This is a genomic window from Blautia sp. AM28-27 (genome assembly GCF_003480905.1).
In the GTDB taxonomy this organism is placed as follows: Bacteria; Bacillota; Clostridia; order Lachnospirales; family Lachnospiraceae; genus Fusicatenibacter; species Fusicatenibacter saccharivorans.
On sequence record NZ_QUJK01000023.1, the window covers coordinates 1 to 44,067 of the forward strand.

The window sequence follows — 44,067 nt, forward strand, 5'->3', positions numbered from 1 at the left end:
CTGGGAGAGCATCTGCCTTACAAGCAGAGGGTCACAGGTTCGAGCCCTGTAGGTCCCATTCTTTTATGGGTGGTTTCCCGAGTGGCCAAAGGGGACAGACTGTAAATCTGCTGCAAATTGCTTCGGTGGTTCGAATCCACCACCACCCACTTGCCAATCAGGCAATCGGCCGATGTGGCTCAATTGGCAGAGCAGCTGATTTGTAATCAGCAGGTTATCGGTTCGAGTCCGATCATCGGCTTTACTTGAGAAATCAAGTACAAAAATAGGATATCGCGGGATGGAGCAGTCTGGAAGCTCGTCGGGCTCATAACCCGAAGGTCGTAGGTTCAAATCCTACTCCCGCAATTTTATGCCTAGTTAGCTCAGTTGGTAGAGCAGAGGACTGAAAATCCTCGTGTCTCTGGTTCGATTCCGGAACTAGGCATATTTTACGGAGCATTAGCTCAGTCGGTAGAGCACTTGACTTTTAATCAAGTTGTCCGGGGTTCGAATCCCCGATGCTTCACTATGTGGAACCCTTTCGAGGGTTCTTTTTTTTGTTCTGCATATCCCAAATTGGTCCGGTGGACCAATTTTGATTATGTTTATCTTAAGGTTACGGCGAAAATCTTGCAAAAGAGCAGGAAATGTACTATGCTTTGAAAGAATAAAAAAGAACGGAGGAATCTGTTTATGGCACAAAAAAAGAAAAACAAAAGACGAAGACGCCAGTTTCAGCAGAAAGTGATTTTAAGTGTTCTGCTTGTTATCATTATCGGATTGATTGGCGTGCTTGGATATCAGATGCAGAAGAACGAGAAAAAACAGACGGATGGAAACGCAAGTGCATCCTCTTCGGTTTCGTCATCCTCTCTTGCTGGGGACAGTTCAGAGCCGATATCGGATTCCAGCCCGGAGGAGGAGATTACACCGATGCCTGAGCCGGTACAGCAGATTTCGTCAGATGGTCTGAACAGTCAGCATGCCCTGCTGGTGCGGGAAAGCGATCTGGCTGAGATGATGAATCTGGGCGGAGATGAGAGAATTTATCCGGCGTCGATGACAAAGATTATGACAGCGCTGCTTACCATTGAAAATCTTCCGGATCTGAACGAGACGATTACGGTTCCGGAGGACATCTTCGAGGAACTGACGGCACAGGATGCGTCGGTAGCGGGATTTAATCCGTACGAACAGCCAACGGTTCGTGATCTTCTCTATGGTGTGCTGCTGCCATCCGGCGCAGATGCATGTGAGACATTGGCGAGAGCAGTCGGCGGATCGGAAGAAGGTTTTGTGGCCATGATGAACCAGAAAGCAGAAGAACTGGGACTTACCAATACGCATTTTGAGAACTGCACGGGACTACATAACGACAACCATTATTCTACCTGCCGTGATATTGCGGTGCTGATGAGCGAGTGTCTGAAGAGTGATACGTTTCGCGAGATCGTGACGAGGGAGGTTTACACAACGGAGGCTACCGCATCACACCCGGAGGGAATTACGCTGTATGATACGATGCTCCACCGGTTTACCAGCTATGAGATGAGTACGACACTGGAGAACGGGGCAGTCATTGAAGGCGGAAAGACCGGATTTACCGATGAGGCGGGTCAGTGCCTGGTCAGCTTTGCAGAATATGGAGGCGAAGAGTACATACTTGTTACGGCAGAGGCCATGACGGATTCGGGATCTGCGGTGGACAGCATCGCGGATGCGAGTACGGTGTATGGAAGATTACAGTAAATACAGGTGAAAGCGAGAGCTGGAAACGGGAGAAAATTCCCGGTTCCGGCTCTTTTTTTTACGTGAAGCAAGTCGAGAAAATAAGGTGTGGATAACATTGGGGATGTTTTGCACGGAATGCGCAGAAAAGAATTATGTTTTCCACAAAAGAAAGAAGCGCAGGGGAAAAATTGTGGATAACGGAAAGGAAAAATCCGGTTTTTGTGTATAGATCGCGCCGGATGGGAAATACTGCTTACTGTAGAAAAGCAGGAGGAGAGCGAGAAATCGAAAAACGCCTCTGAAATGCTTAAAAAGATATCAGCAGAGGTGGTAAGAATATGAAAAGAGACAAGTTGAGAATCGGCGTGATCACAGCGGCACTGGCAATGATGATTGCAGGCGGAGTGCTGACCTGGCAGCAGGATGCGAGAAACGGTAAGGCAGATCAGGCGAAACAGGGAGAGACGGCACAGCTTACAGAGGACGAAAGCACCGGAACTACAGAACAGCAGACGGAGGAGACGGCGGGAGATGCAGACGGAACGCGTGCCGTACAGGATCAGGCAGATGATGTGGAAAACAGTCTGGAACAGGTGCCGGAAATGGAAGCGGCGTGTGAAGAAGAGGCGGCGGGAAATCCAGAAGCAGATGCAGAGACGGCTCAGAATACACCGGAAGAATCAGATGGGAATACAGAAAGACAGGACGCGCAGGCGGTAAACGGAACAGCGGCGGATCAGAACGGAGAAACAGGATCAGGAGAAACAGCGGCGAATGAAGAAACGAGTGCAGCATCCGGAACTGTGGATTCTGCAGAAAATCAGGAAACGGCAGTTGAGACAGCAGGGGCTGCACAGGATCTGATGTTCAGCGAAGCGACAATCATGGAACTGCCGGTTACTGGAACAGTTCTGATTCCGTATAACATGGAAAATACCGTTTATTTCCCGACACTGGATCTTTACCAGTGCAATCCAGGCGTTGTTTTCTCGGCGGCAGAAGGAACTCCGGTTCTGGCGGCAGCGGACGGAGAAGTTGTGAGTGTGGAAAATGATGCAAGAACCGGCCTCACCGTCACCATGAATCTTGGAAATGGATACGAAGCCATCTACGGACAGCTCACAGACGTTTCCCTCGAGGCAGGCCAGAAAGTTCAGAAAGCAGCACGGATCGGAGCAGTTGCAGCACCGACGAAATATTATGTAAAAGAGGGAAGCAATCTTTTCTTTGAGATGAAAAAAGACGGAAAAGCCATTGATCCTATGGTATATCTCCCGGCAATTTCGGAATAAAAAAGAGGACCTGCACGAAATGGGATGCGGGAAAGTATTATAAAGTGTAGGATTCGCAATCGAATCTTTTTTACAGGTTTTGAATACAAAAAAGGCGGCGCAGACCGCGGATGGTAAAATACCGTTTTTCGATTGCTTTTTATAAAAAAGGCTGGCTGAAAACAGTCAGCTTTACATATAACAAACAGGATTGTTTTGATATAGAAAAAGGGTGGAATAAAAGGAAAGTAACCGGTTACAGAAAATGTGAAAGTTTGTCATTTTAGGGGTTTCGTTTTTGAATGTTATCGGTTAAAATAGATGTAGTGGACAGATCCTGAAAACAAGGAGGATTAGAAAAATATGGAGCTTTTATTTATGGACCCGGTGTTCAAAGAAGCAATCTGGGGTGGAACAAAGTTAAGAGACGTATTTGATTACGAAATTCCGAGCGATACAACCGGCGAGTGCTGGGCGATCAGCGGACATGCCAACGGAATGAGCCGTGTGGCAGGCGGAAGATTTGATGGAAAAACATTAGGTGAGCTCTGGAAAGAGGAGCCGGAAATTTTCGGAAATTACCCGGGAAGCCAGGTTCCGCTGCTGATCAAGATCATTGATGCAAAAAATGATCTGAGCATCCAGGTTCATCCAGATGATGCTTATGCAGGAGAGCATGAGAATGGATCTCTTGGAAAGACCGAGTGCTGGTACGTGCTGGACTGCGAACCGGGTACAGAAATTGTTATCGGACACAATGCAAAAGACAAGGCAGAAGTGGAGAAAATGATCCGCAATCATGAGTGGAGCGATTTCATCCGCAAAGTGCCGGTACATAAGGGAGATTTCTTCCAGATCAATCCGGGATGCGTACATGCCATCAAAGGCGGCACACTGATTCTGGAGACACAGCAGAGCAGCGATATCACCTATCGTGTATACGATTATGACAGACTGCAGAACGGCAAACCGAGACAGCTTCATGTAGAGCAGAGTATCGATGTTATCGAGGCTCCGTTTAAACCGGCAGATATCGATACCTTTACAGAGGAAATCCCGGGCGCGGTACATACCCATTTTGTAACATGCAAGTTCTACTCTGTAGATAAATACGACATCGACGGTGTATTCACCTTGGATGCGAAAAAATATTATACTAATGTAAGTGTAATCGCCGGAGAGGGTACTGTAAACGGTATTCCGGTTAAGAAAGGTACTCACTTTATTATACCGGCTAATTTTAATGGATGCAGATTTGAAGGAAAACTTTCTGTAATCTGCTCAAATCCAGAAGCATAAGAGAGGAGAAAAACACAATGAGACTTGGAGCATTAGAAGCAGGCGGAACAAAGATGGTCTGCGCAATTGGAAACGCAAATGGAGAAATTTATGAGAGAATTTCTATCCCGACCGAGACACCGGAAATTACCGTTCCGAAAATGATTGAGTATTTCAAAGAGAAGGACATTCAGGCACTGGGAATCGGTTGCTTTGGACCGATCGACCTGAACAGAAAATCCGAAACATATGGTTACATTACCACAACTCCCAAATTAGCATGGAAGAACTACAACATCGTAGGCGCTTTCGCAGATGCACTGGACATCCCGGTTGGATTTGATACCGATGTAAACGGTTCTGCACTGGGTGAGGCTACCTGGGGAATCACAAAAGGTCTGGACAACAGCATTTACATCACCATCGGAACGGGCGTTGGAATGGGAATTATTTCCAATGGCAAGCTGTTGCACGGCATGCTTCATCCGGAAGGCGGACACGTTCTGCTGACCAGACATCCGAAAGATACTTACGGCGGAAAATGCCCGTATCACAGCAACTGCCTGGAAGGCCTTGCTGCAGGTCCTGCCATTGAAGCACGCTGGGGCAAAAAAGGTATTGAGCTGGCAGACAAAAAAGAGGTATGGGAGCTTGAGGCTTACTATATCGGACAGGCACTTGTAGACTGCATCATGCTGCTCTCCCCGCAGAGAATCGTTTTGGGCGGAGGCGTTATGCATCAGGAGCATATGATGCCGCTCGTAAGAGAAGAAGTAAAGAAACAGCTGAACGGATATCTTGTAACAAAAGAACTTGAGGATCTCGACAGCTACATTGTACTTCCAAGCCTGAACGACAACCAGGGTATCATGGGCGCATTGAAACTGGCGGTAGATGAGCTGGCAATGCAGTAAAAATAAAAATGAGAAAACCGTTCGGAGAAATCCGGACGGTTTTTTGCTTACAGGAAACTTCGTTGAATTTTCCTGCGAAGCAGGACTCTTTCTTATTTTTTTGATTGCGCCTAAAAGAACCGAGTGTTAAAGTTACATAGAATACAGATGAACAGAAGGAACGGAATTTGAAATGGAACAGGGGAATTTTACATATATTCTGGAATGCAGCGATGGATCTTTTTATACAGGCTGGACCAATAATTTGGAACGCAGAGTAAAGGCACACAATGCTGGAAAAGGAGCGAAATATACAAAGAGCCGCAAACCGGTAAAACTGGTGTATTTTGAAACCTTTTTAACAAAACAGGAGGCTATGCGGAGAGAATGGGAAATTAAGCAGCTTTCGCGGGTAGAAAAATGGAAGCTGATTCAAGCGAAGAAGCAATAAAAATACAAAAACAGACGGCTCAAACAGGCACAATGGTATGCGTAAGCGAGCAGTCTGTTTTTTTGTGTCAAAGCAGGTCGAACATTTTCAAAAGAAAATAGATATTTTGACTTGAAAAATAATTTTATCCTGCTATAATAAAAGAAACAATGATAAGTAGTAATGAAAACTACATAAAGTAGTAATTAAAATACACAGCGTTTCTGACAGGAAAGGAGTGAGTAGAATGAAGTATATCAGAAAAAATGGAATCAAGGATCCTGGCAGTGCGATTACACATGGGATTGCGCTGATCCTGGCGGTGGTGGGAACGCTGCCATTGCTTTTGAAGGCGGCGCGGGAGCCGGATCATCTGCATGTGGTTGCGATGGCGGTGTTTATGCTGAGTATGATTTTGCTGTATCTGGCGAGCACCGTGTATCACACGTTTGATGTAAATGGGAAGGTAAACCGTCGACTGAAGAAGTTTGATCATATGATGATTTCCGTGCTGATTGCGGGAAGTTATACGCCGATCTGTCTGATTGCGCTGCATGGACGGACGGGAATTGTACTTTGTGCATTGGTGTGGGCAGCTGCAATTGGCGGAATTCTTGTCAAGGCATTCTGGATCAATTGTCCGAAGTGGTTTTCCTCAGTGTTGTATATCGCAATGGGATGGCTGTGTGTACTGGCATTTCATCCGCTGTTTCTGGCTCTTTCACGGCCGGCATTTGGATGGTTGCTGGCGGGTGGCATCATTTACACGGTCGGCGGGGTGATTTACTCCTTAAAAATGCCGATGTTTAACGCGAAGCATAAAAAGTTCGGAACACATGAAATTTTCCATCTGTTTGTGATGGGTGGCAGCTTCTGTCATTTTGTTGTGATGTATTATTTTGTGGCGGCGATGCCGGTATAAAAACTTGTTTGAAGATAAAACAGTAATGCAAAAATAAAATACTGCGGAACGTATTTTCGTTATACCCGGGTATTAACATTTATTTGGGAAAACTTTACGCTCCGCAGTACTATTTTTGCATTATTTTTTCTTTTGACGGTATTCACTCGGAGAAATTCCGTAGACTTTTTTGAATACCTGTGTAAAATAAGAAAAATTCGTGTAGCCGATATTCGTTGCAATTACACTGACCGGGAGATTGGTTCCCTCAAGCAGGGAAATCGCAATTTTCAGTTTTTCCTGCACGATATAGTCAGAAAGTGAAATTCCTTTTACCTTTTTGAAAAGCCGGGAGAGGTATTCCGGGTTCATGTATACCTGATGTGCGATTTCGGTGCGGGTAACATTCTGGTGAATATTTTTCTGAATAAAATTTACCACCTGGTCGATCTGTGAAACACCTGGTTCTGCGCTAATTTGAAGGCTTTTTAGATAATCAACGGAAAAATCAAGCAGTTTATGCATCTCTTCTATAGAATGACAGGAGTTGTTCAGAGCGTGAATATCGTATTCTTTTTCAAAAACACCGTGTGCACCGATGTGGTGATGGTTCAGAATCTGATAGAAGAGCTGAAGAAAATCCTGTAAAAAGAGACTGAGCATTTTCTGGTTTACATGACCGGATTCTTTTTGGCGGAGCAGATAATCATGCATGTCTGCACGGACGGCATCGTAATAACCAGAGGAGAGCATGACATTCCAGTGGACAAAATCCGGAGGGGTGTAGGGAACCTGGGAAATACTGGATTTCTGATAAAAAATACCGCTATAGTTTGCCACATTTTCACTGCGCTGTTCCAAAAGCTGCTGTATTTTATCTGGTAGCAGAAGAAAATTTGCAGAATGAGCACAGTAGCATGCTATTTTAAAGTGGAGATACTGTGAAGCGGCTTCCACAAAAGTATGCAAATAAATTTGCACCTGATCTTTTGTAAAATTATCGGTTTCGTATAAAATAAGGGCAAAAACCTGTTCGTGGACATGGCAGAAAAGCAGTTTTTTAGTGAACGGCTTAAACAGCTCGGAAATGACATTCTGCAGGATAGAGCGGAGGAGAGAAAGGTCACGAACTGGATGTGGCGTGTCCTGTTCGAGAATATCAATCAAAGTCAGAACACAGGAACGGCCGGGATCGAGTTTTATGGAGATCGTGTCCAGAAAACTCAGGATATTCTGCGGTTCTGCAGGCTGTTTCTGCAAAAATTCATTTAAAAGCACATCAAGAAGATCCATTTCGCGTTTGCTGAAATAGTTTCCATATTCACTGTAAAATTTTTCCTTTTTTTCCTTTTGAATTTGCAGGACTGCTTTCTGAATGGAAACCTCAATTGCACTGTAGGGAGCGGGCTGAATCAGATAATCGAATCCGCCGAGTTGCAGTGCTTTTTGTGCATAGGAAAAATCTTCATGTGAGGTGAGAAAAATACATTTGATTTCTGGAAAATGCTCCGCAACCCATTCATAAAGTTCAAGACCGCTGCCGAGCGGCATTTCGATATCGCAGAGCATGATATCCACGGAATTGTTTGAAAGAATTTCACGCGCACGGATAATGTCGTTAGCATAGAAAACCTGTCGGATGGAAAGCGCATCCCAGTTGATGCCGGAATGAATACCGGCGACAACATCGGGTTGGTCATCAATAATCAATACATTCATTCGGGATTCCTCCTCTTTCTAGGATAATGAAAACAAATTTTCGTTTGAGAGTAAGCTACTTTTAGTTTCTGAACTGGTATTTGGTTCTTCCTGGATGGGCAGGATAATTTCTGTCAGGGCGCCGGAGGAATTGTTCATACAGATCAGTCCGGCCTGATCACCGTAAAGTAAGGTAAGTCGTTGACGGAGATTGTGTATACCGATGTGCTGTCCGGTTACTGCATCTTCTGTATGTTGCAGAAAGGACTGCAGAAATTCGTCCGGAAATCCGGTTCCGTTATCCTGAATACTGATATTTAAATAATTTCCTTCTTCAGTCTCTGTCAGCTGTACGGAAATGTGTACATTGAGCGGCTGGCTGGAGATTCGCCCATGCTTAAAAGAATTTTCGACGAATGTTTGAATGCAGAGCATGGGAACCGGAAACTTTGAAACAGCGGGATCGGCAGAAATGGTCAGCTCAGAAGAATCTCTTGTGTTTAGCTTCTGAAGTTTATAATAATTCTGTACCTGATTCAGTTCCGTCTGCAGTGGCACAAGACTGCTGTTGTCGCGGAAGGTATAGCGGATATACTGGGAAACATATAAAATCATTTGCTGTGCATCGTTTCCTTTATTCTGTTGAATCATACCGTAAAGAGTTTTCAGGCAGTTCAGATAAAAATGAGGCTTCAACTGAATTTGAAAATATTGCAGCTGAGATTTTTGAATGATCAGCTTATTTTCATAAGTGCGGATTTTCAGATTGTGAATTTCATCCATCATTCGGTTAAAAGTGGAATTAAAGACGGAAAATTCACGGATAAACTGTGTTTCCTGCAGTTTTGAGTTCAATTTACCGTTTCGAATATTCTCCATGGTAGCGATTGCATCTCTTAATGGAGAAAAGTAAATTTTGATGGCCAAAAAACACATGAACGGAATCAAAAGCAGTGCCAGCACAGAGGCAATGATGGCAAACATCTGTGTCGCATTTAAATAAAACTGGCTTCCCTGGTAAGGGGAAAGGTAAAGCATGGTAATATCAGCATATTTTAAGCGATCCTGTACAACAAAAAAGTTTTCTTTTTGTCCTTTTTTGATGTGGTTATTGTCTTCAGGCGAAAAGGTCAGTTTATTTTCTGTAATGGTTTTAGAAGGATTTAATACGGTTCCGTCGTTGGAAAGATAGACGAGTGAACTAGTTTTATGCGTCTGTGTGGCGAGGCGAGATGGAGCCATGACCAGATCAAAATCTACGAGAGAAACACTGTAGGCATTGGAAAAACCGATAAGGCGAACCAAAAAGTATTTATCACCGACTTTATCGTAAAACCAGGATTTGGGAGTTGATTCAAAATCAAGGGATTTTACGTAATTCTGCATTGTTATTAATTCTTTATAGGAATAGCAGTCCTGATAGGCACAGCGGCAGACATCATTGGGAGCAGAATAAATATAGACAGCACCGAGACATTCTGTCAGAGCAAGCTGTTCCCGTGCTTTATTCACAATGGAGAGTGTATTTAAATGAACATCGAGCGGATCAAGTTTATATTTTAGTTTCTGATAATTCCAGTTCGTAGCCCAGTTCTGTGCCATTGAGGTTTCTATCTGGGAAAGATCTGCTTCTAACTGTTCCTGATAGAGAAACAGAGCATTTCGATTTGCAGAAGCGATTTCGCGGTTCAGCAGGCGAAGTGAGTAGAAATCAAAAAATATCGTCAGAAATGTAAGCGGAATAAGCATGATAAGGCTTATAAAGGTGAAAAAAATTTTTGATGAGATGTAAAAATTTTTACGAGATAACATAAGAACCTCCCAAAATATAACAATATAAGAAAAATCGTGTGAGCGTTTCAACTGTTGGAACATGCCATTTATTCTAATATAGATGTCGTGTGTTTTCAAGAAATAAGTATACAGATTCGTTAAAATAACGAAAGTTACAGTGGTATGTCACAATATATAAAGAGAAAGTCACAGATTTTATAGAGAAAGAGATATTTCTTTGATAGGATATAGCTATTCGTAAAACAAAGAAAAGAACAAAGGAGAGAAATGTAATGAATAAGAAAAAAGCAATGGCATTTTTACTTGTTTCTGTTATGGCGGGAAGTATGCTGGCAGGTTGCGGAAGCGATAACGCGTCCAGCTCAAATGACGGATCTTCCAAGAGCGCAGACAGCAGCAATCAGGACAGCTATACGGTAAAAATTCTGGCACCTGGCGATGCCAGCACAGATGACTGCGCAAAAATTTCTGAGGCAGCAAGCAAAATCACCGAGGAAAAATTCAATACTAAAGTTGAGCTGACTCGTGTTGGATTTGGAAGTTATGATCAGCAGGTCAACCTGACACTGGCATCTTCTGAAAAATTGGATCTGATGTATGAGTACTGTGGAAATGTAACATCTGCAATCAGCAGCGGACAGATCCTTCCGATTACGGATTATCTGGACAGCTATGGCAGCGATATGAAATCTGAAATCAGTGAATCCGACTGGAAATGTGTAACCTTTAACGGCAATATTTATGGTGTTCCGTCCAATAAAGAGAAAGCAACGGGATGGGGATTTGCTATGAATAAAGAGATGGCAGATGCAACCGGAATTGACTATAGTTCTATTAAAACAGAAGAGGAGTTGGAGCCGCTCCTTGAAAAAGTAAAAGAAATGTATCCAGATGTATATCCCATTGTTTCTCATGTGGGTTCCATGAGCCTTATGACAAATCCAGATGACCTTGGTGGAGATATCGGATCTTTAGAGAGTGTATCTTCTGACAGCACAGAAGTTATTAATTACTACGCAACAGATAAATATATGAACGAAATGAAACTTCGCTATGACTGGGCGCAGAAAGGTCTGATCATGCCGGATGCTTCCACTTCTACTGAAATGGCAAATAGTCTGATTGGTTCTGGTAAAGGTTTTGGACGTTTTACAAATACAAAACCAGGTATCGAGCAGGAGATCGAAAAAGAGTCCGGAAAAGAAATCGTTGTTTTGAATCTGGTAGAACCATATACTACCACAACACGTGTTGACATTGTATGGTATGTTCCGCATAACAGTGATAAACCGGAAAGAGCTGTACAGGTATTAAACGAGATCTACACAAACCCGGATCTGGCAAATATTCTTATCAATGGTCTGGAAGGAACTCATTATGAGTTTACAGACAAAGACAACGGTGTCATCAACTACCCAGACGGTGTAACAGCAAGTAACACAGGTTACACCAGTCTTCCATGGGCTTGGCCGAATGAGGCAATTTCCTATGTATGGGAAGGAAATGATCCGGATATCTGGGATCAGACCCAGGAGTTCAACAACAATGCGGTTGTTTCTCCGGCCAAAGGTTTTGCATGGGACAACACAAATGTACAGAACGAAGTAACTGCATGCGCAAACGTAACTGCCAAATATGGTCCTGCACTGCAGTGCGGTTCCTTGGATCCAGAAACTACCATTCCGAAATTCCTGGATGAGTTGAAAGCAGCAGGAGCAGATACCATCATCGCTGAGAAACAGAGACAGTTAGATGATTGGCTGGAAGCCAACAAATAATGGAGGCTGGGAAGATGAAAAGAAATTGGGGTAAAATCCGCAGATTTATTCCCATGTATCTGATGCTGCTTCCGGGGCTTGTATACTTATTTATCAATAACTATATGCCTATGGCTGGAATTATCATTGCATTCAAGAAATATAATTACAGTCTGGGAATCTTCAAAAGCCCGTTTACAGGTCTTAAAAACTTTGAGTTTTTGTTTAAGACAAAAGATGCTTGGACAATTACAAGAAACACACTGGGATACAACGTAATCTTTATCGTAGTCGGAACCGTACTTGCAATTGCAGTGGCAATTCTGCTGAATGAAATCCGTTCCACGATGGGAAAGAAAATATACCAGACGTTAATTCTGGTACCGTTCCTGATTTCTATCGTCGTTGTCAGCTACCTGGTATATGGATTCCTCAGCACAGATGCCGGATTCATTAATAACAGTATTCTGAAACCAATGGGAAAACAGGGCATCGGATGGTATTCTGATCCGAAGTACTGGCCATTCATTTTGATCTTTGTCAATGTATGGAAAAACCTGGGATATAACTGCATTATCTATTATGCAACGGTAGTAGGATTGGATGCCAGTCTTTACGAGTCTGCATCTATCGACGGTGCGAACCGCTGGCAGAGAATTCTGCATATCACACTGCCGGGACTGAAAACAACCATTATCACACTGACCCTGATGAGCGTAGGACGTATTTTCTATTCCGATTTCGGACTGTTCTATCAGGTACCAATGAACAGCGGACCGCTGATCGACGTGACAAACACCATCGATACTTACGTATATCGTGGATTGATGGAGCTGAACAACATCGGTATGGCATCTGCAGCAGGTCTTTATCAGTCACTGGTAGGATTTGCACTGGTACTGATTGCAAACCTGATTGTTCGAAGACTGGACGAAAACAGTGCATTATTCTAAGCGAAGGGAGAGTATGAAAAATGGTTGAAAGAAATAAAAGCTTTCAGATTGCAGCTAATGTGATTATGATCTTACTGTCCGCTATGTGTATCGTCCCGTTTATTCTGCTGATTATGTCATCAATCACCAAAGAGAACATTCTATTAAAATATGGATATTCTTTCTGGCCGCGTGAAATCAGTTTTGATGCATACAAAACACTGCTGGTAGATTCAGGCAGTATTGTAAGAGGTTATATCATTTCCGCACTGGTAACGGTAGTCGGAACCGTGGCAAACCTGACTCTGACAACACTGTTTGCCTATCCACTGTCAAGAAAAGAGCTTCCGGGAAAAGCATTTTTCTCCTTTGTGATTTTCTTTACGATGTTGTTCAACGGTGGCTTGGTACCGTCCTATATGATGTGGACTGGAATCTTTCATATTAAAAATACCATCTGGGCACTGATTGTTCCAAATCTTCTGATGGGAGCTTTCTATGTCATCATGATGAGAACGTATTTCACCACCAATATTCCTGATGCGGTCATCGAGGCTGCAAGAATTGACGGAGCAGGTGAGTGGAGAATTCTGGCAAAAATTGTTCTTCCGATGTCTACGCCGATTATTGCTACACTGGCACTTCTGGTCGGCCTCGGATACTGGAATGACTGGTTGAATGGTCTGTACTATATCAACAACGATAAACTGTACAGTATTCAGGTTCTGCTGAATAAGATGCTTCTGGATGTGCAGTATCTGATGAGCGGTGCTTCAGGAGGAGCATTGACACAAAGCATTACACTTCCGGCAACTGGTATCAAAATGGCCGTTGCAGTTATGGGAGCACTTCCAATTCTGGTTGTGTATCCATTCTTCCAGAAATACTTTGTGAAAGGTATTGTGATTGGAGCTGTAAAGGGCTAATAGAATTCTTATAATAGAAAGCAGACTTTCCAGATACACGCAGGAATGCGTGAGAATGGAAAGTCTGTTTTTTTGATGCAGCTTTAGTTCAGCTTAATATTTTTAAACAGCGATTCCAATGTCGTTGTCACTTCCTCTGTCTCCGGGAGTTCGATGGTTTCTTCCTGAATTTCTTCGGCGGCAACGTCGTCGAGTGCCTTCATGGAGAGACTGAGTTTGCCGTCTTTGATGGCAATGACTTTTACTTTGACTTTATCGCCGACTGCCAGAACTGCGGACGGATGTTTGATGCGTTTGGCGCAAATCTGGGAGATGTGGACGAGGCCTGAGAGGCCGTTTCCGAGGTTGATGAATGCGCCGTATGGCTGCAGGCTTTCCACGGTTCCTTCGGTAACAAGGCCGACTTCTACGTTGGAAATTTTCTCTTTGCGGTCCTCATCTGCTTTTTCACGGAGAAGCTCGCGGGCGGAGAGGATCAGGCGGTCTTTTTCTTTGTCGAGGTCAAAAACCTGTACCTGAATGTCTTTGTTTAAGTATTCATTCAGATCTTCCACGTAGTTCAGGGAGAGTTTGGAAGCCGGGATGAAGCCGCGGATTCCTTCGACGTAAGCGATAACACCGGCGTTTACGATTCCTTTGACTTTTACATCCAGTACGGTTTTCTCTTCTTTGTACTGTGCGAGTTTTTCCCATGCGAGGATATCGTTTGCCTCTGCGCGGGAGAGAAGAATGTTGCCGTGGCCGTCGTCTTTGCGGATCACGGTTGCGGTGATTTCGTCACCGACCTGAACAGCGTCTTTTAAGGAGAAGCCAGGCTCGTTGCTGAAGTCCTCGGCGCGGATGACGCCCTCTGCGTAGTATTTCAGATCGAGAATCACCTCTTTTTCATCTACGGAGATGACGGTTCCGGTGAGCATGTCGCCTTCCTCAATTTTTTTGAAGGAAGCTTCCAGCTCTGCGGAGAAGTCATCCATGGTTAATTTTTCTTCTGACATAATGAAACACCCCTTTTTCGTAAGAATAACAGGAAAACGAGAGGAAAATTGTGGATTTATGAAAAAATCGGGTTCAATTTTGCACGTTTTTCTATCTGCGTTTATCTTAACATAAAAGATTTTCTTTGACCAGATGAAAAAAGGATGGTAATATGTGTGTAGTCGTTACCAAAATTACTGAGACGCGCACTTGCTGCGCGGCTGCAGGAGAAAGTGATTCAGGTGGCCGCCCGGAACTTCGCGGAGCGAATTTGCATGTGCAGGGCGGCGGTTACTGGTCACGAAGTGAGCAGTAACTGTAGTCGTTACAAAAAAAGAAGTAAAACTACCGGGACGAACTTACTGTATACCACAAACATACAGAAGGGAGGAGTACTATTATGAAATCAAATTCAAGAGTTTATGTAATTGGACATAAAAATCCGGATACGGATTCCATTTGTTCGGCGATTGCCTATGCGGATATCAAGAACAGGACAGATAAAACCAAAACCTACATGGCGCGGCGTGCCGGTCAGATCAATGAGGAGACCGAGTATGTACTGAAGCGTTTTGGCGTGCGCGCACCGGGGTATCTGCCGAATGCGGGAACGCAGGTAAAGGAAATTGAAATCCATGAGGTGCCGAGCGTACCGGGCACGATTTCCGTGAAGAAAGCGTATTCCATGATGAAAAACAACAACGTGGTCACACTGCCGATTACTTCGCCGGACAATGATCTGCAGGGCGTGATTACGGTCAGTGATATCGCAGAATCCTATATGGATTCTTATGACAGCCATGTCATGTCACTGGCAAGGACGCAATACCGCAGTATCGCGGATACGTTGGATGGTTCGGTTATTGTCGGAAATGAACATGGTTATTTTATCCGCGGAAAAGTCGTTGTCGGCGCATTCCATCCGGATACGATGGAGAACTACATCGAAAAAGATGACCTTGTCATTCTCGGAAACCGTGCGGAGGACCAGCTCTGTGCAATCGAGATGGATGCAAGCTGCATTATCGTCGGACTTGGCGCAAAGGTGACGAAAACGATTCAGAAATTTGCAGAGGAAAAATGCTGTGTGATCATCAGCAGTCCGCATGACACGTATACGATTGCGCGTCTGATTAACCAGAGTATTCCGGTCAAATATCTGATGCGCAGAAGCAATCTGATCACGTTCAACACCGAAGATTTCCTCGATGATATCAAAGAAGTTATGAAAAATCAGAGACACCGCGATTTCCCGATTCTGAACAAGAAAGGAAAATATGTGGGAACGATTTCCCGTCGGAACCTGATCGGAAATGCAGGAAAGAAACTGATTCTCGTCGATCACAATGAGGAATCACAGGCGGTCGATAACGTCAAAGAGGCGGAGATTCTCGAGATCATCGACCATCATCGTCTGGGATCACTTGAGACGATGGCGCCGGTTATGTTCCGCAATGAGCCGGTGGGCTGCACGGGAACGATTATGTATGAAATTTATAAGGAAAAAGAGCTGGAGATCGCGCCGAACATCGCAGGACTGCTCTGCGCAGCCATCATTTCCGATACGCTGATGTTCCGGTCGCCGACGTGTACGTTTCTTGACAAAGCGGCAGCAGAGGCACTGGCGGACATTGCAGGCATCAGCATTCCGGAGTTTGCATCCGAAATGTTCCGTGCAGGAAGCAACCTGAAAGATAAATCACCGGAAGAAATTTTCTACCAGGATTTCAAAAAATTCATCATGGGCGATGTTACGTTTGGTGTCGGCCAGATTACATCCCTCGATGCGGGCGAACTGGAATCCATCAAGGAACAGCTTCTGCCGCAGATGGAAAGCGAGTGCGGAAAACACGGCATCGAGATGGTATTCTTTATGCTGACCAATATTATAGAAGAATCTACAGAGCTTCTGTATTATGGAAGCGGGGCAAAGGAAGTCATCGAAAAAGCTTTTGAAGATCTTCCGGTCAACGAGGTCAGCTGCGAGCTGAAGGGTGTTGTATCGAGAAAGAAACAGCTGATTCCGGCATTTATGATGGCGCTGCAGAATCAGTAAAAACAGAAAAAATAAAAAAGCGTGGTTCCGGGCCTGAAAACAGATCCGGGGCACGCTTTTTTCGGTCATAAAAGAGTGAAAAAGAGGAAAGGAAAGAAATAAGAATGGGAAAACAGACATGGAAAGCGGGAAATATGCTGTATCCGCTGCCGGCGGTCATGGTGTCGGTGCGCGGAAAGAACGGGGAGGACAACATCATCACCGTTGCCTGGGCCGGCACGGTGTGTACGAATCCTCCGATGGTATCGATCTCGGTGCGGCCGGAACGCTACAGCTATCAGATGATCAAAGAGAGCGGTGCGTTCGTCATCAACCTGACGACGGAGGACCTCTGCTATGCGACCGACTACTGCGGCGTGCGCTCGGGAAGAGATGTGGATAAGTTCAAAGAGATGAAACTGACGAAAGTCGAGGCGGAGGAGATTTCCGCACCGATGATCGGGGAGTCGCCGGTTAATATCGAGTGTAAAGTGGAGCAGGTGCTCGAACTGGGCTCGCATCACATGTTTCTTGCAAAAGTTGTGGCTGTCCATGCGGATGAGGCATACATGGATGAGCGCGGCCGCTTCGATCTGAACCGCGCGAAACCGATTGTGTATTCCCACGGAGAGTACTTTGGAATCGGGAAAAAGCAGGGAACCTTTGGCTGGAGCGTGAAGAAAAAATCGAAAACACCTAATATAAAAACAAAAAACCGCAGCTAATCTTTATTTTCTAAAGAATCAGCACGCGAAATTTTATAGTACTTTCGGTAAAAATATACAAAATCGACAAAAATACTGGGTAAATATTAGAAAACGCTACAAAATCATGATTTATTAGGAATTTTTTGCGTGAAATATTGCAAAAACCGGATATTTTATGCTATAATATCAACCAATCGTTGACCTTATAAAATTAAGTGATCCGGAGGACGGGAGAATCCACCGGAGACGCGAGAGAGTGCGGAAATGATTTTCTCCACGCTTTAAGGCTGATGAGAACCGCAGATGGATCTTTTAAAGAAATCTTTCTGCACTACATTAAGGGAGAAATTTCAAGGAGGAAACTAACATGTCATACGTAGATGAGGTTATTGAGTCCGTAGTTGCAAAAAACCCAGCTGAGCCGGAATTCCATCAGGCAGTCAAAGAGGTTCTGGAATCTCTTCGCCCTGTTATTGAAGCAAACGAGGAAAAATACAGAAAAGTCGCTCTTCTGGAGAGAATGGTAGAGCCAGAGCGTCAGATCAAATTCCGTGTGCCGTGGGTAGACGATAAAGGACAGGCTCATGTAAACACCGGATATCGTGTACAGTTTAACAGTGCAATCGGACCTTACAAAGGAGGAATCCGTCTGCATCCTTCTGTAAATATTGGTATTATCAAATTCCTGGGATTCGAGCAGGTATTCAAAAACTCACTGACCAGCCTTCCGATCGGCGGAGGTAAAGGTGGTTCTGACTTCGATCCGAAAGGAAAATCTGACAGAGAGATCATGGCATTCTGCCAGAGCTTTATGACAGAGCTTTGCAAATATATCGGCGCAGACACCGACGTACCGGCTGGTGACATCGGAACAGGCGCAAGAGAGATCGGCTTCATGTTCGGACAGTACAAGAGAATCCGCGGCGTATACGAAGGCGTTCTGACTGGTAAAGGTTTAAGCTACGGCGGATCTTTAGCAAGAACAGAGGCTACCGGATACGGACTGCTGTACCTGACCCAGGAGCTGCTGAAACTGAACGGCATCGACATCGCAGGCAAGACCGCTTGTGTATCCGGTTCCGGAAACGTTGCAATCTATGCAATCGAGAAAGCTACTCAGCTTGGTGTGAAAGTTCTCACCTGCTCTGACTCCAACGGATGGGTTTACGATCCAGACGGAATCGATGTAGCTGCATTAAAAGAGATCAAAGAAGTAAATCGTGCCCGTCTGACCGAGTACAAGAAATATCGTCCAAACTCTGAGTACCACGAAGGACGCGGCGTATGGGTTGTAAAAGCAGACCTTGCTCTTCCTTGCGCAACTCAGAACGAGCTGCTGCTTGAGGATGCAAAAGCACTTGTTGAGAACGGATGCACTGCAGTATGCGAGGGCGCTAACATGCCTACTACTCTGGAAGCAACCAAATATCTGCAGGAGCACGGCGTAATCTTCGCACCTGGAAAAGCTGCAAATGCAGGTGGTGTTGCAACATCCGCACTCGAGATGTCCCAGAACTCCGAGCGTCTGTCCTGGACCTTCGATGAAGTTGATGCAAAACTGAAAAATATCATGATCAACATCACACACAACATGGTTGATGCTGCAAAACGTTACGGCCATGAGGGCGACTATGTTATGGGCGCTAACATCGCAGGCTTTGAGAAAGTAGCTGACGCTATGATGGCTCAGGGAATCTGCTAATCTGATTTTGAGAAATCCAAAGGGATCTCCGGTTAAGACCGGGGGTCCCTTTTTGCATAAAAGATAGAAGAAACACAGAAAAATAACGAAAATTACAGTGTACAAAAAACATTACATTTTGCAACGAGACTAGACAGAAGAAATAGACTTTCACGCGGTACCGTGTGAATAAAACGACAGAATATGCGAGTAAGTTGTATTATTATGCATGAATGCAATATACAGGTAAGATAAAAACGTAAGAAAAACGTAAGAAAAAAGATGTTTTATGTTCAGAAATAGAGCGTATAGTAAACAAAAATAATGCAAAAATAATGAAAAGCAGAAGTTGACAAGAGCTTGCGTGAGAAATATAATTATTTATGTATTGATAAAGAACTTGTTTGCATTAATATGTAATGAATTTGCATACAGGGAAGAGGAAGAGAAGATGACATTAAAAGATTGCTACATGCAGATGGGAGCAGATTACGAGGAAACCGTTCAGCGGCTTCGCAGTGAATCTCTAATTCAGCGGATCATTTTAAAATTTCCGCAGGATCCGAGCTATCAGGAGCTTTGCCAGGCACTGGCGGACGGAAATATTGAGGTTGCATTCCGTGCAGCTCATACATTAAAAGGCGTGTGCCAGAATCTTGGTTTTAAAAATCTGTACGAGCCAAGCGCCGAGCTGACCGAGCGGTTAAGACCGCTGCAGGAGACCGAGACGGATGATCTGATGCAGAAGGTGACGGAAGAATATAACCGCACCGTAAAAGCGATTGAGGATTTCCAGAACGCTTAAATTGAAGGAAGAAAACAAGGAGGCATTGATCTGTGAGATGAGGAACACAGACCGGTGTCTCCTTTTTATGGAATTCTGTACAAGATGCGGGTTGACGGGAAAAAAGAAACATGATAATCTTTTTACATAAAAGCACAGCTTATGAAGAAGACTTGTTTAAAAAGAAAAACTTATAAGTATCTATAAGAAAAAACAAGGACGCTTTGCCGGAAAAATTCCGGCTGTGCAGGGCATATTCCATACCGAAAGGCAAGGCAGCCCAAATCTACAAAAGCAGGAGAAAAGCAATGAAAAAAGAAAAAAGTTCAGCTATGGGAACCCCGTACACCTTTGAAGGACGGATTCCGCTGAAGCAGGCGATTCCGCTTGGATTGCAGCATGTAATGGCGATGTTCGTAGGAAACCTCACCCCGCTTCTGATCATCATGGGAGCGTGCGGTCTGACGGCGGATGCGGGCTACGGTGCACTTCGTACGGCTCTTTTGCAGAATGCAATGACAGTAGCCGGTATTGTAACACTGGTACAGATGTTTTCGATTGGACCGATCGGCGGTAAAGTGCCGATTGTTATGGGTACATCTTCTGGATTCCTCGGCGTATTCAAGAGCGTGACAGCCGTGCTGGGACAGGGCGCGCTGACGTACGGCGCTATCCTTGGTGCGACAATTGTCGGCGGTCTGTTTGAGGGCGTGCTTGGCGTCTGTTTAAAGCCGCTTCGTAAATTTTTCCCGTCGGTTGTTACCGGCTGCGTCGTTATGGCGATCGGTCTTTCGCTGATTCCGGTTGGAATCAATTATCTCTGCGGCGGTTCCGGAACGAACGATTACGGTTCCATACAGAACCTGTTCCTTGGCATGGTCGTTCTGATTGTAACGCTGGCACTGAAGCACTTTACAAATCCGAAGGGAATCTTAAGTACGGCTTCAATTCTGATCGGTATTTTAGTCGGCTACGTGGTAGCTATTATTATGACCATGGTTCTGCCGCATACCGGAACGGCGGTTCTTGAGGATGGAAGCACTGTTTCCTATACATATTCCTGGGTTGTCAATTTCCAGCAGGTAAAAGATGCGTCCTGGTTCGCGCTCCCTGGTATTGCAGGCTTTGGAAAACTGGCTGAGGTAAAACCAGTCTTCCGTGTGGAGGCAATTCTCCCGGTAGCGATCATGTTCATCGTAACAACCGTTGAGACGGTCGGCGATATCTGCGCCTGCGTAGAGAGCGGTATGGACCGCGAGGCAACCGATTCTGAGCTTTCCGGCGGTATCATCTGCGACGGTCTCGGATCCAGCTTTGCAGCAGCACTTGGCGTTCTCCCGAATACTTCTTTTGCACAGAACGTCGGCATTATTTCGATGACAAAAATCGTAAACCGTATGGCACTTTCCTGCGGAGCCATTTTCCTGATCCTCTGCGGACTCTGCCCGAAGATTGCAGCATTTGTATCCATTATGCCGCAGTCCGTACTCGGCGGTGCAGCCGTTATGATGTTTGCGTCAATTCTGGTTTCCGGTATCCAGCTCATCACAAAAGAGCCGATTACGAGCCGTGAGATCACGATCGTTTCTGTTGCACTGGGTCTTGGCTACGGCCTTGGTTCCACAGCGGGAGCAACTTCTGAGCTTCCTTATTATATCCAGCTGATTTTCGGCGGCTCCGGTATTGTTCCGGCAGCTGTTGCGGCGATTGTACTGAATATTATTATTCCAAAAGAGAAGAAAAAAGCAGAATAAAGAACAAAAAAAGAAAAAGAACCTCTTATGTTTCCGGAAAGAAGTATTTCCGGGGAGAGATAAGAGGTTCTTTTTTATTGTGCTGCCCGGCATTCGGAGGGAACTGCCGGTAGAAGGCTCTGCAGGTAAAATGTCTGAAAATACGAGGAATATACAAAATGACGGAAAAAGCACAAAAAATCCGTCAATAGATAAAAGAATAACGAAAAAGAAAAAGTCAAGATTGACTATAAATTTTAAAATAGTGTACAAAATCGACAATATGAATTAAAAAAACGAAATAAATTGTGAAAAATACATAAAAAATGCTTGTCAAAACGGGTGGAAGAGAGGTATAATCATTGCATAAAAAGTGTGACGAAAATGTGAAAGTTTTAGGCAAAACGTATGATTAAAAACAATGGATTCTTCGTAAGCCTGGACAAAAGCAACAACGGAGCACGCAAAAAGAACGTAAATCACAAGGAGGACACCAAATGAAAAAGAAAGTAATTTCTGCATTACTGGCAAGCACCATGATCGTAAGCCTGGTAGCATGTGGCAGCACTGGAGGAGACAGTTCTGACACAAACAGCAAGAGCAGCGGCACAACAGCATCAAGTACGGCAGGCGGCGATGAAGCAAAGGATACCTCATCGGACAGCGGCTCCGGCGATGCAGCAGGTTCTGGTGACTGGGTTGCAGCAGCTGATGAAGCAGATGATGCAGTACCGGGTGAAAATGACGATCGTGCGTTTGCAAAATTTGATCATGTCGTAGAAGTACATTATGGATATCAGATCGACCCGAAGGATACCACACTTCCGGACGGCGATTCCGTAGATAACAACCAGTACACCAGATACCTTCTGGATAACTACAACATCAAAGTTGTCTGCGACTGGACTGCAGGTAATGCATCTGACTTCCAGCAGAAAGTATCTCTGGCAATCGCATCTGCTTCCCTTCCGGATGCAGTCGTTGCACCAACCCGTAACTACCTGGTACAGGCAGCAAGAGCAGATCTTCTTGCAGACCTCTGGCCGGAGTTCAACCAGTACGCATCCAAACAGGTAAAAGAAATCATCGAGACTACCGAAGGACGTGCGATCAACAATGCAACCGTAGACGGAACCTTCTGTGCACTGCCAAACATATCGGTAGATACCGATGGTGTTTACCTGTACTTTATCCGTCAGGACTGGCTGGATCAGTTAGGACTGGAAGTTCCGAAGACCGTAGATGAACTCGGCGAAGTAGCTCAGAAATTTAAAGACGCAGGTCTCAGCCCGGATTATGCAATCGCAGGTATTGATAACGGCGGAAGAACCTACTCCAACTTCCTGAACTCCTCCAACAACGGATACGGTTTCGATGCTGTATATCAGGCATTCAATGCAACACCGGGGTATTTTCTGAAAGATGATTCCGGCGAACTGTACTGGGGAACTACAACAGATGAAATGAAAGAAGCCCTTACCACCTTACATGACTGGTATGAAAAAGGCCTCATCAACCCGGAGGTTGGAACCACAACCAACGGCGACAATGCAAACAATGTTAAGAACGGAACCTGCGGTATCTTCATGGGACCATGGTGGAGCCTTGGATACGGAAACCCGGATTCCTTCCGTAACGATAACAATGCAAACTGGCAGGCATATCCGCTGTACACCAAAGACGGTGAGTGGAATATTCATATGAAAGACGTTGGAACCACTTATACTATGGTAAACAAAAACGCATCGGATGATGTGAAGAAAGCCATTGTTATCATGAACAACGTACTCGTTCGTGATGAGTCTACCTTCGATACTTCTGTAGCAATCGGCTGGTATCCGCTGCGTAACACCATGGCAGCTACTGACGAGTGCGAGTATGAGTATGATGCACTGATGGGAATCATCAAAGGCGAAGCAAGCGCAGATGATTATCAGCAGGGCGGAAGCAAATTCAACGGTCTGTACAAGAACCTGGCAAACGATGCCGCAACTCTGAAAGACGTTATCTCTGAGGACTATGACGGATCCAGAGATCTGACAGTAACCGATATGGATGTCAACACCAACAACGGACAGTTCAACAGATTCTATGCACTGCTGATTGGTGATCGTCCATACGCAACACTTGAGCCGGATCACAAGATCTATTCTGAACTGTACTACACCATCGACGGAATGGATACCTACTGGACCCAGATTTCTGACCTGGAAGACAAGAGTATCCTTCAGTTCATCACTGGTGCGAAGAGCCTTGACGAGTGGGATCAGTTCTGCACCGACTGGCATGTACAGGGTGGTGATCAGATCCTTGAGCTGGTAAAAGATTACCTGGCTGAGTAACTAATGTAAATGTATGATGTGGAGGGTGGGGTACAGGAAAGCCTGTACCCCACTACTTTAAAAAAATGACATCAAAGGAGGAGCTTGCCGTGAAGAAGAAAAAAGGCCATCTCGGGCTGTCAAATTCCTTTCACTATACGTTAATGGTTCTGCCGGGTTATATCTGGCTGTTTATGTTTTCTATCGTTCCGATGGTTGGTATTGTAATGGCATTCCAGGATTACAATCCGAGCAAAGGATGGTTCGGCTCTCCGTGGGTAGGTTTGAAATGGTTTAAATACCTGACCGTTATCCCGGATGCAAAACGGGCACTTGTCAATACTCTGATTATTGCAATCGCAAAGGTTATCCTGAATATCATCATTCCGCTGGTGTTCGCACTGCTGCTGAATGAGGTAAAGAATATGAAGTTCAAAAAGACGGTTCAGACGATCGTATATCTGCCGCACTTCGTATCCTGGGTTATCCTTGCAAACATCATCACCAATATCCTTGGCGCAAACGGAATTTTCAACACGGTCCGCAGCGCAATGGGTGCAACGGATACCGTTCTTCCGATGACCATGCCTGGCATCTTCCGTCAGTTACTGATCGGAACTGATGTATGGAAAGAGTTCGGTTACAACGCAGTTATTTATCTTGCAGCGCTGACCGGCATCAGCCCGAGCCTTTACGAGGCAGCTGCAATCGACGGCGCAAGCCGCTGGAAACGTGTATGGCACATCACCATCCCGGGACTGGTTCCGACCATCGTTCTTCTGACCACACTGGCAATGGGCAACGTTCTGAATGCAGGTTTCGACCAGGTATTCAACATGTACAACCAGCTGGTTATTGAAACTGGTGATATCATCGATACATACGTATACCGTATTGGTATTACAAACATGCAGTTCTCGCTGGCTACTGCAGCAGGTCTCTTTAAATCTGTTGTCAGCTTCGTGCTGGTTGTTACTTCTTATGTTTGTGCTTACAAGTTTGCTGATTACAAGATTTTCTAAGGAGGGCAGAAATTATGATAGAAAGCAAGAGTTTTGGCAGCAAAGCGTTTAAAGTCATAAATGCTATCATCCTGATTCTCCTGGCATTCAGCTGTTTTTATCCGTTATGGTATACGTTCTGCGTATCTATTTCTTCAAAAGCAGCCGCTGAGGGCGGTCTTGTAACGATTTACCCGATCGGATCAAACGTAAAATCCTACAGCCTGATTATGGGTGATTCCGCATTCTGGAATTCCTTCTGGATTTCCATCAAGCGAGTTGTGATTGGAACCATATGGACCATGGTTGTCCTGATTATGATGTCCTATCCGCTGGCAAAGAGCAAAACAGAGTACAAACCGAGAAACGTCCTGATGTGGATCCTGGTATTCTGTATGCTGTTCAATGGTGGTACCATTCCGTGGTTCATCACCGTTAAAAATTATGGTATGATCGATACGATGGCAGCACTGGTTCTGGCTGGTTCTGTTCCGGTATTCAACGTACTCCTGATGATGAACTTCTTCCGCGGCATCCCGGGAGACCTCGAGGAGGCAGCCCGTGTAGACGGCGCCGGCCCGTGGCGTATCCTGTGGCAGATTGTAGTTCCGTGTTCCAAACCGGTTATCGCAACCATCGTCCTGTTTACATCCGTTGGTTACTGGAACGAGTATTTCCAGGGCCTGGTATTAATGAACAAAGAGACGAACTATCCGTTACAGACCTACATCCGTCAGATCTCCGTTCAGATCCCGGTAGGCGTAACCCTGACTGCAGAGCAGTATCAGCAGTTAGCACAGAACTCCAACAAATCACTGGAGGCAGCAAAGGTATTTATCGCCCTTGTTCCTATGCTGATTGTATATCCGTTCCTGCAGAAATACTTCGTAACCGGTATTACACTGGGAGCAGTAAAAGAATAAGAGAAAACGCAGAAAAAGCGGCTTCTGAATCGAAACAGGAAGCCGCTTTTTTGCGCTTTTTTTCTTGCGTCCGGGGAGAAAACAGCGTAAGATAAAAAGGTATTGAGGTGAAAAACAAAATGTTTCTGGAGGGGATTTTATCATGAAAATACTTACATTCGGAGAACTGATGCTGCGTTTAAAAACACCGGAGCATCTGAAAATACTGCAGGCAGATACCTTTGAAGCCAGTTACGGCGGCGCGGAGGCGAACGTCGCAGTTTCTCTGGCAACACTCGGGAACGATGTTTCCTACGTGACAAAAGTGCCGGAGCACCAGGTCGGACAGGCGGCCATCAATGAAATCCGCCGGTTCGGTGTGGATACGACCCGTGTTCTGCGGGGCGGCGGCCGCGTCGGTATTTACTATTTTGAAAAGGGAACCAACATCCGACCGACGAGCGTGGTTTATGACCGCGCCTACAGCGCGATCGCGATGGCAGAAGCGGAGGAGTTTGACTGGGAAAAACTGCTCGAGGGCGTGGATCTCTTTTATTTCTCCGGTATCACGCCGGCCATCAGCTGCGAGATCGAAAAGACGCTGGAGAGCGCTCTTATGCTCTGCAAAGAGAAAAAAATTCAGGTGGTATGTGATCTCAACTACCGCGGAAAAATGTGGTCAGCAAAGGACGCACAGCGCGTCATGCGCCGTCTGATGTCTTACGTGGATGTCTGCATTGCAAATGATGAGGACTTTGAATCATCGCTTGGCATTCCGGCGTATGATGGAGATATGTCGCGCGGCATTGAACAGATCGAGTCTTACAAAGAGGGCATGCTGGAAATTCAGAAACAGTTCCCGAACTGTAAAGCAGTTGCGAGCGTGCTGCGCAATCTCTACACCGTGGAGGACGGCGACTGGATGGGAATTTACCTGAAAGACGGAAAATTCTATGAGAGCCCGGTTCACAAAGTACACAGCTTTGAGGCAGTCGGAGCCGGTGATGCGTTTGGTGCAGGACTGATTCACGCGATGGCGCATGATTTTGCGCCGCAGAGAACCATCGATTTTGCGATTTCTGCAAGCGTCTTAAAGCTGATGATTCAGCACGATGCCAACGTGGTCAGCGAAAAAGAGATTGAGCAGATCATGAAGCAGGGCGGAACAAATCTGCAGAGATAGAGGAAACAAAAAGATTCCGAGAGTACATACAGGACAGCAGGAGGAATAAAACTTGAAGAAACGGAATATTATATTAATAGGAATGCCGGGAGCCGGCAAAAGCAGCGTTGGCGTTATCCTTGCAAAGGCTTTGGGGTATGAGTTTATTGATACGGATCTTGTGATTCAGCATCGGGAGAAACGTCTTCTGCGCGAGATTATTGCAGATGAGGGAAATGAAGGCTTTCTTGCGATTGAGAATGAGGTCAATGCGACTCTGGAAGCCGATGAAAGCGTCATTGCACCGGGCGGCAGTGCCATTTACGGAAAAGAGGCGATGGAGCATTTTAAAGAAATTGGAACCATCGTTTACCTGAAGCTGTCGTATGAGGATCTGGCAAAGCGTCTTGGAAACCTGAAGGGACGCGGCGTTGTGCTGAAAGAGGGTCAGACGCTCAAAGATCTTTACGATGAGAGAAGTAAACTGTATGAACAGTATGCCGAGATTACGGTCGATGAGAGCGGAAAGGATATCCAGGGCACGATTCTGGCACTTCGCGAGCAGATTGGCATGTAAGAAGGAACGGGTGGAATATTCGGAGAATTTTCAAAAACATAATATTACGTAATAATAAGGAAAATGTTCTGAAAGTTAGAAATTACATATAACGTTTCTCTGAATATTCCTGACCGGAAACGGTGGAAAAAAACGGAAATAGTACGGAATATATTAAAATTGATTTACAAAATATTAGATTTGAGTTAAGATAAGGGGAGACTGAAAAATCACTGCGGGGAGCAGTGCGTTTCAGCGTATCTGGAGTGTGTAAAAAAACAGGAAAAAGACTTTGATTCGTTAGATATTGGATAAAACACACTCGTTAAGTATGAGAAAGAAAATTTGAGGTGAATATATGGAACAGTATGTCATCAGAGGTGGAAATCCTCTTGTGGGCGAAGTGGAAATCGGGGGAGCAAAAAACGCGGCGCTTGCAATTCTTACGGCAGCAACGATGACCGATGAGACGGTCCTGATCGAAAACCTGCCGGATGTCAGTGATATTAATGTACTTCTGGAAGCAATCGCAGAGATCGGAGCCACCGTGGACCGCATCGACCGCCATACCGTGCGGATCAATGCAGCAACCATCGGAGATCTGAGCGTTGATTATGAATATATCAAAAAAATCCGTGCGTCTTATTATCTTTTAGGCGCGCTGCTTGGAAAATACAAAAGAGCGGAAGTTCCGCTTCCGGGCGGATGTAACATTGGAAGCCGTCCGATCGACCAGCATTTAAAGGGATTCCGCGCACTCGGTGCTGAGGTAAGCATCCGTCATGGCGCAATCGTGGCAAGTGCGGCAGATCTGCATGGAAGCCACATTTTCCTGGATATGGTTTCCGTTGGAGCCACCATCAACATCATGATGGCAGCTTCGATGGCAAGAGGAAATACAACGATTGAGAATGCAGCGAAAGAGCCGCACGTTGTCGATGTGGCGAACTTCCTGAACAGCATGGGAGCAAACATCAAAGGAGCAGGAACCGATGTGATCCGGATCAAGGGTGTCGATACCCTGCACGGAACCAGCTATGCGGTCGTACCGGATATGATCGAGGCAGGTACGTATATGTTTGCAGCAGCAGCTACAAAGGGCGATGTGCTGATTAAAAACGTGATTCCAAAGCATCTGGAAGCAACAACCGCAAAGCTCGAGGAGATTGGCTGCGACGTAGAAGAGTTTGACGATTCCATCCGTGTGAGCGCAAGCAAACGTCTGGGCAGAACACACGTAAAGACACAGCCGTATCCGGGTTACCCGACCGATATGCAGCCGCAGATTGCGGTTACACTGGCACTGGCAAACGGTACGAGTATTGTAACAGAGAGTATTTTTGAAAATCGTTTTAAATATGCGGATGAGCTGGCACGTATGGGCGCCTGTATTAAAGTAGAAGGCAACACGGCGATCATCGACGGCGTAGAGAAATTTACCGGAGCAGAGGTTTCCGCACCGGATCTTCGCGCCGGAGCAGCACTTGTTATTGCAGGTCTTGCAGCAGAGGGTGTTACCGTGGTGGATGATATTGTATACATTCTGCGCGGATACGAGGACTTCGACGGAAAGCTCCGTGGACTCGGCGCTGAAATTGAGCGCGTGAATAATGCAAAGGATATCCAGAAATTCCGGTTAAGAGCGTGAAAACAGTATAAAACAAATGTTGACAAAAAGGACGGTGCAATAAAAGGTACCGTTCTTTTATTTTATTTTACCTTATTGCGAAGAAATTGGCTTAAATTTTACTACTATTATTGTGAATTATTTTTATCTTTCAAATAATAAGAACTGACTTGACAAAAGAGATTTATCTGTGCTATATTCAACTACAGTTGTAGTGTGTAACTCGATTTTTGGAGGCATTAACTATACATAACAGGAATTGTTTATGTGGGTTAGTGTCTCTTTTTTGTACTCTGTTTTAGAAAAAGAGTACAGACCGGCTAAAAAGATGCAAAACCGCAGAAACTCTTCTTGTAAAAAGTATAAACTACACAAGGAGTAAAAAAATGAAGGACAAAATTTTTAGTGTTCTGCAGCGAGTGGGAAGAAGCTTTATGCTCCCGATCGCAATTCTTCCGGTAGCCGGACTTTTACTGGGAATCGGAAGCTCATTTACCAATGCAACCACAATTGAAACGTACGGGCTGACAAGTTTGCTCGGCAACGGCACAATTCTTCATGCACTGCTGGTGATCATGAACAAAGTAGGAAGTGCAGTGTTTGATAACCTGCCTCTGATTTTTGCGGTAGGTGTTGCAATTGGTATGGCAAAGAAGGAAAAAGAGGTTTCTGCCCTGTCAGCCGTTATTGCATATTTCGTTATGAATACAGCGATTAACGCAATGCTGACTATTACGGGTCAGATTCTGGAAAACGGAGAAATTGCAGAATCCGTTCTGGAAGGAACCATCACTTCTGTCTGCGGTATTCAGTCGCTGCAGATGGGTGTGTTTGGCGGTATTATTGTCGGTCTTGGAGTAGCAGCACTTCATAATCGATTTTACCGGATCCAGCTTCCGAACGCACTTTCTTTCTTTGGAGGTACTCGTTTTGTACCAATTATTTCTACGATCGTCTATATGTTTGTGGGAATTTTAATGTATTTTGTATGGCCGGTTGTACAGAACGGCATTTATGCGCTGGGTGGCCTGGTAACCGGCTCCGGTTATGCTGGAACGCTGATTTTCGGTCTGATTAAGCGAGCACTGATTCCATTTGGTCTGCATCACGTATTCTATATGCCGTTCTGGCAGACGGCAGTCGGAGGTACCATGGAAGTGGCAGGACAGATGGTGCAGGGCGGACAGAATATTTTCTTCGCACAGCTTGCGGATTCTGCGAATGTCGCACATTTCAGTGCAGATGCAACGAGATATTTCTCCGGAGAATTTATTTTTATGATTTTCGGACTTCCGGGAGCGGCACTTGCCATGTACCATTGTGCGAAACCGGAGAAGAAAAAAGCAGCAGGCGGTCTGCTTCTTTCCGCAGCACTTGCGTGTATGGCAACCGGTATCACAGAACCGCTGGAATTCTCGTTCCTGTTTGTTGCGCCGGCGTTGTTTGTCGTGCAGGTTATTCTTGCGGGAACAGCTTATATGATCGCACACATCCTGAATATCGCAGTGGGTCTTACCTTTTCCGGCGGACTTCTGGACTTCTTCCTGTTCGGTATTTTGCAGGGAAATGAAAAGACAAGCTGGATGAGGGTGATTCCGGTCGGCATTCTTTATTTCTTCCTGTATTATTTTATCTTCAAATTCATGATTAAAAAGTTTGATTTTAAGACACCGGGCCGTGAGGATGATGATGTAGAAACCAAGCTTTATACGAAAGCAGATGTAAATGCCAGAAAAGAAGCGCAGAACGATGGGGTGGCATCGGAAGATGCCATGAGTGAAGCGATCACAAAAGGTCTTGGCGGAAAGAAAAATATTTCGGATGTGGACTGCTGTGCGACAAGACTGCGCTGTACTGTTCATGATGCAGCGAGAGTCAGCGATGGTATTTTAAAGGCGACAGGGGCATCTGGCGTTGTGCATAAAGGAAATGGTGTACAGGTTATTTACGGACCCAATGTAACTGTGATAAAATCAAATTTAGAGGATTATCTGGAAAAAGCTCCGAATACGTATGCGGAAGCAGAAAATACACCAACCCCAAAAGAGGCGGAACCGACGCAGGAAACAAAAGAACAGAAGGTTGTGGATACGATTACTGTCTGCAGCCCGATAAGCGGACTGGCAGCCGACCTTTCTACTGCGCCGGATGAAGCGTTTGCAGAAAAGATGATGGGAGACGGCGCTGTTGTGACACCGGAAGATCCTTATGTGCGTGCTCCGGAGGACGGAGAAGTCGCGTTTGTTTTTGACACAAAACATGCGATTGGATTTGTAACCGATTCCGGGGTCAGCCTTCTGATTCATGTCGGAATTGATACAGTAAAACTGAACGGAGAGGGATTTGAGGCACTGGTAGAAAGCGGTCAGACCGTGAAAAAAGGTGATCCGATGCTGAAGCTGGATCTGGAATATCTGAAAACACATGCGCCGTCGGTTACGTCACCGGTTCTTTGCACAGAGCTGGAGGAGAACCAGAGAATCCGTCTTTTGACAGACGGACCGGTAAAAGCAGGAGATCCTTTATTTGCGATTGAGATTCTCGCGTAAGCTGTGCCTTAAAAACGGGTGAGAAGAATGTACAGGATAGCAAAAACACTGAACCACAATTCATTTATTGGTGTGGAAGAAGAAAATAACCGGGAATATCTGGTCATGGGGAAAGGAATTGCATTTGGGAAAAAAACGGGACAGCGTGTACAGCCGGGAGACGATGCCCGCATTTATTCCCTGACAGAGATGACGGAGCGAGGAAATGCCAGAACCATTGTACAGGGCGTTTCTCCGCTCAGCCTGGAGCTGGCGAGTGCCGTGCTTGACGAGGCAGAAAAGGAATTTGGAAAAATTGACCGTTCCATCGTCTTTCCAATGGCAGATCATCTGGATTTTGCTGTCCGGCGGATTCAGAACGGTGAGCAGATCAGCAATCCGCTCACCGACGATATCCGTGTGATGTTTTACAAAGAGTATAAAGTTGCTTCCTGTATCAGGGAGCTTTTAAAAGAACGGCTTCAGATCGAAATTGATGAACATGAAATCGGCTATCTTGCACTTCATGTTCATTCGGCAATTGTGGAGGAAAATGTTTCACAGGCCATGGAAGTAGCAAGAGCAGTCCGGGAGAGCATTTCTTTGGTGGAGCATATCACCGGGCATACCATCGATGTGATGTCGTTGTCGTATAACCGTATGATGAACCATATCCGCTATATGGTTGCAAGAGCGGTCAGTGGGGAAAAACTGAAAGTAAATATGAATGACTACATGTCCGTAAAGTTTCCGAAAGCCTTTCAGGCGGCGAAACGAATCTGTGAGGAGATGGAAAAGAGGCTGAAACTTCCGATGGAGGAGATCGAAATTGGATATCTCGCTATGCACATAGAACGGATTATGGACAGAGAAGAAGGAGAATAAAAGCATGAAAACATTTGAATATACCATTAAAGATGAACTGGGAATCCACGCAAGACCGGCAGGAATGCTGGTAAAGGAGGCAAAAAATTTTGCATCGGAATGCACCATCACAAAAGATGGAAAAACGAAAAAACTGACTCAGCTGATGATGCTGATGTCACTTGGTGTAAAGCAGGGAGATACCGTAACCGTTGCAGCAAACGGAGAGGACGAAGATGCAGCGATTGAGACGCTGAAAGCGTTTTTCGAAGCAAATCTGTAAAAAGTACGCTCGGAGGATAAAAAATGCAGTATTTTCAGGGGAAATCCGTATATAAAGGAATTGTTATGGGACCGGTTGCGGTTCTGAAGAAAAATGATTACCAGGTTAAAAGAGCCCGGATTGAAGATCCGGAAGCAGAAGTAAAACGTGTGAAAGAAGCCGTGGAGGTTTCGAAAAAACAGCTTGGCAGACTGTATGACAAGGCAGTCCGGGAAGTTGGAGAGGCAAGTGCGGCGATCTTTGAAGTCCATCAGATGATGCTGGAGGATGAGGACTATCTGGAATCAATGGAGAACATGATCCGGACAGAACTGGTAAATGCAGAATATGCAGCGGCAGCAACCGGCGATAATTTTGCAGAGATGTTTGCAGCTATGGATGATGAATATATGAAGGCTCGTTCCGCAGATGTAAAAGATATTTCCGAACGTCTGGTCCGCAATTTAAGCGGAGAGGGAGATAACGACCTGAGCTCTATGGAACCATCTGTTATAGTGGCAGACGATTTAAGTCCGAGTGAAACTGTACAGATGGACAAAGAAAAAATACTTGCGTTTGTGACTGTACATGGATCTACCAATTCTCATACTGCGATTCTTGCGCGAATGATGAATATTCCGGCGTTAATCGGTGTCCCGATGGATTTAAACGGTCTGAAAACAGGCATGACGGCCGTTGTAGACGGTTTTTCAGGTCAGGTTATCTTTGAGCCGGAGGAGGATGTGCAGAAGGAAACCGAAAAAAGAATGCAGGAAGAAGCAGAGAAACAGAAGCTTCTTGAGGAGTTGAAAGGAAAAGAAAATATTACACCGGATGGCCGTAAGATCAACATCTATGCAAATATCGGCAGTGTTGGTGACCTTGGCTATGTGATGGAAAATGATGCCGGCGGAATCGGACTTTTCCGAAGTGAATTTCTCTATCTTGGAAGAAATGATTTCCCAACGGAGGAAGAACAGTTTCAGGCATATAAACAGGCCGTGCAGACCATGGCAGGCAAAAAAGTGATTATCCGTACGCTGGATATCGGGGCAGATAAGCAGGTAGAATACTTTAATCTTGGAAAAGAAGAAAATCCGGCGCTTGGGTACCGTGCAATCCGGATTTGTCTGAAACAGCCGGAAATTTTTAAAGCGCAGCTTCGCGCATTGTTCCGCGCAGCCGTTTACGGAAACCTTTCTGTCATGTATCCGATGATCACATCAACAGAAGAGGTAGAAAAAATCTACGCAATTGTTGCAGAAGTAGAGGAAGAGCTGAAAAAACAGGAAGTGCAGTATAAAATTCCGGAGCAGGGCATTATGATCGAGACACCGGCTGCCGTGATGATCAGCGACCGTCTGGCGGAAATGGTGGATTTCTTCAGCATCGGAACGAATGACCTGACGCAGTATACCCTGGCGATTGACCGTCAGAATGAGCAGCTGGATGATTTTTACAACCCACACCATGAAGCAGTTCTTCGGATGATTCGCATGGTGGTGGAAAATGCACACAAATGCGGAAAATGGGCAGGAATCTGCGGGGAGCTCGGTGCAGACCTGACATTGACGGAGCAGTTTGTACGAATGGGAGTGGATGAGCTTTCTGTTGCTCCGTCCATGATTCTGAAGCTGCGGAAGGTTGTCCGCGAGATGAAAGCAGAAGAGTAGAAAAAACGATACAGCAGATAAGAAAACTCTCTGTTTTGGAGAGTTTTCTTATCTGTTCACAAATAACAGAAGATACAGCCGAAAAATCAGAAAAAAAGAAAGGATGTTTGGGACAACAGTAAGAAAATGTCTCAAATCCTTTTATTTCCTCTTGACGAATGGCGTATTTTGCGATAGTGTATCAGAGTAGCAAAAAACAAAATCAAAAATTCAGTTGCTTTTCTCTTATTCAGAGTGGTGGAGATACATAGGATCTGTGAAACCACGGCAACCCCCAGACAGAATGGTCTGTACGGGAAGGTGCCAGCCTGAGCGAAATTTTCGAACAATAAGGGGATTTGAACATTACTATTCAGGTCCGCTAAAAATTGCGGATCTTTTTTTACGAAAAAATGTTCAGGGAAAGCCAAAGCCCACGAACGAAAAGCAAAAGAGAAGAGAAGAAAAAAAGGAGAAAAAGAATGGAAAAAAGACTGTTTACTTCTGAGTCTGTAACCGAAGGACATCCGGACAAAATCTGTGATGCCATTTCTGATGCGATTCTGGATGCGCTGCTTGAGCAGGATCCGATGAGCCGCGTAGCTTGCGAAACCTGTACTACAACAGGATACGTTATGGTAATGGGTGAGATTACATCCAACGCACACATTGATTTCCAGCAGGTTGTACGTGATACCGTTCGCGAAATCGGCTACGACCGTGCAAAATACGGATTTGACGCAGATACCTGCGCTGTTGTAACTGCAATTGACAAACAGTCCACCGATATCGCTATGGGTGTAGACAAAGCGCTCGAAGCAAAAGAGAGCAATATGAGCGATGAGGAGATCGATGCCATTGGAGCAGGAGATCAGGGAATGATGTTCGGATTCGCAACCAACGAGACCGAAGAGTACATGCCATACCCGATCTACATGGCACACAAACTGGCCCGCCAGCTGACCAAAGTCCGCAAAGACGGTACTTTAACATACCTTCGTCCGGATGGAAAAACACAGGTAACCGTAGAGTATGATGAGAACGGCAAACCGTTCCGCCTTGACGCTGTTGTTCTTTCCACACAGCATGATCCGGAAGTATCCCAGGAGCAGATCCATGAGGATATCAAAAAATACGTATTCGACGAAATTATCCCGGCAGACATGGTAGATGAGCACACCAAGTTCTTCATCAACCCGACCGGCCGTTTTGTAATCGGCGGACCTCATGGAGATTCCGGCCTCACCGGACGTAAGATCATCGTAGACACCTACGGCGGATACGCTCGTCACGGCGGCGGAGCTTTCTCCGGAAAAGACTGTACAAAGGTAGACCGTTCTGCAGCTTATGCAGCACGTTACGTAGCAAAGAATATCGTAGCAGCATGTCTTGCCGACAAATGCGAGGTCCAGCTTTCCTATGCAATCGGTGTCGCCCATCCGACTTCCATCATGATCGACAGCTACGGCACAGGAAAACTCTCCGACAACAAACTGACCGACATCGTTCGTGAGAACTTCGACCTTCGTCCGGCTGGAATCATCAAAATGCTGGATCTGCGCCGCCCGATCTACAAACAGACTTCCGCTTACGGCCACTTCGGAAGAAACGATCTGGATCTGCCGTGGGAGAAACTGGATAAAGTAGAAGACCTGAAGAAATACCTCTAATTTCAGGTTTTTCTGTTTATAGAAAGTTTAGAAAGATTCATCTAAGTTAATGAAAAATCCTCAGGCGTTGTGCTATAATAAATTTAGACTGCGTACTGGGGATTTTTTGTGCGCAAAAGTACGAAATATGTGTTGGAAAACAGGTGGATCTTATATGGAAAAAAAGAAGAAAAGCATGAAATTAAGGACGAGAGTAATCATTTCTTTTTTCATCATCATACTGGTTCCGATCGTGATGTGTGCCTTGACGTTTTACTTTTTTGTAGGGTATAAAGCAAAGATTATCGGTGAAAAATACGGTCTTGCGAACGCAACATACCGGACGATTTCGAACAACACCCTGCTGCTGAATGCGATGACATCAGAAGAGTACGACGAAGTAGAGGATACCGCGAAATCGGATACGGCAAAGCTGGAAGAAACGAATTATCTCTCTGTTCTGAATGCAAGACTGCAGAAAAAACAGTCGTTTATCGCGGTGCGCGAGGATGGTGTTATCATTTACAATGGCTCGGAGGAGCTGTCGTCGGAGGAGCTGGAAAATGAGCTGCCGAAATACGGTGACCCGGGGGCCAATTTGAAGGGCGGCGTTTATTTCCGCAATGAAAAACAGTGGATGGTCAAACAGGTGGACTATGAGAACTCGGACGGAAAAGAATGCAGTGCGTTTATCGTCACCAAGACAGACCAGATTGCGCCGCAGATTACGGGCATGGTAAAAGAGCTAGGCATCGTGATTGTGCTGATTCTGGTGCTCACCAGTCTGGGCCTGAGCTTCTGGATTTACCGCGGTGTGATCGGACCACTCGAGCAGCTGAAAAAGGCGACACAGAATATCAAAGACGGAAATCTGGATTTCACTGTTGAACCGTGCGGCGTGGCGGAGATTAATGACCTCTGCGAGGACTTTGAGGAGATGCGTATCCGGCTGAAAGAGACGGCGGAGGAAAAAGTCGAGTTTGACAAAGAGAATAAAGAGCTGATCAGCAACATTTCGCATGATCTGAAAACACCGATTACCGCGGTCAAGGGTTATGTCGAGGGAATCATGGACGGTGTGGCAAATACGCCGGAGAAGATGGACCGCTACATCCGCACCATTTACAACAAAGCGAATGAGATGGACCGTCTGATCAATGAGCTGACGTTTTATTCCAAGATTGACACGAACCGCATTCCGTATACGTTTTCGAAGATTCACATTGCGGATTATTTTGATGACTGCGTGGAGGAACTGAATCTGGAGCTTGACGCGCAGCATGTGGATCTGACATACTTTAATTATCTCGAGGACGACCCGATCGTCATCGCGGATGCGGAGCAGATCAAGCGTGTCATCAATAACATTGTAAGCAATTCCATCAAATATATGGACAAGAGCCATAAGGTCATCAACATCCGTCTGCGTGATGTCGGAGATTTTGTGCAGGTGGAGATTGAGGACAACGGAAAGGGAATTGCGACGAAGGATCTGACGAAGATTTTCGATCGCTTTTATCGTACCGACGCGTCCCGCAACAGCACGAGAGGCGGCAGCGGAATTGGTCTTTCCATCGTGAAGAAGATTCTTGAAGACCACGGCGGAAAAGTGTGGGCCACCAGCAAAGAAGGGGTGGGAACCACGATGTACTTTGTATTAAGAAAATATCAGGAGGTACCTGTTTCATGAGTAAAATATTGATTGTTGAGGATGAGGAATCCATTGCAGATCTGGAGAAAGATTATCTCGAGCTTTCGGGCTTTGAGGTGGAGATTGAAAACCAGGGAGACACCGGTCTTGTACGGGCGGTCAAGGAGGATTTCGATCTGCTGATCCTGGATCTGATGCTGCCGGAGGTGGATGGCTTTGAGATCTGCCGTGAGGTGCGTGAGAAGAAAGATATTCCGATTATCATGGTTTCGGCAAAGAAGGATGATATCGACAAAATCCGCGGACTCGGCCTTGGTGCGGATGATTATATGACGAAGCCATTTTCTCCGAGTGAGCTGGTTGCGCGCGTGAAAGCGCATCTGGCACGGTACGACCGTCTGGTCGGAAACGGCAAGAAAGAGAATGATGTTGTGGAGATCCGCGGCATCAAGATTGACAAGACGGCACGCCGTGTGTGGGTGAACGGAGAGGAGAAGCAGTTTACAACGAAAGAGTTCGATCTGCTGACCTTCCTTGCGGAGAATCCGAACCGCGTTTTCACGAAAGAAGAGCTGTTCCGTGAGATCTGGGATATGGAGTCCATCGGAGATATTGCGACGGTTACGGTGCATATCAAGAAGATTCGTGAAAAAATAGAGTTTAATACGGCAAAGCCGCAGTATATCGAGACGATCTGGGGCGTTGGATATCGGTTTAAGGCATAAAGAATCTGTGTTTCGGGGAGAGATAAAATGGGAAAAATTTACTATCTGATGGGAAAAAGTGCGTCAGGGAAAGATCATATTTATGAGAATCTGATCCAGGAGACGGCGCTGGATTTAAAACCGTTTGTCCTGTATACAACACGGCCGATCCGGAGCGGGGAGCAGGACGGAAGAGAGTATTTCTTTGTGGATGAAAAACGGCTTTCGGAACTGCGGGAGGCCGGAAAGATTATCGAGGAGCGCATGTATTCGACGGTGCAGGGGCCGTGGTATTATTTTACGGCGGATGACGGGCAGATTGATCTTGCGAAGCATGATTATCTCGGAATCGGGACACTGGAATCGTATCTGAAATTAAAGGCATACTTCGGGGAGCAGGCGATGGTTCCGCTGTATGTCGAGGTGGACGACGGGCTGCGGCTTTCGCGGGCACTGGAACGGGAAAGAAAACAGACAGAGCCGAAATACGCGGAGATGTGCCGGAGATTCCTGGCGGACTGTGAGGATTTTACGGAGGAGAAAATTGCGGAAGCTGGAATTGTCCGCAGATTTTCCAATAATTCTACGCCGGAAGACTGTTTTTTCGAAATTCAGAATTTTGTGGAACAACAGAAAAAGTTGTGATATACTTAATGCAGTATTAGTAAGAAATACAAAAGAACTCCAGGGGGTGATTTTATGCAGGGTTTTCAGAAGGTTGTAGGACATCAGGAAATCATAACGCATTTACAGAATGCCATTTCGATGAATAAAGTATCTCATGCTTATCTTTTTGGCGGAGAGAGTGGATCGGGAAAGAAAATGATGGCTTCACTGTTTGCGATGACGCTTCAGTGCGAGAAGCACGGGGTCGAGCCCTGTATGGAATGCCCGTCCTGTAAAAAGGCACAGAGCCAGAATCATCCGGATATCATTTATGTGAAGCATGAAAAGCCGAACACCATCAGCATCGATGAAATCCGCGGGCAGCTCATTAACGATGTGATGATCAAGCCGTACAGCAGTCCGTACAAGATTTATATCATCGACGAGGCGCAGAAGCTGACACTTCAGGCGCAGAACGCGCTGCTGAAGACGATCGAGGAGCCGCCGGCCTACGCAGTTGTCATGCTTCTGGCAGACAACCCGGATGCGCTGCTTCCGACGATTTCGTCACGCTGCGTGCAGTTAAATTTAAAACCAGTGGGAGACCAGCTTGTGAAAGATTATCTGATGAACGAAATGCATGTGCCGGATTACCAGGCAGAGGTTGATGCGTCCCTGGCGCAGGGAAATATCGGAAAAGCAGAGCGGATTGCCCGTTCTCCGGAATACGAGGAGACGCTGGAAAATGCACTCCGCATGGCAAAGTACGCCGACAGTATGCCGCTGTATGAAATCGTGGAGACGATCAAAAAACTGACGGCCGAAAAAGACAATATTGATGATTATTTCGATATCTTTTCTTTATGGTTCCGCGATGTTCTGCTCTTTAAGGCGACAAAAGAGGTCGATTCCCTTGTGTTCAAGCAGGAGCTGAATGGAATCCGTGAGAGAGCAAATAAGAGCTCATACGAAGGCCTGGAGAAGATTATAGAGGCGATTCAGAAGGCGAGAGCCCGCCTGAACGCGAATGTTAATTTTGATTTAACCATGGAGCTTATGTTCCTGACAATGAAGGAAAACTGATAACATGATAACAATTATAGGAGTACGTTTTCGAAACGTAGGAAAAGTATATTATTTCTCGCCGAGAGAGCTGGACATCTGCGTGGGCGACCACGTTATCGTTGAGACGGCGCGCGGCGTAGAGTATGGTTTCGTTGTGCTGGGGCCAAAAGAAGTTGACGATTCCAAGGTGATCCAGCCGTTGAAAGAAGTCATCCGCATTGCAACGCCGAAGGATGATGCGCGGGAGGAGAGCAACCGCAAGAAAGAAAAAGAAGCGTTTGAAATCTGCCAGAAGAAGATCCGGGCGCACAACCTGGAGATGAAGCTGATCGATGCAGAGTATACGTTTGACAATAACAAGATGCTGTTTTACTTTACCGCCGACGGAAGAATTGATTTCCGTGAGCTGGTAAAGGATCTGGCGGCTGTCTTTAAGACGAGAATCGAGCTTCGCCAGATCGGTGTCCGCGATGAGACAAAGATCCTCGGCGGAATCGGCATCTGCGGCAGACCGCTTTGCTGCCATACGTATCTGTCCGAGTTTGCACCGGTTTCGATCAAGATGGCAAAAGAGCAGAACCTGTCCCTGAACCCGACGAAGATTTCGGGTGTCTGCGGACGACTGATGTGTTGCCTGAAAAACGAGCAGGAAACCTATGAATACCTGAACCGCAAGCTGCCGGGTGTCGGCGATATCGTAACGCTGCCGGACGGCATGAAAGGTGAGGTTTCCGGTGTGAATGTGCTTCGTCAGCTCGTAAAAGTGCTGGTGGATGTGAACGATGAGAAGGAAATGCGGGAGTGCCCGGTGGAAGAGCTCAAGTTCAAGCCGAAGCATAAGAAGGAAAAAGGCAAAGAGAAGAAAAAAGACAGAAACAGCTCCGGGGAGCAGGCTTCTTCGGAAGAGGCAAAACAGCCGGAATAAGATTGATTTGGAATGCATTTTGAAAAAAGTAAGCGCCGGGTAAAACTGACGCTTCTTTTTGTGTGATGCGGCGCTGGGCGGTCAGCAGGAGGAGGGATTTTCATTGGATAGAAAAGAAGAATTTTTGAAGCCGGGTGAGCGGCTCGATGATCTGCAGAACGGTTACTGGATGATACAAAATCCATCCCTTTTCTGCTATGGCATTGACGCGGTGCTGCTGGCGTCCTACGCGAAGGTGAAGCGCGGGGAGCGGGCGATGGATTTCTGCACGGGATCGGGAATTGTGCCGATTCTGCTGAAGGCGAAGACAAACGGAGAGCATTTTTCCGGGCTGGAAATTCAGGAGTACAGTGCCGAGATGGCACAGCGGAGTGTGCGGTACAATCATCTGGAAAATGATGTTGAGATTTTCCAGGGAGATGTGAAGACGGCATCGCAGCAGTTTGGAAAAGAAGTGTTTGATGTGGTAACGTGCAATCCGCCGTACATGACGGGGCAGCACGGGCTGACGAATGCGCTTGAGGCGAAGACGATTGCGCGGCATGAGGTGCTGTGCTCGTTTGATGATATTGCGAAAGAGGCATCGGCGGTTTTAAAGACGAAAGGACGGTTCTATCTGGTGCACCGGCCGTTCCGGCTGGCGGAGATTTTTTCGACGCTGAAAAAATATCATCTGGAACCAAAAAGGATGCAGCTCGTTTATCCGTTTGTGGACAAGGAGCCGAACATGGTGCTGATCGAGGCGATGAAAGGCGGGAATCCGAGAATTACCGTGGAGAAACCGCTGATTGTGTATGAGACGCCGGGCGTGTATACAAAGGACATCCGGGAATTATATGGAGACGGGAGATAAGAACATGGCAGGAAAATTATATTTGTGTGCAACACCAATTGGAAATCTGGAGGACATGACCTTCCGTGCAATCCGCATTCTGCAGGAGGTCGATCTGATCGCGGCGGAGGATACGAGAAACAGCATTAAGCTGCTGAACCATTTTGAGATTCATACGCCGATGACGAGTTACCATGAATACAACAAATACGACAAGGGCCGCGAGCTGGTGCAGAAGCTGCTGGCGGGAACGAACATTGCCCTTATCACCGATGCCGGAACACCGGGAATCTCAGACCCGGGTGAGGAGCTGGTGAAGATGGCGTACGAGGCAGGCATCGAAGTGACAAGCCTGCCGGGCGCATGCGCGTGTGTGACGGCACTGACACTGTCGGGACTTTCAACGAGAAGATTTGTCTTCGAAGCATTTCTTCCGCCGGATAAAAAAGAACATAAACTGGCGCTGGAACGGCTGAAAAACGAGACGCGGACGATGATCGTATACGAGGCGCCGCATCATCTGCTGAAAACGCTGCGGGAGCTGCTGGAGACGCTTGGCAACCGGCGGCTGACACTCTGCCGGGAACTGACCAAGAAACACGAGACGGCATGGCAGACCACGATTGAAGATGCCATCATTCGCTACGAACAGGAAGACCCGAAAGGGGAATGCGTGCTTGTGATTGAAGGCCGAAGCCAGAAAGAAATCGAGGACGAGGCGAAGGCGGCGTTTGAGGAGATTTCGATTGAAGAACATATGAAACGGTATGAAGATCAGGGGATTGCAAGAAAAGAAGCGATGAAACTCGTGGCGAAGGATCGCGGGGTGACGAAGAGGGATATTTATCAGTATTTGCTGGGGAAAGAATCATACAATGATTTTTGATCAGGCCATAGCCCAGTCTTGCGGCTTTTGCCTGCAGGGTGGGGTACAAGTCTTCTCCGCCGAAGGACTGGAAAGGCGTTTCGAGAGCAGAGTCCAGCAGATTGTAATCTTTGACTCCGTCGCTTCCGCCAGTTTGCTGAATCAACTGAGTATGCAGCATGAGAATTTGCTTTTTACTCAGTCTTTTCATTTAGCAAGTACCTCGTATGCTTCTTTGTTTTGTTCCATCAGGCGTTTTGAGATGCTTAACACATCCTCGTCGGATGCAGTGGTTTCCTGCTCGGCTTTGCTGAAGTCGATGACAAGATATCTTGGAACGTTATTTTTCAGAATCACAGCGGAACCACATTCGTCTACCAGGCGGGCGACTTTGGAAAAATTTTGGTTTGCTTCGGAAATGGAAATTAAAGTTTTTGTGTCGATAGTCATTTTGGGTACCTCCTTAAGACTTTTTTCTATAGTATATATAAATCTTAGGATAAATACAACCTAATTTGCCGTGTTATTTTTTGTTGCTTGCCGCAACGCCAGTTTTTATCGTATGATAGGCCCATCAAATACGCGGAGGACACAGTTATGCTGAGTGATAACATCAAAATACTGCGAAAGAAAAAAGGATATTCCCAGGAAACGCTGGCGGAGCAGCTGCATGTGGTACGGCAGACGATTTCGAAATGGGAGAAAGGGATTTCGGTTCCGGATGCGGTGATGCTGGATCGGATGGCGGAGCTGTTTGAGGTGCCGGTGAGCGTGCTGCTGGGCGGCGGGCTGGAAGTAGAGGAGGAGCAGCCTTCGGAACTGAATGAGATTGCACAGCAGCTTGCGGTCTTAAATGATCAGCTGGTGCAGCAGGCAGTGCGGAGACGGAAAGTGATCCGGTATGCGTTTGTTGGTGTGTTTGCGGCGATCTTTGTTCTGATTGGAGCGGCGATCGGACTTCGGGTGTACACGGAATCACAGCTGCGGGATGAAGCGTCGCTTCGCACGGTTCGTTATGAATGCACGCTCGACGGGGAATCATATGTATATGAAGCTTCCTATAACAGTCAGTATCAGATCCTGTACGAGGGCGGCGATGCCTGGATTTCGAACCATGTGCGGCCGGAGCAGTACGAGGATGTGAATGTGCTGTCGGCGCAGATGCAGGATTACTTCGAAGAAAAAGGCGGAACGTGCAAGATCATTGATGAAAATCCGTAAAAGTTTTGTATTATTGTATTTTTTTATGGTTTTGGGTATTTTATCTGCCCGGTAATTCCTTTCTTCTGATATAATGGTAACAATGCATTATAATTAGAGGGAGGAATTTTCTTTATGTCACAGACACAAACCCGGCGGAGTTCTCAGGTCGATCTGCTTCACGGCC

At 45.9% G+C, this 44,067-nt stretch carries 37 protein-coding genes, 5 tRNA genes, 1 pseudogene and 1 riboswitch; of the genes and pseudogenes, 38 read left to right on the plus strand and 5 right to left on the minus strand.

The genetic code is table 11. From position 1 onward, the window contains the following. Positions 1 to 67: 67 nt before the first annotated feature. From DW743_RS16495 to trhA, 11 genes are all read left to right on the plus strand, one after another. Positions 68 to 149, plus strand: a tRNA-Tyr gene (locus DW743_RS16495). Positions 150 to 168: 19 nt separating this feature from the next. Continuing rightward, positions 169 to 241: transfer RNA gene (locus tag DW743_RS16500), tRNA-Thr, on the plus strand. A gap of 33 nt (positions 242 to 274) precedes the next feature. Continuing rightward, a tRNA-Met gene (locus DW743_RS16505) sits at positions 275 to 348 on the plus strand. 6 nt (positions 349 to 354) lie between these two features. After that, a tRNA-Phe gene (locus DW743_RS16510) sits at positions 355 to 427 on the plus strand. Positions 428 to 435: 8 nt separating this feature from the next. Further along, positions 436 to 508, plus strand: a tRNA-Lys gene (locus DW743_RS16515). Positions 509 to 675: 167 nt separating this feature from the next. Then, positions 676 to 1,731: a D-alanyl-D-alanine carboxypeptidase family protein gene (locus DW743_RS16520; protein WP_117762164.1), complete on the plus strand. Its 1,056-nt coding sequence runs from the start codon at positions 676 to 678 to the stop codon at positions 1,729 to 1,731. Between the two features lie 320 nt (positions 1,732 to 2,051). Next, entirely contained in the window at positions 2,052 to 3,005 is a 954-nt protein-coding gene (locus DW743_RS16525) for a peptidoglycan DD-metalloendopeptidase family protein (RefSeq protein WP_117762165.1), read from the plus strand. Between the two features lie 342 nt (positions 3,006 to 3,347). Further along, a complete protein-coding gene (gene manA / locus DW743_RS16530) occupies positions 3,348 to 4,283 on the plus strand; it encodes a mannose-6-phosphate isomerase, class I (protein WP_022461221.1) in 936 nt (311 codons plus the stop codon). Positions 4,284 to 4,300: 17 nt separating this feature from the next. Next, on the plus strand, positions 4,301 to 5,176 hold the full coding sequence (locus tag DW743_RS16535; RefSeq protein WP_022461220.1) for an ROK family protein: 876 nt from the start codon (positions 4,301 to 4,303) through the stop codon (positions 5,174 to 5,176). Positions 5,177 to 5,348: 172 nt separating this feature from the next. Next, positions 5,349 to 5,606, plus strand: coding sequence for a GIY-YIG nuclease family protein (locus DW743_RS16540; RefSeq protein WP_055220299.1), 258 nt, complete (start codon positions 5,349 to 5,351; stop codon positions 5,604 to 5,606). 226 nt (positions 5,607 to 5,832) lie between these two features. Next, positions 5,833 to 6,507 carry a PAQR family membrane homeostasis protein TrhA gene (trhA, locus tag DW743_RS16545; protein WP_117762166.1) on the plus strand — a complete coding sequence of 225 codons (675 nt, stop codon included), beginning with the start codon at positions 5,833 to 5,835 and terminating at the stop codon, positions 6,505 to 6,507. 120 nt (positions 6,508 to 6,627) lie between these two features. Here the strand turns inward: trhA and DW743_RS16550 are convergent, their stop codons facing one another. Continuing rightward, complete coding sequence (locus DW743_RS16550; protein ID WP_117762167.1) at positions 6,628 to 8,205, minus strand: response regulator; 1,578 nt, start codon at positions 8,203 to 8,205, stop codon at positions 6,628 to 6,630. 18 nt (positions 8,206 to 8,223) lie between these two features. Beyond that, positions 8,224 to 9,996: a sensor histidine kinase gene (locus tag DW743_RS16555; RefSeq protein WP_158568591.1), complete on the minus strand. Its 1,773-nt coding sequence runs from the start codon at positions 9,994 to 9,996 to the stop codon at positions 8,224 to 8,226. A 254-nt stretch (positions 9,997 to 10,250) separates the two neighbouring features. Here DW743_RS16555 and DW743_RS16560 point away from each other — a divergent pair, with 254 nt between their 5' ends. Genes DW743_RS16560 through DW743_RS16570 form a run of 3 tightly spaced genes read left to right on the plus strand, consistent with a single transcriptional unit; the run spans position 10,251 to position 13,593 of the window. Then, the gene (locus DW743_RS16560) at positions 10,251 to 11,756 is read left to right on the plus strand and encodes an ABC transporter substrate-binding protein (RefSeq protein WP_117762169.1); all 1,506 of its coding nucleotides are present in this window, start codon (positions 10,251 to 10,253) and stop codon (positions 11,754 to 11,756) included. Positions 11,757 to 11,770: 14 nt separating this feature from the next. Then, positions 11,771 to 12,688 (plus strand): ABC transporter permease, encoded by a 918-nt coding sequence (locus tag DW743_RS16565; RefSeq protein ID WP_117762183.1) that lies wholly within the window; start codon positions 11,771 to 11,773, stop codon positions 12,686 to 12,688. 20 nt (positions 12,689 to 12,708) lie between these two features. Then, entirely contained in the window at positions 12,709 to 13,593 is an 885-nt protein-coding gene (locus DW743_RS16570; protein WP_117762170.1) for a carbohydrate ABC transporter permease, read from the plus strand. An 83-nt stretch (positions 13,594 to 13,676) separates the two neighbouring features. Here the strand turns inward: DW743_RS16570 and DW743_RS16575 are convergent, their stop codons facing one another. Beyond that, positions 13,677 to 14,588 carry a 30S ribosomal protein S1 gene (locus DW743_RS16575; RefSeq protein ID WP_117762171.1) on the minus strand — a complete coding sequence of 304 codons (912 nt, stop codon included), beginning with the start codon at positions 14,586 to 14,588 and terminating at the stop codon, positions 13,677 to 13,679. 380 nt (positions 14,589 to 14,968) lie between these two features. Here DW743_RS16575 and DW743_RS16580 point away from each other — a divergent pair, with 380 nt between their 5' ends. The 23 genes from DW743_RS16580 to rsmI all read left to right on the plus strand — a co-directional run bounded on the left by DW743_RS16580 (position 14,969) and on the right by rsmI (position 42,701). Next, entirely contained in the window at positions 14,969 to 16,624 is a 1,656-nt protein-coding gene (locus DW743_RS16580; protein ID WP_117762172.1) for a putative manganese-dependent inorganic diphosphatase, read from the plus strand. A gap of 104 nt (positions 16,625 to 16,728) precedes the next feature. Then, the gene (locus DW743_RS16585) at positions 16,729 to 17,328 is read left to right on the plus strand and encodes a flavin reductase family protein (protein WP_117510675.1); all 600 of its coding nucleotides are present in this window, start codon (positions 16,729 to 16,731) and stop codon (positions 17,326 to 17,328) included. A 349-nt stretch (positions 17,329 to 17,677) separates the two neighbouring features. Next, complete coding sequence (gene gdhA / locus DW743_RS16590; protein WP_055220308.1) at positions 17,678 to 19,012, plus strand: NADP-specific glutamate dehydrogenase; 1,335 nt, start codon at positions 17,678 to 17,680, stop codon at positions 19,010 to 19,012. Between the two features lie 430 nt (positions 19,013 to 19,442). Further along, on the plus strand, positions 19,443 to 19,796 hold the full coding sequence (locus DW743_RS16595) for an Hpt domain-containing protein (protein WP_055220310.1): 354 nt from the start codon (positions 19,443 to 19,445) through the stop codon (positions 19,794 to 19,796). Between the two features lie 287 nt (positions 19,797 to 20,083). Next, positions 20,084 to 21,529: a uracil-xanthine permease family protein gene (locus DW743_RS16600; RefSeq protein ID WP_117762173.1), complete on the plus strand. Its 1,446-nt coding sequence runs from the start codon at positions 20,084 to 20,086 to the stop codon at positions 21,527 to 21,529. 476 nt (positions 21,530 to 22,005) lie between these two features. Continuing rightward, a complete protein-coding gene (locus DW743_RS16610) occupies positions 22,006 to 23,850 on the plus strand; it encodes an extracellular solute-binding protein (protein ID WP_117510680.1) in 1,845 nt (614 codons plus the stop codon). Between the two features lie 89 nt (positions 23,851 to 23,939). Next, a complete protein-coding gene (locus DW743_RS16615; protein ID WP_238033680.1) occupies positions 23,940 to 24,851 on the plus strand; it encodes an ABC transporter permease in 912 nt (303 codons plus the stop codon). 14 nt (positions 24,852 to 24,865) lie between these two features. Then, the gene (locus DW743_RS16620; RefSeq protein WP_117510684.1) at positions 24,866 to 25,753 is read left to right on the plus strand and encodes a carbohydrate ABC transporter permease; all 888 of its coding nucleotides are present in this window, start codon (positions 24,866 to 24,868) and stop codon (positions 25,751 to 25,753) included. Between the two features lie 142 nt (positions 25,754 to 25,895). After that, the gene (locus DW743_RS16625) at positions 25,896 to 26,915 is read left to right on the plus strand and encodes a sugar kinase (protein ID WP_117510686.1); all 1,020 of its coding nucleotides are present in this window, start codon (positions 25,896 to 25,898) and stop codon (positions 26,913 to 26,915) included. 52 nt (positions 26,916 to 26,967) lie between these two features. Continuing rightward, a complete protein-coding gene (locus tag DW743_RS16630; protein WP_117762174.1) occupies positions 26,968 to 27,471 on the plus strand; it encodes a shikimate kinase in 504 nt (167 codons plus the stop codon). A gap of 337 nt (positions 27,472 to 27,808) precedes the next feature. Next, a complete protein-coding gene (locus DW743_RS16635; RefSeq protein ID WP_117510690.1) occupies positions 27,809 to 29,098 on the plus strand; it encodes a UDP-N-acetylglucosamine 1-carboxyvinyltransferase in 1,290 nt (429 codons plus the stop codon). 365 nt (positions 29,099 to 29,463) lie between these two features. After that, complete coding sequence (locus DW743_RS16640; RefSeq protein WP_117762175.1) at positions 29,464 to 31,626, plus strand: PTS transporter subunit IIABC; 2,163 nt, start codon at positions 29,464 to 29,466, stop codon at positions 31,624 to 31,626. A gap of 27 nt (positions 31,627 to 31,653) precedes the next feature. Beyond that, on the plus strand, positions 31,654 to 32,490 hold the full coding sequence (locus DW743_RS16645; protein ID WP_022461277.1) for a PRD domain-containing protein: 837 nt from the start codon (positions 31,654 to 31,656) through the stop codon (positions 32,488 to 32,490). Positions 32,491 to 32,494: 4 nt separating this feature from the next. Continuing rightward, the gene (locus DW743_RS16650; RefSeq protein ID WP_055267256.1) at positions 32,495 to 32,752 is read left to right on the plus strand and encodes an HPr family phosphocarrier protein; all 258 of its coding nucleotides are present in this window, start codon (positions 32,495 to 32,497) and stop codon (positions 32,750 to 32,752) included. A gap of 23 nt (positions 32,753 to 32,775) precedes the next feature. Then, positions 32,776 to 34,404 carry a phosphoenolpyruvate--protein phosphotransferase gene (gene ptsP, locus DW743_RS16655; protein WP_117762176.1) on the plus strand — a complete coding sequence of 543 codons (1,629 nt, stop codon included), beginning with the start codon at positions 32,776 to 32,778 and terminating at the stop codon, positions 34,402 to 34,404. 222 nt (positions 34,405 to 34,626) lie between these two features. After that, a riboswitch (SAM riboswitch) is annotated at positions 34,627 to 34,739 on the plus strand. 126 nt (positions 34,740 to 34,865) lie between these two features. After that, positions 34,866 to 36,053 (plus strand): methionine adenosyltransferase, encoded by a 1,188-nt coding sequence (gene metK, locus DW743_RS16660; RefSeq protein ID WP_117762177.1) that lies wholly within the window; start codon positions 34,866 to 34,868, stop codon positions 36,051 to 36,053. Between the two features lie 175 nt (positions 36,054 to 36,228). Next, positions 36,229 to 37,722, plus strand: a complete 1,494-nt coding sequence (locus tag DW743_RS16665) for a sensor histidine kinase (protein WP_117510729.1) — start codon at positions 36,229 to 36,231, stop codon at positions 37,720 to 37,722. Beyond that, positions 37,719 to 38,408: a response regulator transcription factor gene (locus DW743_RS16670; RefSeq protein WP_022461272.1), complete on the plus strand. Its 690-nt coding sequence runs from the start codon at positions 37,719 to 37,721 to the stop codon at positions 38,406 to 38,408. The genes DW743_RS16665 and DW743_RS16670 overlap by 4 nt, the downstream gene beginning before the upstream one ends. Before the next feature lie 27 nt (positions 38,409 to 38,435). Continuing rightward, positions 38,436 to 39,032 carry a guanylate kinase gene (locus tag DW743_RS16675; RefSeq protein ID WP_117762178.1) on the plus strand — a complete coding sequence of 199 codons (597 nt, stop codon included), beginning with the start codon at positions 38,436 to 38,438 and terminating at the stop codon, positions 39,030 to 39,032. Positions 39,033 to 39,086: 54 nt separating this feature from the next. Then, positions 39,087 to 40,076: a DNA polymerase III subunit delta' gene (holB, locus tag DW743_RS16680; RefSeq protein ID WP_117762179.1), complete on the plus strand. Its 990-nt coding sequence runs from the start codon at positions 39,087 to 39,089 to the stop codon at positions 40,074 to 40,076. Between the two features lie 4 nt (positions 40,077 to 40,080). Then, the gene (locus DW743_RS16685) at positions 40,081 to 40,983 is read left to right on the plus strand and encodes a PSP1 domain-containing protein (RefSeq protein WP_055226011.1); all 903 of its coding nucleotides are present in this window, start codon (positions 40,081 to 40,083) and stop codon (positions 40,981 to 40,983) included. Positions 40,984 to 41,152: 169 nt separating this feature from the next. After that, positions 41,153 to 41,836, plus strand: a complete 684-nt coding sequence (locus tag DW743_RS16690; protein ID WP_055226320.1) for a tRNA1(Val) (adenine(37)-N6)-methyltransferase — start codon at positions 41,153 to 41,155, stop codon at positions 41,834 to 41,836. 4 nt (positions 41,837 to 41,840) lie between these two features. Then, positions 41,841 to 42,701, plus strand: coding sequence for a 16S rRNA (cytidine(1402)-2'-O)-methyltransferase (gene rsmI / locus DW743_RS16695; protein ID WP_117762180.1), 861 nt, complete (start codon positions 41,841 to 41,843; stop codon positions 42,699 to 42,701). A 46-nt stretch (positions 42,702 to 42,747) separates the two neighbouring features. Here rsmI and DW743_RS18965 read toward each other — a convergent pair. Both DW743_RS18965 and DW743_RS16705 read right to left on the minus strand, forming a co-directional pair. Next, positions 42,748 to 42,891: pseudogene (locus DW743_RS18965) on the minus strand (type II toxin-antitoxin system death-on-curing family toxin); the annotation flags it as partial. Further along, positions 42,888 to 43,130 (minus strand): type II toxin-antitoxin system Phd/YefM family antitoxin, encoded by a 243-nt coding sequence (locus DW743_RS16705; RefSeq protein ID WP_117762181.1) that lies wholly within the window; start codon positions 43,128 to 43,130, stop codon positions 42,888 to 42,890. The gene DW743_RS16705 and the pseudogene DW743_RS18965, both read right to left, overlap by 4 nt. Positions 43,131 to 43,277: 147 nt before the next feature. On the opposite strand from DW743_RS16705, the gene DW743_RS16710 reads away from it, so the two are divergent. After that, complete coding sequence (locus tag DW743_RS16710) at positions 43,278 to 43,901, plus strand: helix-turn-helix domain-containing protein (RefSeq protein ID WP_117762182.1); 624 nt, start codon at positions 43,278 to 43,280, stop codon at positions 43,899 to 43,901. The last annotated feature ends 166 nt before the right edge of the window (positions 43,902 to 44,067 follow it).

What these genes read in the sequence shown, in the direction of transcription:
- DW743_RS16520 (WP_117762164.1), top strand. Translation starts at nt 676, where the DNA reads ATGGCACAAAAAAAGAAAAACAAAAGACGAAGACGCCAGTTTCAGCAG.
- DW743_RS16525 (WP_117762165.1), top strand. Translation starts at nt 2,052, where the DNA reads ATGAAAAGAGACAAGTTGAGAATCGGCGTGATCACAGCGGCACTGGCA.
- manA (WP_022461221.1), top strand. Translation starts at nt 3,348, where the DNA reads ATGGAGCTTTTATTTATGGACCCGGTGTTCAAAGAAGCAATCTGGGGT.
- DW743_RS16535 (WP_022461220.1), top strand. Translation starts at nt 4,301, where the DNA reads ATGAGACTTGGAGCATTAGAAGCAGGCGGAACAAAGATGGTCTGCGCA.
- DW743_RS16540 (WP_055220299.1), top strand. Translation starts at nt 5,349, where the DNA reads ATGGAACAGGGGAATTTTACATATATTCTGGAATGCAGCGATGGATCT.
- trhA (WP_117762166.1), top strand. Translation starts at nt 5,833, where the DNA reads ATGAAGTATATCAGAAAAAATGGAATCAAGGATCCTGGCAGTGCGATT.
- DW743_RS16550 (WP_117762167.1), bottom strand. Translation starts at nt 8,205, where the DNA reads ATGAATGTATTGATTATTGATGACCAACCCGATGTTGTCGCCGGTATT.
- DW743_RS16555 (WP_158568591.1), bottom strand. Translation starts at nt 9,996, where the DNA reads ATGTTATCTCGTAAAAATTTTTACATCTCATCAAAAATTTTTTTCACC.
- DW743_RS16560 (WP_117762169.1), top strand. Translation starts at nt 10,251, where the DNA reads ATGAATAAGAAAAAAGCAATGGCATTTTTACTTGTTTCTGTTATGGCG.
- DW743_RS16565 (WP_117762183.1), top strand. Translation starts at nt 11,771, where the DNA reads ATGAAAAGAAATTGGGGTAAAATCCGCAGATTTATTCCCATGTATCTG.
- DW743_RS16570 (WP_117762170.1), top strand. Translation starts at nt 12,709, where the DNA reads ATGGTTGAAAGAAATAAAAGCTTTCAGATTGCAGCTAATGTGATTATG.
- DW743_RS16575 (WP_117762171.1), bottom strand. Translation starts at nt 14,588, where the DNA reads ATGTCAGAAGAAAAATTAACCATGGATGACTTCTCCGCAGAGCTGGAA.
- DW743_RS16580 (WP_117762172.1), top strand. Translation starts at nt 14,969, where the DNA reads ATGAAATCAAATTCAAGAGTTTATGTAATTGGACATAAAAATCCGGAT.
- DW743_RS16585 (WP_117510675.1), top strand. Translation starts at nt 16,729, where the DNA reads ATGGGAAAACAGACATGGAAAGCGGGAAATATGCTGTATCCGCTGCCG.
- gdhA (WP_055220308.1), top strand. Translation starts at nt 17,678, where the DNA reads ATGTCATACGTAGATGAGGTTATTGAGTCCGTAGTTGCAAAAAACCCA.
- DW743_RS16595 (WP_055220310.1), top strand. Translation starts at nt 19,443, where the DNA reads ATGACATTAAAAGATTGCTACATGCAGATGGGAGCAGATTACGAGGAA.
- DW743_RS16600 (WP_117762173.1), top strand. Translation starts at nt 20,084, where the DNA reads ATGAAAAAAGAAAAAAGTTCAGCTATGGGAACCCCGTACACCTTTGAA.
- DW743_RS16610 (WP_117510680.1), top strand. Translation starts at nt 22,006, where the DNA reads ATGAAAAAGAAAGTAATTTCTGCATTACTGGCAAGCACCATGATCGTA.
- DW743_RS16620 (WP_117510684.1), top strand. Translation starts at nt 24,866, where the DNA reads ATGATAGAAAGCAAGAGTTTTGGCAGCAAAGCGTTTAAAGTCATAAAT.
- DW743_RS16625 (WP_117510686.1), top strand. Translation starts at nt 25,896, where the DNA reads ATGAAAATACTTACATTCGGAGAACTGATGCTGCGTTTAAAAACACCG.
- DW743_RS16635 (WP_117510690.1), top strand. Translation starts at nt 27,809, where the DNA reads ATGGAACAGTATGTCATCAGAGGTGGAAATCCTCTTGTGGGCGAAGTG.
- DW743_RS16640 (WP_117762175.1), top strand. Translation starts at nt 29,464, where the DNA reads ATGAAGGACAAAATTTTTAGTGTTCTGCAGCGAGTGGGAAGAAGCTTT.
- DW743_RS16645 (WP_022461277.1), top strand. Translation starts at nt 31,654, where the DNA reads ATGTACAGGATAGCAAAAACACTGAACCACAATTCATTTATTGGTGTG.
- DW743_RS16650 (WP_055267256.1), top strand. Translation starts at nt 32,495, where the DNA reads ATGAAAACATTTGAATATACCATTAAAGATGAACTGGGAATCCACGCA.
- ptsP (WP_117762176.1), top strand. Translation starts at nt 32,776, where the DNA reads ATGCAGTATTTTCAGGGGAAATCCGTATATAAAGGAATTGTTATGGGA.
- metK (WP_117762177.1), top strand. Translation starts at nt 34,866, where the DNA reads ATGGAAAAAAGACTGTTTACTTCTGAGTCTGTAACCGAAGGACATCCG.
- DW743_RS16665 (WP_117510729.1), top strand. Translation starts at nt 36,229, where the DNA reads ATGAAATTAAGGACGAGAGTAATCATTTCTTTTTTCATCATCATACTG.
- DW743_RS16670 (WP_022461272.1), top strand. Translation starts at nt 37,719, where the DNA reads ATGAGTAAAATATTGATTGTTGAGGATGAGGAATCCATTGCAGATCTG.
- DW743_RS16675 (WP_117762178.1), top strand. Translation starts at nt 38,436, where the DNA reads ATGGGAAAAATTTACTATCTGATGGGAAAAAGTGCGTCAGGGAAAGAT.
- holB (WP_117762179.1), top strand. Translation starts at nt 39,087, where the DNA reads ATGCAGGGTTTTCAGAAGGTTGTAGGACATCAGGAAATCATAACGCAT.
- DW743_RS16685 (WP_055226011.1), top strand. Translation starts at nt 40,081, where the DNA reads ATGATAACAATTATAGGAGTACGTTTTCGAAACGTAGGAAAAGTATAT.
- DW743_RS16690 (WP_055226320.1), top strand. Translation starts at nt 41,153, where the DNA reads ATGATACAAAATCCATCCCTTTTCTGCTATGGCATTGACGCGGTGCTG.
- rsmI (WP_117762180.1), top strand. Translation starts at nt 41,841, where the DNA reads ATGGCAGGAAAATTATATTTGTGTGCAACACCAATTGGAAATCTGGAG.
- DW743_RS16705 (WP_117762181.1), bottom strand. Translation starts at nt 43,130, where the DNA reads ATGACTATCGACACAAAAACTTTAATTTCCATTTCCGAAGCAAACCAA.
- DW743_RS16710 (WP_117762182.1), top strand. Translation starts at nt 43,278, where the DNA reads ATGCTGAGTGATAACATCAAAATACTGCGAAAGAAAAAAGGATATTCC.